The sequence below is a fragment of the Chloroflexia bacterium SDU3-3 genome, assembly GCA_009268125.1.
GTDB lineage: Bacteria > Chloroflexota > Chloroflexia > Chloroflexales > Roseiflexaceae > SDU3-3.
The window spans coordinates 1-57,671 of record WBOU01000016.1 but is presented as its reverse complement, the minus strand read 5'-3'; the positions used below and the strand labels follow the sequence as shown (position 1 = coordinate 57,671).

The 57,671-nt window shown below is 67.8% G+C and carries 43 protein-coding genes, 4 pseudogenes and 2 riboswitches; of the genes and pseudogenes, 21 read left to right on the top strand and 26 right to left on the bottom strand.

Annotated elements, in window-relative coordinates; all coding sequences use genetic code 11:
• The gene (locus F8S13_21700) at positions 1-1,896 is read left to right on the top strand and encodes a response regulator (protein ID KAB8140863.1); all 1,896 of its coding nucleotides are present in this window, start codon (positions 1-3) and stop codon (positions 1,894-1,896) included.
• A 63-nt stretch (positions 1,897-1,959) separates the two neighbouring features.
• Here F8S13_21700 and F8S13_21695 read toward each other — a convergent pair whose 3' ends face one another.
• The 4 genes and pseudogenes from F8S13_21695 to rpoN form a co-directional block, all read right to left on the bottom strand.
• A complete protein-coding gene (locus tag F8S13_21695; protein KAB8140862.1) occupies positions 1,960-2,283 on the bottom strand; it encodes a GlsB/YeaQ/YmgE family stress response membrane protein in 324 nt (107 codons plus the stop codon).
• A 173-nt stretch (positions 2,284-2,456) separates the two neighbouring features.
• Positions 2,457-2,816: pseudogene (locus tag F8S13_21690) on the bottom strand (hypothetical protein).
• 64 nt (positions 2,817-2,880) lie between these two features.
• Positions 2,881-3,105: pseudogene (locus F8S13_21685) on the bottom strand (YggT family protein).
• A 271-nt stretch (positions 3,106-3,376) separates the two neighbouring features.
• Positions 3,377-4,753, bottom strand: coding sequence for an RNA polymerase factor sigma-54 (gene rpoN, locus F8S13_21680; protein KAB8140861.1), 1,377 nt, complete (start codon positions 4,751-4,753; stop codon positions 3,377-3,379).
• 296 nt (positions 4,754-5,049) lie between these two features.
• Between rpoN and F8S13_21675 the strand changes: the two genes are divergently transcribed.
• Positions 5,050-5,499 carry a hypothetical protein gene (locus F8S13_21675; GenBank protein ID KAB8140860.1) on the top strand — a complete coding sequence of 150 codons (450 nt, stop codon included), beginning with the start codon at positions 5,050-5,052 and terminating at the stop codon, positions 5,497-5,499.
• A gap of 73 nt (positions 5,500-5,572) precedes the next feature.
• On the opposite strand, the gene F8S13_21670 is transcribed toward F8S13_21675, so the two are convergent.
• From F8S13_21670 to F8S13_21660, 3 genes and pseudogenes are all read right to left on the bottom strand, one after another.
• Positions 5,573-6,946, bottom strand: a complete 1,374-nt coding sequence (locus F8S13_21670) for a sigma-54-dependent Fis family transcriptional regulator (protein KAB8140859.1) — start codon at positions 6,944-6,946, stop codon at positions 5,573-5,575.
• Positions 6,947-7,147: 201 nt separating this feature from the next.
• Positions 7,148-8,431, bottom strand: coding sequence for a UDP-N-acetylglucosamine 1-carboxyvinyltransferase (murA, locus tag F8S13_21665; GenBank protein KAB8140858.1), 1,284 nt, complete (start codon positions 8,429-8,431; stop codon positions 7,148-7,150).
• Positions 8,432-8,691: 260 nt separating this feature from the next.
• Positions 8,692-9,702, bottom strand: a pseudogene (locus tag F8S13_21660) (hypothetical protein).
• 604 nt (positions 9,703-10,306) lie between these two features.
• Here F8S13_21660 and F8S13_21655 point away from each other — a divergent pair.
• On the top strand, positions 10,307-11,461 hold the full coding sequence (locus F8S13_21655; protein ID KAB8140857.1) for an inositol-3-phosphate synthase: 1,155 nt from the start codon (positions 10,307-10,309) through the stop codon (positions 11,459-11,461).
• A gap of 518 nt (positions 11,462-11,979) precedes the next feature.
• The gene (locus F8S13_21650) at positions 11,980-12,660 is read left to right on the top strand and encodes a pentapeptide repeat-containing protein (protein ID KAB8140856.1); all 681 of its coding nucleotides are present in this window, start codon (positions 11,980-11,982) and stop codon (positions 12,658-12,660) included.
• Here the strand turns inward: F8S13_21650 and F8S13_21645 are convergent.
• The 3 genes from F8S13_21645 to treS form a co-directional block, all read right to left on the bottom strand.
• A complete protein-coding gene (locus tag F8S13_21645; GenBank protein KAB8140855.1) occupies positions 12,657-12,998 on the bottom strand; it encodes a hypothetical protein in 342 nt (113 codons plus the stop codon). The genes F8S13_21650 and F8S13_21645 overlap by 4 nt on opposite strands.
• Before the next feature lie 73 nt (positions 12,999-13,071).
• Positions 13,072-14,493 (bottom strand): dihydrolipoyl dehydrogenase, encoded by a 1,422-nt coding sequence (gene lpdA, locus F8S13_21640; protein ID KAB8140854.1) that lies wholly within the window; start codon positions 14,491-14,493, stop codon positions 13,072-13,074.
• A 153-nt stretch (positions 14,494-14,646) separates the two neighbouring features.
• Complete coding sequence (treS, locus tag F8S13_21635; protein KAB8140853.1) at positions 14,647-16,284, bottom strand: maltose alpha-D-glucosyltransferase; 1,638 nt, start codon at positions 16,282-16,284, stop codon at positions 14,647-14,649.
• Positions 16,285-17,221: 937 nt separating this feature from the next.
• Between treS and F8S13_21630 the strand changes: the two genes are divergently transcribed.
• Genes F8S13_21630 through F8S13_21615 form a run of 4 tightly spaced genes read left to right on the top strand, consistent with a single transcriptional unit; the run spans position 17,222 to position 19,002 of the window.
• Complete coding sequence (locus F8S13_21630; protein KAB8140933.1) at positions 17,222-17,608, top strand: hypothetical protein; 387 nt, start codon at positions 17,222-17,224, stop codon at positions 17,606-17,608.
• Positions 17,609-17,658: 50 nt separating this feature from the next.
• Positions 17,659-18,171, top strand: coding sequence for a GNAT family N-acetyltransferase (locus tag F8S13_21625; protein ID KAB8140852.1), 513 nt, complete (start codon positions 17,659-17,661; stop codon positions 18,169-18,171).
• Positions 18,161-18,457, top strand: a complete 297-nt coding sequence (locus F8S13_21620; GenBank protein ID KAB8140851.1) for a DUF3977 family protein — start codon at positions 18,161-18,163, stop codon at positions 18,455-18,457. Before F8S13_21625 ends, F8S13_21620 begins: the two co-directional genes overlap by 11 nt.
• Positions 18,454-19,002, top strand: a complete 549-nt coding sequence (locus F8S13_21615) for a hypothetical protein (GenBank protein ID KAB8140850.1) — start codon at positions 18,454-18,456, stop codon at positions 19,000-19,002. The genes F8S13_21620 and F8S13_21615 overlap by 4 nt, the downstream gene beginning before the upstream one ends.
• A gap of 167 nt (positions 19,003-19,169) precedes the next feature.
• Here the strand turns inward: F8S13_21615 and F8S13_21610 are convergent, their stop codons facing one another.
• Both F8S13_21610 and F8S13_21605 read right to left on the bottom strand, forming a co-directional pair.
• Complete coding sequence (locus tag F8S13_21610) at positions 19,170-20,156, bottom strand: aldo/keto reductase (protein ID KAB8140849.1); 987 nt, start codon at positions 20,154-20,156, stop codon at positions 19,170-19,172.
• A 103-nt stretch (positions 20,157-20,259) separates the two neighbouring features.
• Positions 20,260-20,652, bottom strand: a complete 393-nt coding sequence (locus F8S13_21605) for a MerR family transcriptional regulator (protein ID KAB8140848.1) — start codon at positions 20,650-20,652, stop codon at positions 20,260-20,262.
• 478 nt (positions 20,653-21,130) lie between these two features.
• On the opposite strand from F8S13_21605, the gene F8S13_21600 reads away from it, so the two are divergent.
• Positions 21,131-24,391 (top strand): glycosyltransferase family 39 protein, encoded by a 3,261-nt coding sequence (locus F8S13_21600; protein ID KAB8140847.1) that lies wholly within the window; start codon positions 21,131-21,133, stop codon positions 24,389-24,391.
• A 198-nt stretch (positions 24,392-24,589) separates the two neighbouring features.
• Positions 24,590-26,026 (top strand): HD domain-containing protein, encoded by a 1,437-nt coding sequence (locus F8S13_21595; protein KAB8140846.1) that lies wholly within the window; start codon positions 24,590-24,592, stop codon positions 26,024-26,026.
• Between the two features lie 1,075 nt (positions 26,027-27,101).
• On the opposite strand, the gene thiD is transcribed toward F8S13_21595, so the two are convergent.
• The 9 genes from thiD to hisC all read right to left on the bottom strand — a co-directional run bounded on the left by thiD (position 27,102) and on the right by hisC (position 37,067).
• Positions 27,102-27,902 (bottom strand): bifunctional hydroxymethylpyrimidine kinase/phosphomethylpyrimidine kinase, encoded by an 801-nt coding sequence (thiD, locus tag F8S13_21590; protein KAB8140845.1) that lies wholly within the window; start codon positions 27,900-27,902, stop codon positions 27,102-27,104.
• Positions 27,899-28,408: an energy coupling factor transporter S component ThiW gene (gene thiW, locus F8S13_21585; GenBank protein ID KAB8140844.1), complete on the bottom strand. Its 510-nt coding sequence runs from the start codon at positions 28,406-28,408 to the stop codon at positions 27,899-27,901. Before thiW ends, thiD begins: the two co-directional genes overlap by 4 nt.
• Positions 28,409-28,772: 364 nt before the next feature.
• Entirely contained in the window at positions 28,773-29,582 is an 810-nt protein-coding gene (gene thiM / locus F8S13_21580; protein ID KAB8140843.1) for a hydroxyethylthiazole kinase, read from the bottom strand.
• Between the two features lie 2 nt (positions 29,583-29,584).
• On the bottom strand, positions 29,585-30,235 hold the full coding sequence (thiE, locus tag F8S13_21575; protein ID KAB8140842.1) for a thiamine phosphate synthase: 651 nt from the start codon (positions 30,233-30,235) through the stop codon (positions 29,585-29,587).
• Positions 30,236-30,237: 2 nt separating this feature from the next.
• Positions 30,238-31,509 (bottom strand): putative hydroxymethylpyrimidine transporter CytX, encoded by a 1,272-nt coding sequence (cytX, locus tag F8S13_21570; GenBank protein ID KAB8140841.1) that lies wholly within the window; start codon positions 31,507-31,509, stop codon positions 30,238-30,240.
• A gap of 73 nt (positions 31,510-31,582) precedes the next feature.
• Positions 31,583-31,694, bottom strand: a riboswitch (TPP riboswitch).
• A 348-nt stretch (positions 31,695-32,042) separates the two neighbouring features.
• The gene (locus F8S13_21565) at positions 32,043-33,152 is read right to left on the bottom strand and encodes a hypothetical protein (GenBank protein ID KAB8140840.1); all 1,110 of its coding nucleotides are present in this window, start codon (positions 33,150-33,152) and stop codon (positions 32,043-32,045) included.
• 111 nt (positions 33,153-33,263) lie between these two features.
• Entirely contained in the window at positions 33,264-34,031 is a 768-nt protein-coding gene (gene hisN, locus F8S13_21560) for a histidinol-phosphatase (protein KAB8140839.1), read from the bottom strand.
• Positions 34,032-34,044: 13 nt separating this feature from the next.
• Positions 34,045-35,925 carry a tetratricopeptide repeat protein gene (locus tag F8S13_21555; protein KAB8140838.1) on the bottom strand — a complete coding sequence of 627 codons (1,881 nt, stop codon included), beginning with the start codon at positions 35,923-35,925 and terminating at the stop codon, positions 34,045-34,047.
• A 35-nt stretch (positions 35,926-35,960) separates the two neighbouring features.
• Positions 35,961-37,067: a histidinol-phosphate transaminase gene (gene hisC / locus F8S13_21550; protein ID KAB8140837.1), complete on the bottom strand. Its 1,107-nt coding sequence runs from the start codon at positions 37,065-37,067 to the stop codon at positions 35,961-35,963.
• An 895-nt stretch (positions 37,068-37,962) separates the two neighbouring features.
• Here hisC and F8S13_21545 point away from each other — a divergent pair.
• The 7 genes from F8S13_21545 (at position 37,963) to F8S13_21515 (ending at position 46,260) form a co-directional block, all read left to right on the top strand.
• Positions 37,963-38,736 (top strand): glycosyltransferase family 2 protein, encoded by a 774-nt coding sequence (locus F8S13_21545; protein KAB8140836.1) that lies wholly within the window; start codon positions 37,963-37,965, stop codon positions 38,734-38,736.
• A 116-nt stretch (positions 38,737-38,852) separates the two neighbouring features.
• Positions 38,853-41,768, top strand: coding sequence for a peptidase M16 (locus F8S13_21540; GenBank protein ID KAB8140835.1), 2,916 nt, complete (start codon positions 38,853-38,855; stop codon positions 41,766-41,768).
• 292 nt (positions 41,769-42,060) lie between these two features.
• Positions 42,061-42,172: riboswitch (TPP riboswitch) on the top strand.
• Between the two features lie 52 nt (positions 42,173-42,224).
• A complete protein-coding gene (locus tag F8S13_21535) occupies positions 42,225-43,391 on the top strand; it encodes a thiamine ABC transporter substrate-binding protein (protein ID KAB8140834.1) in 1,167 nt (388 codons plus the stop codon).
• Positions 43,355-45,079 (top strand): iron ABC transporter permease, encoded by a 1,725-nt coding sequence (locus F8S13_21530; protein KAB8140833.1) that lies wholly within the window; start codon positions 43,355-43,357, stop codon positions 45,077-45,079. The genes F8S13_21535 and F8S13_21530 overlap by 37 nt, the downstream gene beginning before the upstream one ends.
• A gap of 81 nt (positions 45,080-45,160) precedes the next feature.
• Complete coding sequence (locus F8S13_21525; protein ID KAB8140832.1) at positions 45,161-45,697, top strand: hypothetical protein; 537 nt, start codon at positions 45,161-45,163, stop codon at positions 45,695-45,697.
• Positions 45,687-45,968, top strand: a complete 282-nt coding sequence (locus F8S13_21520; GenBank protein ID KAB8140831.1) for a DUF4177 domain-containing protein — start codon at positions 45,687-45,689, stop codon at positions 45,966-45,968. Before F8S13_21525 ends, F8S13_21520 begins: the two co-directional genes overlap by 11 nt.
• Positions 45,969-46,035: 67 nt before the next feature.
• The gene (locus F8S13_21515) at positions 46,036-46,260 is read left to right on the top strand and encodes a DUF4177 domain-containing protein (protein KAB8140932.1); all 225 of its coding nucleotides are present in this window, start codon (positions 46,036-46,038) and stop codon (positions 46,258-46,260) included.
• A 665-nt stretch (positions 46,261-46,925) separates the two neighbouring features.
• Here the strand turns inward: F8S13_21515 and F8S13_21510 are convergent.
• On the bottom strand, positions 46,926-47,624 hold the full coding sequence (locus tag F8S13_21510; GenBank protein ID KAB8140830.1) for a hypothetical protein: 699 nt from the start codon (positions 47,622-47,624) through the stop codon (positions 46,926-46,928).
• 18 nt (positions 47,625-47,642) lie between these two features.
• Positions 47,643-48,368 carry a DUF554 domain-containing protein gene (locus tag F8S13_21505; GenBank protein KAB8140931.1) on the bottom strand — a complete coding sequence of 242 codons (726 nt, stop codon included), beginning with the start codon at positions 48,366-48,368 and terminating at the stop codon, positions 47,643-47,645.
• Positions 48,369-48,442: 74 nt separating this feature from the next.
• Here F8S13_21505 and F8S13_21500 point away from each other — a divergent pair, with 74 nt between their 5' ends.
• Positions 48,443-48,724, top strand: coding sequence for a hypothetical protein (locus F8S13_21500; protein ID KAB8140829.1), 282 nt, complete (start codon positions 48,443-48,445; stop codon positions 48,722-48,724).
• A 51-nt stretch (positions 48,725-48,775) separates the two neighbouring features.
• Positions 48,776-50,176 carry a PLP-dependent aminotransferase family protein gene (locus F8S13_21495; GenBank protein KAB8140828.1) on the top strand — a complete coding sequence of 467 codons (1,401 nt, stop codon included), beginning with the start codon at positions 48,776-48,778 and terminating at the stop codon, positions 50,174-50,176.
• A gap of 3,954 nt (positions 50,177-54,130) precedes the next feature.
• Here F8S13_21495 and F8S13_21490 read toward each other — a convergent pair.
• Both F8S13_21490 and F8S13_21485 read right to left on the bottom strand, forming a co-directional pair.
• Positions 54,131-54,298: pseudogene (locus tag F8S13_21490) on the bottom strand (peptidase).
• Between the two features lie 226 nt (positions 54,299-54,524).
• Positions 54,525-54,737 (bottom strand): hypothetical protein, encoded by a 213-nt coding sequence (locus F8S13_21485; GenBank protein ID KAB8140827.1) that lies wholly within the window; start codon positions 54,735-54,737, stop codon positions 54,525-54,527.
• 271 nt (positions 54,738-55,008) lie between these two features.
• On the opposite strand from F8S13_21485, the gene F8S13_21480 reads away from it, so the two are divergent.
• Entirely contained in the window at positions 55,009-56,145 is a 1,137-nt protein-coding gene (locus F8S13_21480) for an STAS domain-containing protein (protein ID KAB8140826.1), read from the top strand.
• On the opposite strand, the gene F8S13_21475 is transcribed toward F8S13_21480, so the two are convergent.
• Positions 56,105-56,677: a DNA-3-methyladenine glycosylase I gene (locus F8S13_21475; protein KAB8140825.1), complete on the bottom strand. Its 573-nt coding sequence runs from the start codon at positions 56,675-56,677 to the stop codon at positions 56,105-56,107. The two genes, F8S13_21480 and F8S13_21475, sit on opposite strands and share 41 nt — an antisense overlap.
• Before the next feature lie 149 nt (positions 56,678-56,826).
• On the opposite strand from F8S13_21475, the gene F8S13_21470 reads away from it, so the two are divergent.
• Complete coding sequence (locus F8S13_21470) at positions 56,827-57,387, top strand: GNAT family N-acetyltransferase (GenBank protein ID KAB8140824.1); 561 nt, start codon at positions 56,827-56,829, stop codon at positions 57,385-57,387.
• Positions 57,388-57,671 lie beyond the last annotated feature (284 nt).

The following is a 57,671-nucleotide window of genomic DNA, read 5'->3' as shown; positions in this document are numbered from 1 at the left end:
ATGGGCACCGATTCTGGCCGCGCGTTGGTAATAGATGATGAGCGCTCCATCCGCGAGCTGTGCGTGATGGTGCTGGCCCAGCTTGGCTACTACGTCGAGCAGGCCGACGATGGTGATGTGGCGCTGGAGCTGATCGGCACCGCGGATCCTTTCGATCTGGTGCTGGTGGATGTCCACCTGCCGCGCGTTGGCGGGATCGAGGTGCTGCGCGAGCTTCGCCGATCAAGCCCATCGACGATGGTGGTGGTGATGACGGGCTATGGCTCCTCGGCGCACTCCGATGAGGCGACCCGCCTGGGGGCGCGCGCCGTGCTGCTCAAGCCGTTTTCCATCGAGCTGCTGCGCTCGCTGGCGCGCGAGGTTGTGCCGGGCGCTATGGGCGCGCCGCCCCAGACGCCCATGCTTGCTCATCCGCTCGGCATGGTGAGCGAGCGGCTCATGGGCCAGGCGGATCTTTCCCGTCTCTATCAGCAGATTGTCGATGTGACCCACGAGGTGCTGGCGCTCGAACAGGTGCTGCTGGTGCTGGTGGAGGGCGGGGTGCCCTCGCTGGCGGCATCGCTGCTGCCGCCCGACGAGTCGGCGCGCTGGCTAGACCGCGCCGAGTGGGTGATCGCCCACGGGCGCGTGCTTTCGGTGGTGCCCGATATGCCGCGCCCCGATGGGATCGCCGATCTGGCCTTTGACCCCCAGCATACCTATGTAGCGGTGCCGATGCTGTTTGAGCAGCGAGTGGCGGGCGCGCTCCTGATCGAGCGGCGCACCTCTGGCGGCTGGGGTGCCGCGCAGCACGACATGTTGCTGGCGATCGCCAGTATTGCGGCGGTGGCCATCAGCCAGATGCGGTCGCGCGGTGCGCTGGCTGGCCTGCTGGCCTCGTATCGGGCGGTGCTGGCACAGTCCCAAGATTGCGCACTGCTGCTGGATGGGAAATCGCAGCGGATTGTAGAGGCCAATGCGGCGACTGTGGCGCTCAGCGGGTACAGCCAGGATGCGCTGCAGAAGCTGGCCCCGCAGGCCCTGATCGCTGCCGACTATGTGTATGGCCTGGAAACACGCGTAAACGCGCCCGAGTTTGAGGCTACCCTGCATGCGCGCGGTGGACATAAGATTGCAGTATCGGTGGCGGTTAGCGCGATCGCATATGCCGATCGCCCCTACCTGCTGGTGATCGCCCGCGACATACGCGAGCGCAATCGCCAGACCCAGCAGGCCATCCGCGCCGAGAAGCTCTCGGGCATGGGGCGGCTGAGCGCATCGATTGCCCACGAGGTAAACAACCCGCTGCAGGCGCTGCAAAGCTCGATCAACCTGCTGCTTGAGAATCGCCTCTCGGCAGATCGCCACCGCCAGATCATCCAGATGGCTAACGCGCAGGTCGCGCAGCTGGTGGGGGTGGTGCAGCAGATGATGGACCTCTACCGGCCAGCCATGCGCGAGGGCATGCGCCCGATCTCGTTGCACGAGCTGCTTGAGTCGGTGCTGTCGGCCTATGCGCCGCAGCTGCAGGCGCAGGGCGTGGCGGTGGAGCGCCTGTGGGATGCCTATCTGCCACGGGTGCGCGGGGTGGCCAGCCAGCTGCGCCAGGTGCTCGGCAGCCTGATCCAGAACGCCAGTGAGGCCATGCCCTCCGGGGGCAGGCTGGTGCTGCAGACGGCGGCGGTGGATTCGCCAAGCGGGCGGATGGTGCGGGTGGTGATCTCGGATACGGGCGGCGGAATCGACCCTGAGTCGATGGGCAGCCTGTTTGAGCCGTTCTACAGCACCAAGGTAGATCGCACCGGCCTGAGCCTGGCGGTGAGCTACAGCATTATCGAGCAGCACTCGGGGACGATCACGGTGGAGGCGACTGAGGGTGGGACGGCGTTTGTGGTGTTGCTGCCTGCGATCGGCTAGCTACATATTTCTCTAGGGCATAGCAACGCGCTGGCGGAGCCACCCGCCAGCGCGTTGCTATGCCTACTCGCCAGCGCCGTTGGCGAAGATCGTGCGCCGCCGCCCGCCGCGCAGCAGCGAAAGCACCAGCAGGATGAGGCACGAGCCAAGGAAGGTCCAGATCAGGTCGAAGGTAAAGGTGCCGACCCTGATCAGGATGAGCGATGGCAGCGATGGGATGAAGGCCGCCAGCCCAATCGCGATACCGTTGCCAAGGTATGCGCCTACCACGCCCACCAGCATCACCAGCAGGATCTGGCCGGGGCTGTAGCCCACCACGAACTCGGCGATCGCGCCGCAGATCCCCACGATCGTCACCGCCATAATGATCTCAAGCAGCAGGTCCATGTTGTCTCTCCATATGCGGGCGCGGCAGAGCGCGCCGGGAGGAGTTGAGACCATCGCTATTGCTAGCGGATCTCTTTCCTGGGTGCATTGTAGCGCGTCGGCCCGCCCTCGTCCATATCGATGATCTGCGGGCGGATGCCCTGCGCGAGCTGCCGGGCCATATGTAGGTCGGCCTCGCCAAGGTTCAGCCACCGCGCGGCGATCCACCCAATGGTGAAGGTGGGGATGGGGCCGGTGAAGGGGATGAGCGCCTCGATCAGAGCCTTGTTACGCAGGCTGGGCAGGCCCATGCGGTCAAGAAAGATCCACACGATCGGCGTGGCGAAGATGTCCATCCCTAGATCCAGCAGGTCGAGCATAATGACCAGCGCAATCGGCACATGGCGCATGGTGGTGAAGAAGTCGGCGTCGCGCGGGATGTCGAGCTGGCGGATGGAGCGCACCAGCAGCGCCAGCCCAAGCAGGCCGATGATGACGCATGTGGCGGCGATGATGCCAAATATGGCTAGGAACTGGGTGAAAGCATTATCCATGCGATATCCTTGCGGTTTGGGTGCTACGCCGGGCCAGCAGCCCTAGCGCCAGCATGATGGCGGCCAGCAGCACGAGCAGCGCCAGCGTGGAGAATTCAAGCGTCGCGCCAAATTGCGGCTGCCCAGCATCGAGGGCGGCCAGGGGTGCGCGCAGCACACCGGTGACGGCCAGCAGCGCCGCGAAGGCCGGGTTGTCGGGGCGGGCCGCCATAAGCCGCAGCAGCAGCCGCGCGATCAGCAGGGCCTCGATGGCCCCGAGGGCGCTGAGCAGCGGAGGGAGATAGCGCATGCGATCATTTCCTTTCGGATACGTATCGAGATGCGCTATCATACCATCTTCCCCCGGCGCTGGCGCGGCCTAGCGCAGCTAGGGCCTACGCATGATCGAAACACCAACAATATGTACCACCAAGACTCCAAGGGGACGAATACCACAAAGATATGAAGGGGAAATGGCAATCGCTCGCAGCGGGTCCATTCTGCGCTGGGGCAAACGTCGGCACTGCTTGGCGCGTTGCCCGTTCGCCCCAGCGCAACGGCTGGGTAACGAATAGCCCCTACTAGCGCAGCGTAGAGGGCAGGATGCCCAGCTGCGCGCGGTATTTGGCCACCGTGCGGCGGGCCACGTCGAACCCGCGCTCACCTAGCATCTCCACTAGCTCTTGATCGGTGAGCGGCACCTTCTCGTTGTTGACCAGCTCCTGGATCACATCCTTGATCGAGAGCGATGCGGTGAAGAAGTGGCTGAAGGGGACGATCTGCTTGCTGGGGAGCTGCACAAACTTGTTGGCGGTGGCGCGGCTCACCGTCGACTCGTGCACGCCCACCGCGTTGGCCACCTCGGCGCGGGTCAGCGGCTCCAGGTGGCGCACGCCGTGGCGCAGGTAGGCCTCCTGCCGCTCCACCAGATACTCGGCGATGCGGCGGATGGTCTCGCGGCGCTGGCGGATGTTGGTGAGGAACAGCCGCGCCCGCGACACGAAGGTGCGCAGGTGGTCGCGCTCCTCGACGGAGACCTGCTGCTCGCCAGCGGTGACGGCCTGGGTGAGATCCTGGTAGATCGGGCTGAGCCGCAGGTAGAAGCGGCGCGACTCAACCACTTCGATCACCAGCTTGTCGGCCTCCTCGCGGATGATCACGTCGGGGATGAGGTAGGTGGTCTCGGATGTGGTGTGGCCGTCGCCGGTGCTCTCCAGCGGGAAGGGCCGCAGGTGCTGGCGCATGAAGTCGCGGGCCTCCACCACATCCTCGTAGCTGATGCCGAGGGCCTGGGCGATCACGCCGTAGCGGTGCTCGCCGAGATCGAGCCAGTGGTCAGCTACGATCTTGTGGATGTGGGGGTTGCTGATGCCGGTGGCCTCAAGCCTATCGATCTGGATGAGCAGGCACTCCTGGATGTTGCGCGCGCCCACGCCCGCCGGGCCAAGCTCCTGGAGCTTCTTGAGCACGCGCTCGACGCGTGGGGCATCGGTGCGCAGGATATCGGCGATAATATCGACATCATCGTCGAGGAAGCCTTGGTCGTTGAGCGAGCCGAGCAGGTAGTCGGCGATGCCGTGATCCTCCTGGGGCAGCGAGATGTGCAGGTCGCGCTGCAGGCTCTCCTGCAGCGAGATCGGCGCGGCGATGGCCAGCATGGGGTCGAACTCGTCGTCGGGCGGCGTGCCGCTGCTATCGTCGCGCTCGGCCTCGGCTAGGCGCATGTCCTCGTGGAGGCAGTAGATGCAGGTCGCACCGCTCAGCGGGCGACCGCAGCGGCTGCACAGCGACTCCTCGCTCTCCAGCTGCTCAAGGGCCGGGTTGTCCTCGATCTCCTGCTGCACCAGCTGCTGCAGCTCGGTGTTCGAGAGCACCAGCATGTTGTTGAGCGCGATCAGTGCGGGCGATGCACGCATCTGCTGCTGCGGCAGCAGCCCCATCCCCATCGACATATCCATCATCTGTGCATCCTCGTTGCTAGTTCCCCAACAGTTTTCTGCGCCCGCCGCCAGAGATGGGGACCAAAAAGCTCTGGTGGCACGTTTTTTGTAGTGTGTATCTCAGGTACATCAGCAGCGTGTCACAGATCGCTCAGCCGCTCGCTATCGTCGGTAGGATACTACGATGATATGCTCAGGGCAGATCTTCACGGTGGCACACTTCCTGCTCTTTTCAAGAACCGTACCACCGTTTGCTCGCACGGCGCTGATAAAAATGAGAGTTTTCTCTCGTCGCTCAAAAAGGAGAGACGCATATGATCCACGCTCCCTCGACAACCTTCACCAAATCGAACGAGACGGCCTCATCGTCGCGGCGCGTGCGGCTGGGCATGCCGCTGCTGCTGGCTATGGGTGTGGTGCTGCTGGTTGCGATTGTGGCTGGCGTCTCGATTAGCGCGGCGGCAGTGCCTGCGGCCACGCCGGTGGCCGCTGCGGCGGACGTGATGGCGGTACGCACGGCGGTGCTGGATCGACTGGATGGTGTGGCTGCCGACCCTATGGTGGAAGCCGGGGCGGGCGCGCTGGCTCCGGCCAGCAGCGTGCGCGGCCTGAGCGTGGGTGGCACCAGCTACTACTACTACGTTGAGGGGCAGCGCGGCTACGACCCGCTGAGCCGAGGCGAGGTTGCGCCGAGCCAGGTGCGCGAGGTGCTGCGCGACGCACGCGGCGCGAGCACGCTGGTGATCTATACGATAGCGCGGTAGTGTTGCGACGAGGGGGAGCGTGGGCGGCTCGGCCGCAGGCCCGCAGGCGACAGCCTGCGGGCCTTTGTGTGCGCTAGACCGAGAGGCTGTGGGTCTTCAGGCGCTTGCCCAGCTCGGCAGTGGAGATCTGAAGCCTGCGGGCGGCCTCGTCGGCGTCGCCGTCGGCCTGGCGCAGCGCCTCCTGCAGCAAGATCCGCTCGACGTCGGCCAGCACCTGGGCCAGGCCGTCGCGGTTGCGCACGCGGTTTGCCAGGTCGATCTGGGCGGGCTGGCCTGCCGTGCCCAGGCTGAGGATCTGGCTGGTGACCACCCGGCCCTGCGAGAGCGTGACGGCGCGCTCGATCTCGTTTTCGAGCTGGCGCACGTTGCCGGGCCAGTCGTACTCCTCGATGCGCTGCATGGCCTCTTCCGAGATACGGGTAGGCTGGGCGGTGGGCTTGAAGCGATACTTGTTGAGAAAGTGCTCGACCAGCAGCGCCAGATCGCCCCGGCGCTCGCGCAGCGGCGGCATGTGGATGTTGACCACGTTGAGCCGGTAGTACAGATCCTCGCGGAAGTTGCCCAGCCGCACCTCCTCAAGCAGGTCGCGGTTGGTGGCGGCGATCACGCGCACATCCACTTTGAACGCGCCCGCGCCGCCCACGCGCTCGATCTCGCTCTCCTGGAGCACGCGCAGCAGCTTCTTCTGCACCGGCAGCGAGATCTCGCCCACCTCATCCAGGAAGATCGTGCCCTTATTGGCCAGCTCGAAGCGGCCCTTGCGCTGGGCCATCGCGCCGGTGAACGCGCCCTTCTCGTGGCCGAACAGCTCGCTCTCGATCAGGGTCTCGGGCAGGGCCGCGCAGTTCACCGGGATGAACGCGCCCTTGCGCCCCGAGTTCTGGTGGATGATGTTGGCCACCAGCTCCTTGCCGGTGCCAGTCTCGCCGGTGATCAGCACCGACGCCTCGGATGCGGCCACCAGGCCCACGGTCTTGTAGATCTCGCGCATGGCGGGGCTGCGCCCGATCATGCGGTCCTCGGGCGAGCGCTGCTCAAGCTGGCGCACGCGCGAGGCCAGGGCGCGGTGCTCGAACAGGCGGCGGATGGTGACGACCACCTCCTCGTTGTCGAAGGGCTTCATCAGGTAGTCGTATGCGCCCATCTGCATGGCGCGGATCGCGCTCGACGATGTGCCGTAGCCCGTGATCATGATCACCGGCACGTCGTTGTTGTTGGCGCGCAGCTTTTCCAGAATATCTATGCCGCTGATCCCAGGCATCTTGAGGTCGAGCAGCAGCAGGCCATAGGTCTCGCCGCCGTCGATGCGGCTCATCACATCGGTGCCCGATGCGACGGCATCGACCTCGTAGCCCTCGTCGGTCAGCAGGTCGGAAAGTAGCTCGCGCAGCCCTTCCTCATCATCCGCGATGAGAATACGCTCGCGGGTGGTTGGTTCTGATGCCACGGTTCTTCCTTTGCTTTCTGTGTTTCGTGTGGCCTGTATTGTAGCATAGCTTCCTGCCTTTGCACCGCTGGCCGTGAGGCAGCGCGGCGCACCCTGGGGCAGAGGAAGAAGATTGCGCTGGCGAGATGAGCAGGTTTCGTGCCGAGGTGCCGCTGCCCGCCGGGCGGCTGGGGGCGAGCAGGCGCGCCCCCAGCGCGGCGGCTACACGCGCCGGATGCGCGCCCCCAGCGCCTGCAGCCGCTGGTCGATGCGCTCGTAGCCACGGTCGATCTGATTAATATTATAGATCACGCTGCGGCCCTGGGCGCAGAGCGCCGCGATCAGCAGGGCCATGCCCGCGCGGATGTCGGGGCTTGGCAGGCCCTCTGGCTCGCCGTAGAGCTGGCTGGCCCCGGTGACGACCGCCCGGTGCGGGTCGCACAGCACGATTCGCGCGCCCATGCCGATCAGGCGGTCGACGAAGAACAGGCGGCTCTCGAACATCTTCTCGTGGATCAGGATGGTGCCGCGAGCCTGGGTGGCCACCACCAGCGCGATGCTGATCAGGTCGGGGTTGAAGCCGGGCCAGGGGGCCGAGTCGATCTTGGGGATGGCGTTGTGGGCGTCCTCGCGCACGCACAGCTCCTGCTGGGCGGGCACCACGATGTCGCCGCCATCCACATCCCAGCGCACGCCCAGCTTGCCGAAGGCGATGGCGGTCATGCGGTGCTCGTCGGGGCGGCACTGGGCGATCCGGATGCTGCTGCGGGTGACGGCGGCCAGGCCGATGAATGAGGCCACCTCCATGAAATCTGGCCCGATAGTGTGCTCGCCGCCGCCCAGCGCTGCCACGCCCTCGATCGTGAGCAGGTTGGTGCCCACGCCGCCGATCTTGGCCCCCAGCGTGTTGAGCATGGTGCACAGATCCTGCACGTGCGGCTCGGATGCAGCGTTGCGGATGACGGTGGTGCCCTCGGCCAGCACGGCGGCCATGATCGCCTGCTCGGTGCCGGTGACGCTCATCTCATCCAGGAAGATGTCGGTGCCGCGCAGCCGCTCGGCGCGCAGCACGTAGGCGGTGGGCGTCACCTCGATCGACGCGCCTAGCTCCTGCAGGGCCAGAAAGTGGGTGTCCAGCCGCCGCCGCCCGATCAGATCGCCGCCGGGGCGCGGCAGGGTGACGAAGCCGCGCCGCGCCAGCAGCGGCCCGGCCAGCAGGATGGACGTGCGGATCTTGCGGGCGGTGGCGACCTCGGGCTGGGTGTCGCCGACCCCAGCGGCGCAGATCGCCCACGAGTGCTCGCCGCGCCGCTCGACCCGCGCCCCTAACTTCTCGATCAGCGCCAGCTTGTTGGCCACATCGCCGATCTGGGGGACGTTGTGCAGCACCACTTCTTTGTCGGTCAGCAGCGTGGCGGCGATCAGCGGCAGCGCCGCGTTTTTGTTGCCCGCTGGGGTGATGGTGCCGCTGAGCTGCTGGCCGCCCTCGATGGTAAAGCTTTCCACAGTGACTCCTAGAGATGTGTGTTGGGTTTCAATCGTGTTGTTCTTGGCTGGGGTAGACAGCGCGGCGCAGGAAGGTCGGGCTGGCCCCGATCCCCTGCGCCGCGAGCTGGTGGGCTATGCTACTTTTCGCTCTGATCCTCGATGGCCTGGTCGGGCTTCTTCTGGCCGGGCAGCATGCTGCGGATGCGCTGGAAGATGCCCGGCTTCTCGGCTGCGGGGGCGGCCAGCTCGGGCGCTGGCCCGGGCAGCTGGGCTGGCTCGCCGGGCTTCTTGCCGGGCGTCATCTGCTTGGCCTTGTCGGCCAGCTCCTTGGCGCGCTGCCTGCCGATGCCGATGGCCTGCTGGGTAATGGTGTTCAGCTGCTCTTTGGTCAGCATCTCGCCGCGCGCGAACCAGCCCCAGGCCGCCACGCCGGTGGCGTAGGTGCCGCCGTAGGCGATCGCCACCTTGGGCACCACGCCCCACACCGGCACCAGGCCCACCAGGGTGCGGGCCAGCTGCCGCCACACGAAGCCGCCGCCGATCACCGGCGCGAGCTCCATGATCCGCTCCTGGAAGTCGGGCTTCGCGCCGTGGGCCAGCGCCATGCGGTAGACCATCAGCGCCTGGTTCTTGGTGAGCACCACGATGTCGGCGATCGCGAACGGCACGCTGATCACGGGGATCTGTTCGGGCAGGCTGGTGCCCAGCGCGTAGGTGGCGTTGGTGAAGCTGCTGGTGTTGACCAGATCGCGGGTGTAGGGGATGCGCAGCCCCGGCAGCCGCCGCGCGGCGGCCAGGTGCAGCTCGCTGGGCAGCCGCTCGAACACCGCCGAGGCCAGATTGTCCGAGGCGTTCAGCGCCGCCGGGTCGGGCAGGATGACGGTGGTGGGAGCCAGCGCGCGCGGCAGCGTGACGCCGCCCAGCGGCGCGGTGCCGAACACCAGCGCGATCAGCGTGGGGATGCTGGCGCGCTCCACTAGGGCCAGCGCATCGGCGTCGGCCTGGGCCAGCGGCGCGCGCGCGTCGACAGCGATGATCAGCAACGTGGCGCTGCGGATGCTGGCGCTCTGCTGGTTGGCCTGCTCGAAGGGAATGTGCTCGATGGGGTTGAGCCCCACCTGGCCGTAGCGGTCGTCGCCGGTGTGCAGCAGCTTGTCGATGGCGTCGATGGCTGCGGGGTGGCCGACGGCGACGATCGAGAAGGGCTTCTCGGCCTCGACGCGGATGGCGCTGACGTCGATCTCGCGCAGGGTTGACCAGATGTTGCCGAAGTCTGACCATTTGGGCACGAACGCACCTCATAGTGAACGCGGCGTAGGATCCGTGTGTTTCGCCAAGGCTAGTGCGCGTGGCAGTAGCAGCTTCCCTCATTATAGCACGCGCCCCCCGCCCTAGTCGATGAGATGCGGCTGATGGCCTCGGCCCACGGGAGTTCTTCACCACAAGGATGCGAAGGCATGCCTGCGCGTGTTCATCGCCGTAGGGGCGGGCCTCGTGCCCGCCCGCGCCGTGGGCATTGGGCACATCGAATGCCCCGACGATGCACGCGGCGTGAAACGCATCGCCACGCGCCGTGGGCATCGGGCGGGGTTACGATGCGGGCGGCGCATCGTGCTGGGGCGGACACGAGGCCCGCCCCTACAGCCATTGGGTATCATTGCGGGCATCGGGTTGGATGCGATGCGGCAATGCTCTGCCATCGACATCCGACCGCGCCTTTTTGCCAAAAAAGCACAAAAGCCGTCAACAATGACACCTGTTGACGAGCTATCCCCTCGTTGCCGCTCCCGTAGGGCGATGCCCAGATCCGTTTCGCCCACACCTGCGTTTGCATTAAAGGTCTTAACACGATCATCCTAATGGCTGTACAAAAGGAAGCGTGACTGTGGTACTATGTCGGCACTCACGCGAGGATTGAACATATCAGATACCTATCTGGAGGACTGTGTGAACGCGCAACGAAAAAAGGTGCGGGTTGCGATTGTGGGCGTCGGGAACTGCGCGTCGTCGCTGGTGCAGGGTGTGGAGTTCTACCGCAACGCCAGCGAGGATGATTTTGTGCCTGGGCTGATGCATGTGAACTTGGGCGGCTACCACGTGGCCGATGTGGAGTTCTCCGCAGCATTTGATGTTAACGAGGCCAAGGTCGGCAAAGATCTGTCGCTGGCGCTGGCCGCCGAGCCGAATAATACCATCGAGTTCGCCAAGATCCCCGAGCTGGGCATCACGGTGCAGCGCGGCCCCACGCTGGATGGCCTGGGCAAGTATGTCTCCACCGTCGTCACCGAGTCACCCGCCGAGCCGGTGGATGTGGCCAAGGTGCTGCGCGAGACCAAGACCGATGTGGTGGTGAACTACCTGCCGGTCGGCTCGGAGGAGGCCACCCAGTTCTACGCCACCGCCGCGCTGGAGGCGGGCTGCGCCTTCGTGAACTGCATCCCCGTGTTCATCGCCTCGCGCCCCGAGTGGCAGTCGCGCTTCCGCGAGGCCGGCCTGCCGATCATCGGCGACGATATCAAGAGCCAGGTGGGCGCGACGATCGTGCACCGCGTGCTCACCAACCTGTTCCGCGACCGTGGCGTGCGCATCGACCGCACCTACCAGCTGAACTTTGGCGGCAACATGGATTTCTACAACATGCTGGAGCGCGAGCGGCTTGAGTCGAAGAAGATCTCGAAGACCCAGGCGGTGACGAGCCAGCTGAATGTGCCGCTGCCCGATGAGGCGGTGCACGTCGGCCCTTCCGACTATGTGCCCTGGCTGACCGACCGCAAGTGGTGCCACATCCGCATCGAGGGCACCACCTTCGGCAACGTGCCGCTGAACCTGGAGCTGAAGCTTGAGGTCTGGGATAGCCCGAACTCGGCGGGCGTGGTGATCGACGCGGTGCGCTGCGCCAAGCTGGCGCTCGACCGGGGCATCTCCGGCCAGCTAGAGGCCCCCTCCTCCTACCTGATGAAGTCGCCGCCCGTCCAGTTCACCGACGACGAGGCTCGCCAGAAGGTGGAGGAGTTTATCGCAGGTGAGAGCGCGGCGCAGTACCGCTAGCCGAGTGAGGGCGCGGGGGCTTCGGCCCCCGCGCTTTTTTTGTGCCCCTGCTGTGCAATCTTCCCAAGCGTAGAGCAGGCCTTCCCGAGCACTGAGCACGTCATCCCGAGCACTGAGCACGTCACCCCGAGCGCAGAGCACGTCATCCCGAGCACTGAGCATGTCATCCCGAGCACTGAGCACGTCATCCCGAGCACTGAGCACGTCATCCCGAGCACTGAGCACGTCATCCCGAGCGCAGAGCACGTCATCCCGAGCACTGAGCACGTCATCCCAAGCACTGAGCACGTCATCCCAAGCACTGAGCACGTCATCCCGAGCACTGAGCACGTCATCCCGAGCACTGAGCACGCCTTCCCGAGCACTGAGCACGTCATCCCGAGCGCTGAGCATGTCACCCCGAGCGCTGGGCACATTTTCCGACATTCTACGAAAAAGTCACGTGCCTCTAGCGCTCATCTGTTCGCCTGTTTTGGTGTATAAAGGGGCAATAACTCTTTTTGAATCAGGAGCATGTGATGCCTCGCCCAACCCCCGCGCGCGCGATTGAGCCGCCCGCGCTACCCGAGACCCTGCCGCACAGCTGGGTCGAGCCAGAGAGCTTTGGCGATCAGAGCGCCTTTGCGCAGGCGCTGCTGAGCGAGATCGATCTGAGCGACTCGATCACCGCCGATGTGCTGTTCGACCGGGTGCTGATCCGGCGGGGCCACTTTGCCAATAGTCAGTGGAAGCTGCTGCAGCTGCTGGATGTGCGGATGGACGGCTGCGACCTGGCCAGCGCCCGCTGGGAGAAGCCGCACATCCAGCGCGCCGAGCTGCTGGGCTGTAGGCTGCTGGGCATGACCATCCAGGACGCGCAGTGCGATAATCTGCTGATCCAGGGCTGCAATGCCGAGGCGGCGCGCTTCTGGGCGTCGTCGTTCCGGGGCACGCGGTTCGAGGGCTGCTCGCTGAAGGCAGCCTCGTTCGAGGGCAGCAACCTAGGCGGGGCGGTGTTTCGCGGCTGTAATATGAGCGGGTGCGATCTGCGGCGGGCCAAGCTGAAGGGCGCAGATGTGCGGGGCTGCGACCTGAGCGGCGTGCAGATCACCCCGGTGGAGATGAAGGGGCTGATCGTGACGCCCACGCAGGCGGCGGAGCTGGCGGCGCTGTTCGGGCTGGACATCCAGCCCGAGGAGGCCGCTGCGGCGCGGGGCTAGGCCGCGAAGGGGTCGCGCATGCCGTTGTAGTAGACGTGGACGATCTGGTTGTGGGTCACCTGGCTCACCGCGTCCCACACCTCGTCGTCGCTGCTGCTGTAGACCACCAGCATGCCGCGCTCGGGCTGGAACTCGTCCTCGCCGGGGGGGATGACGAAGCCAAGCCACTGCTCGGGGTAGCGCTGCTCGATATCGGCGATCAGCTCGACGCGGCCCTTCTCGACCATGGCGGTGTAGGGGCAGCCGCAGGTGCAGTTGACGCCGCAGCTCTCATGCGAGCCGCAGGCCGCGACCTTGCCGCCGTGCTCGGCGGTGGTGAGGTTGATCAGAACGGGCATTGCTGGGCCTCCTGTGGGGTGCCTGGGGAAAGGGCGGGCTGCGGTGGGTGCCGCAGCCCGCCGTGGTTGCTGCCTAGACGTGGATGGCCGCGCCGGACGATGCGGCGTGCTCGGCCTCGCCCAGCGCCTCGTAGAGCGTGGGGTGGGCGTGGATGGTGCGCATCAGCGACTCGGTGGTGGCCTCGTGCGTGAGCGCCACCGCGCCCTCGGCGATCAGCTCGGTGGCGTTGGGGCCGATGATGTGGACGCCCAGCACCTCGTCATACTTCGCGTCGGAGACGATCTTCACGAAGCCGCCGTTCTGGCCGAGGATGGTGGCGCGACCGTTGGCCGAGAACGGGAACTTGCCGACCTTCACCTCGTAGCCCTTCTCGCGGGCCTTCTGCTCGGTCAGGCCCACGCTGCCGATCTCGGGGTAGCAGTAGGTGCAGGCGGGCACCTTGCTGTAGTCGATCGGCTGCGCGTGGTGGCCCGCGATAGCCTCGGCGGCCACCACGCCCTCGGCGGATGCCTTGTGGGCCAGGTACGGCCCCTTGTCCACGCAGTCGCCGATGGCGTAGATGTTGGGCACGCTGGTCTGCATGAAGGTGTTGACCTTGATGTAGCCGCGATCATCCAGCTCCACGCCGGTCTCGTTCAGGCCTACGTCGCGGGTGTTGGGGATGGGCGCGCCGATGCCGAGGATCATCTTCTCGGCGGTCACGCTCTCCTCCTTGCCGTCGGCGGTGGTGTAGGTGGCCGTCACCGAGTCGGCGGCCTTCTCGACCTTGCTGACCTTGACGCCAGCCTTGACCTTGATGCCGCGCTTGGAGAAGTTGCGCATCAGCTCCTCGCCGACCTCCTGGTCCTCGTTGGGCACCAGGCGAGGCATCATCTCCAGCAGTGTCACCTCGCTGCCAAAGCCACGGTACATCGAGCTGAACTCGCAGCCCACCGCGCCCGCGCCCACCACGATCAGCGACTTGGGAACCGACTTCTGGTTCAGGCCGCCGGTGGAGGAGAGGATGCGGTCCTCGTCGATGATCGCGCCGATCTGGGCGATGTCGCGGCCCCACTTGCCGCCCAGCGCCAGGATGATGGTGTTGGCCTCGACCGAGGTCTCCTTGCCATTGTTGTCGGTGACGACGATGGTGTGGCTGTTGGCCAGCTTGCCGGTGCCGTTGTGGACGTCGATCTTATTTTTCTTCATCAGGAAGCTGACGCCGCCGGTCATCTTCTTGACAACGCGATCCTTGTTTGCCATCACGCCCGGCCAGTCCAGCTCGGCACCGCTGATCTTGATGCCGAACTTCTCCATCTCGCGCACCTCGTCGTACAGCTCGGCGCTGTGCAAAAGGGCCTTGGTGGGGATGCAGCCGACGTTCAGACAGACGCCGCCCATATACTGTCGCTCGACGATCGCGGTCTTTAGCCCAAGCTGCGCGCAGCGAATCGCGGCCACGTAGCCGCCCGGCCCTGCGCCCAGCACAACAACATCATATCGTGATTCGCTCACGTGAATCCTACCTTTCTTCGAAGCGGACGGGTTTATTGTACCACAATGCACAATCGCTCGTCGCACGGCGGCGCACCCCAACGCCATGGCGCTCCGCGCGACCAGGCCGCCCATGGTATAGCTACGCGTGGCCGGCCTGGTGGATGTGCGACCCTAGCCCTGGCGCTCTAGGCGGAACCAGTAGAAGCCGTGCGGCCCCAGCGTGATGAAGTAGGGCAGCTCGCCGATCTTGGGGAAGACGGTCTCGCCGAACAGCTCCACCGGGGTGTCGCCGCTGAACTGGCTCAGGTCCAGCTCGCAGGGCTGCACAAAGCGCGAGAGGTTGTTGACGCACAGCAGCGTCTCGTGCTCGTCGTGGCGCACGTAGGCCAGCACCTTGGTGTTGGCGGGGTGCAGGAAGGTGATCTGGCCACGGCTGAACACCGGGTGGCGCCTGCGCAGGCGGATGAGGCGCTTCATCCAGTTCAGCAGCGAGGACTGGTCGCGCTGCTGGGCCTCGACGTTGATGCCCTGGTAGCCGTACACCGCGTCGGTGATCACGGGGCTGTAGAGCCGCGCCGACTCCGCACGCGAGAAGCCCGCGTTGCGGTCGCTGCTCCACTGCATGGGGGTGCGCACGCCGTTGCGGTCGCCCAGGTAGATGTTGTCGCCCATGCCGATCTCGTCGCCGTAGTAGATGATCGGGCTGCCGGGCATGGAGAACATGATCGCGTTGAGCAGCTCCATGCGGCGTCGCCCGTTTTCGAGCAGCGGGGCCAGGCGGCGGCGGATGCCCAGGTTGATCTTCATGCGCGGGTCTTTGGCGTACTCGTGGTACATGTAGTCGCGCTCCTCGTCGGTGACCATCTCCAGGGTCAGCTCGTCGTGGTTGCGCAGGAACAGGCACCACTGGCAGTTGTCGGGGATCTCGGGCAGCTGCGAGATGATGTCGATGATCGGCGTGCGGTCCTCGCGGCGCACCGACATGAACAGGCGCGGCATCAGCGGGAAGTTGAAGGCCATGTGGAACTCGTCGCCGTTGCCGAAGTAGGGGCGCACGTCGGCGGGCCACTGGTTGGCCTCGGCCAGCAGAATGCGGCCAGGGTAGAGCCGGTCGATCTCGGCGCGCACGGCCTGCAGGTAGGCGTGGGTGCGGGGCAGGTTCTCGCAGTTGGTGCCCTCTTCCTCGAACAGGTAGGGCACGGCGTCGGCGCGGAAGCCGTCGATGCCCATGTCGAGCCAGAAGCGCAGCACCTTGAAGATCGCCTGGCGCACCTTGGGGTTCTCGAAGTTCAGGTCGGGCTGGTGGCTGAAAAAGCGGTGCCAGAAGTACTGCTTGGCCACCGGATCCCAGGTCCAGTTCGAGCGCTCGGTGTCGGTGAAGATGATGCGGGCGTCTTTATACTTGTCGTCGGTGTCGCTCCAGACGTAGTAGTTGCGGTAGGGCGACTTGGGGTCGGAGCGGGCGGCCTGGAACCAGGGGTGCTGGTCGGATGTGTGGTTCATCACCAGGTCGGTCATCACGCGCATGCCGCGCCGGTGGGCCTCTTTGATGAACTGCCGCATGTCCTTGATGGTGCCGAAGTCGCTGTGGACGCCGTAGTAGTCGGCGATGTCGTAGCCGTCGTCGCGCAGCGGGGATGGGTAGAAGGGCGTGATCCAGATGCAGTCCACCCCGAGGTCCTGGAGGTAGTCCAGCTTCTCGATCAGGCCCGGGAAGTCGCCGATGCCGTCGCCGTTGCTATCGAAGAAGGACTTCACCTGAAGCTCGTAGAAGATGGCATCCTTGTACCACAGGCCGTCGCTGGTCATACAGTGTGCTCCATTACAATATGTGGGATACAAAGGCGGTGGGCTTTGTGCTGCCCTTCCGCAACTTTTGGGCCAAAACCTGTTTAGCCGCTATTGTAGCACGGGCGGCTGGCTCGGCTGCGGGGCGACGGCCTCGGGCGCGGGGCCTATGCGTACGCGACAGAGCGTCGGTTTTTCACTACCAAGACTCCAGATGGGTTGGTTCTGCGAGGGCGTGCCTTTGATGATGGCGGTCGTTTTTGGATGATGGTGCATGCCCTGCGCGGGCGGCGTCTGGGGGGATGCCCCTCGTGACCCTGCGCGGGGGCATCGCCCCTGACATGGTGTCACTTTATCGGGTGTTCCGAGGCCGTTTTAGCGAAATGGCAGTTTGTCTCGGGTGCGCCTTCGTCGATAGTGGGCGTTTTTGGATGGTGGTGCATGCCCTGCGCGGGCGGCGCCGAGGGGCTAGCCCCTCGGAACCCCACCAGGGGGCATCGCCCCCTTGGAACCCCCAATTTTGAGCGTTCCTCTGCTGAATGCTGGCGGCTGGTGTTCGTGCATATGGCCAGTTTGCATGAGCGGCACCTTCGCCGCATGGGCCGGGTGGGTAGGGTTGGCTCTCTCTATTTCCTTCGCGCCTTTGCGGTGCAAAAAACTTGGTGTCTTGGCGTCTTGGTGGTAAAAACTTTCGCATCTTCGTGGTGAAATGGTTCTTTTGGCGTCGAAAATCTTCTATACTGTGCCCACGACACCGACCAGCTTCGAGGAGGGCGGCATGAGCTTCGACAACATGTGGAAGGATATCCAGGCGGCGGCGGCCAGCTTCGAGCAGGCGGCCAAGGATCTGGGCGCGCAGGTGGGGCCTGCAATCAGCAGCGCCGCCGAGGTGGCGGGCTACACCGCGCAGAAGGCCTATATGGCCGCGCAGCAGCAGGTGGATGCGGCCACGACCTTTGTGAAGGACCAGGCCGCGTCGGTCGAGCCGCCGCCGCTGGATGAGCTGGGGCGCAAGCTGGCCTCGCTGGGCACGCCCGCGCTGCTGTTCGCGGTGGCCGCCTCCACGGCGGCGGGCATGGGCCTGGCGGGCGGCGCGGTGGTCACAACGGCCCTGGCCATGCTGGGCGGGCCGCTAGGCATGCTGGGCGGGCTGGCGGCGCTGGGCCTGCTCACCGTGATCGCCGACTCGGTGAGCAAGTACGGCATCGAGGCGGTGCTGGTCTCGACCTTCAACGCCCAGCGCGAGGAGGGTGCGACCCTGGGCGAGATCCACCAGCAGATCGACGCGCTGCCGATCTCCGAGGAGCTGAAGCTGAAGCTCAAGAAGCAGTTCTCGGCGCAGTAGCGTTTTCTGCTACACTAGCGGGCGTTGTCCTCTGGAAAAGGAGCGCACCCATGATCACCGCACGCCCGACCGAGGAGTCGGACCTTGACTTTGTGCTGGCCGCCGAGAGCCACCCCGACAACTGGCCCTTCGTGGGCCAGTGGAGCCGCGAGCAGCACCTGCAGGCTATGGCCAGCGCCGACTGCGCCCACCGCATCCTGTGCGATCCCGCCGACATGCGCGCGGTGGGCTACACGATCGTGCGCGGGCTGGCGAACCCCGACCGCACCGTGGAGCTGATGCGGCTGGTGATCACCGAGAAGGGGCGGGGCCACGGCCACGCGGCGCTGCGCTGGGCCAAGCGGCTGGCCTTCGAGGAGCATGGCGCGCACCGGCTGTGGCTGGATGTGATCGAGCGCAACGCCAGGGCGCGGCACCTCTACGCCGCCGAGGGCTTTGTGGAGGAGGGCACGCTGCGCGAGTGCCACGCCACCCCCGACGGCGGGCGCGACTCGCTGGTGCTGATGGGTATGCTGCGCCGCGAGTACGAGGCGCTGGCGGGCGGTGCGGGCGATGGGTGCTGACGCGTTGCCGATGAACCACTTTGTCGAGTGCGGGCTTGGCAACCCGTGGCCGCTCTCGACCGAGCACGAGTACGCGGACGGTGTCGAGCGGCGGATTGCGGGCGCGGCGTGGCCGCACGCGTTCTCGCACCTCTACCTGCGCTGCTGGGTGGGCTACGCGGTTCTGGTGCTGAATAGGCACGGTCTGCACGCGCAGGCCAAGCGGCGCTGGGCGTTCAAGCTGCTGCTGGGCGTGGCTGGCCACACCGATGATGCGGCGCTTGATGCCCGCTGGAGCACACCATGAGCGATGAACTGCGCGTGATCATCGGCGCGGGCGAGCAGCGCTACGCGGGCTGGGTGCCCACCCAGCGCGAGCAGCTCGACCTGCTGCGCCGCGAGACCTGGGAGGCCTTCTTCGGGCAGCGCCGCGCCGACGCGCTGCTGTGCGAGCACGTGTGGGAGCACCTGAGCGAGGCCGAGGGCCTGGCCGCCGCGCGGCTCTGCTATGACTTCCTGCGCCCCGGCGGCTACCTGCGCGTGGCCGTGCCCGACGCCTACTTCCCCGACGCGGCCTACCAGCGCACGGTGCAGGTGGGCGGCCCCGGCCCCGCCGATCACCCCGCCGCCGACCACAAGGTGGTCTACACCTACACGCGGCTGCAGCGCCTGTTCGAGCAGGCTGGCTTCGCGGTCGACATGCTGGAGCACTGCGACGAGCGGGGCCGCTTTCACTACCACCACTGGGATGCGGCGGGCGGCATGATCTACCGCTCGCTGCGCTTCGACCACCGCAATCAGGGCGGCGCACTGGGCTTCACCTCGATCATCCTGGATGCGTATAGGCCGTAGCTTCTTTACCACGAAGGCGCAAAGGTTTTACCACCAAGGCTCCAAGACACCAAGGTTTTTTTCACAAGGGCGCGAGGTTTTTTTCATCAAGAGTCTGAGCGGCGGGCACAAAACGGCGCGGCTGGCAAACAAAAGCCAGCCGCGCTGTCTTTGAACCTATGGCCCGCCTAGCGGTTGAGCGACGCCATGTTCTGCACGGGGTAGCGCTCGCCAGCGGCCAGCCCTGCCGGGAGCGCGGCGCTGATCGTGGCCAGCTCGGCGGGGGTAAGCGCCACCTGGGCGGCGGCCACGTTCTCCTCCAGGTAGCTCCGGCGCTTGGTGCCCGGGATGGCCACGATCTCCTGGCCCTGGGCTAGCACCCAGGCCAGCGCCAGCTGCCCGGGCGTCACGCCCCTGGCGGTGGCCAGCTCGCGCACGCGGGCCACCACATCCAGGTTCTTCTGGAAGTTTTCGCCCTGGAAGCGCGGCGAGAGGCGGCGGTAGTCGTCGGCGTCCAGATCCTCAATGCGCTGGATCTGGCCGGTGAGAAAGCCGCGCCCCAGCGGGCTGTAGGCCACAAAGCCGATGCCCAGCTCGCGCACGGTGTCTAGGATGCCATCCTCGGCGTCGCGGCTCCACAGCGAGTACTCGCTCTGCAGGGCGCTGATCGGGTGGGTGGCGTGGGCGCGGCGGATAGTCTCGGGGCCAGCCTCGGAGAGGCCGAGGTAGCGCACCTTGCCCTCGGACACCAGCTGGGCCATCGCGCCCACGGTCTCCTCGATCGGCACGGTGGGGTCGACGCGGTGCTGGTAGTAGAGGTCGATGTGGTCCACCCCCAGCCGCTGGAGCGAGGCCTCGCAGGCGGCGCGCACGTACTCGGGCCTGCCGTTGATGCTGCGCTGGTGCGGGTTCTCGCCGCGCTGGATGCCAAACTTGGTGGCCAGCACCACCTGGTCGCGCTTGCCCCGCAGGGCGCGGCCCACCAGCTGCTCATTGGTGAAGGGGCCGTACATGTCGGCGGTGTCGAACAGGGTCACGCCCAGCTCGATGGCGCGGTGGATGGTGGCGATCGACTCGGCGTCGTCGCGCGCCCCGTAGAAGTCGGACATGCCCATGCACCCCAGCCCCAGCGCCGAGACGCGCAGGCCCTGTGTGCCAAGTGCTCGCTGCTCCATGGTGTTCTCTCCTCTTTCTTGGCTGCTGCCTCTCCATCCCGAGGGCGCACGATCACGCGCGGGCGGCGCAAGGCCTCCCGCCTGCGCTGCTCTTTCGCCGCGCCTAGCCTACGGCGCGCTCGCTGGCCTCGGCCTCGCGCTGTTGGTAGAGGTCGATCTTCCTGCTGATCAGGTCTAGGTTCTCCTCCAGCAGGGCGATGTGGGCCTCCACGGCCTGGCGGTGCTGCTCAAGCATGGCGCGGCGCTCGGCCAGCGTGGCCTCGCCCTGGCGCAGCAGGTCGGCGTAGCGGCGCATCTGGCGGATGCCCATGCCGGTGGCGCGCAGCCTGCACAGGAAGCGCACCGCGCCCAGCGTGGCGCTGTCGTAGCGGCGGTAGCCGTTGGCGGCGCGCCCCACCGGGCTGAGCAGCCCGGCCCGCTCGTAGTAGCGCAGCGTGTGCACGCTCAGGCCGGTGTGCGCGGCGGCCTCTTGGATGGTGAGTAGCTCGTCGTTCATAGCTGGCACTATACACCTTCGAGCGCGCTCGAAGTCAAGGCCTTGGCGCGAGGATTCCGCTCCTTGCCTTTTGGTGAACAGGCAAGGTTGCTGTCGGGCTGACCAGGGTGCGCCTTCGTCGATGGCGGTCATTATGCTGGCGGCTGATGGTCGTGCATATGGCCATCAAAACGCAAGCGGCACCTTCGCCGCATGGGAATGGTGGGGTGGGTGCGTATTGCAACATGCGGCCTGGCCCATCCGGCGAAGGTGTGCGGTGGTGGCTTCTGGCCATCATCCAGACCGTAGCGGAGTGGCGGCTGCGCACGAGGCGGCGCGATTTTTCTTCCATGCCTCTCTGGGGCGCTCACCTGCTTCTTGGGCAAGACCTGCCATCATTAGCGATCCTGGCCCTGCGTGGAGCGCAGCGGCTCCCGCCGTGGCGGCGGCGGCCCGTGCTATAATCAGGCGCTCGTACGGCTTTGTAGAGGAGAAACACGTGCTGGCCCTGATTGCCACTGCGGTGCTTGCGCCGCTGCTATACATCCCCGGCTACCTTCTGGAGCGCGCCCTGCGCGGACGCCTTGCCAACCCCGACCCGCTTGAGCGACACTACGAGCGCACCGTGCTGGGCGCGCTGCTGGCCGGATGGCTGGCGCTGACCCTGGCCGAGCTTGGCGTATTCACGCTCTGGCTGTTCCTGCTGCTGCTGGCGCTGGCCTGCGGCGCGGCGGCCTTTGCGGCGGCGCGGCGGGGGGCTATGCCGTCGCGCCCGCTGGGCCTGGTGGCCAGCGCCGCACCTCGGGCGTGGGCTAGGCCGTGGGCCGGGTGGCGCGACGCGCGGCTACCGCTGGCGGTGGCGCTGGCGCTGGGCGTGCTGCTGGTGGTGCTGGTGGGCCGCCCGTTCGAGGTGGTGCTGGGCCTGCGCGACGCTGGCACCTACGCCAACACCGGCTTCGCCATCGCCAAACACGGTAGTATCTGGCAGCACGATGCGGTTGTGGCCCAGATCGGGGCCGATCGCGCCAGCGCCGACCCGGCGCTGGCGGCGGGCGCGGCCCAGGCCGAGACCAACTTTCTGGGCAAGCAGAACGAGGACCGCTTTCTGCTGAATGGGCTGCGGATCGCAGGCTTCTTCTTCGACCGCGAGCGCGAGGCCGAGGGCCGGGTGGTGCCGCAGGGCTTCCATCTCTTCCCGGTGTGGATCGGGCTGCTGGCCAGCCTGCTGGGCATGCAGGGCGGCCTGCTGGCCCCCGGGCTGATGGGGCTGCTGGGCGTGTGGGGTGTGGGCATGCTGGGGCGGCGGCTGGCCGGGCCGTGGGTGGGCCTGCTGGCGGCGCTGCTGCTGGCGCTCAACGGCGTGCAGATCTGGTTCAGCCGCTACTCCACCACCGAGACCACCGCGCAGTTCCTGACCTTCGCGGGGCTGTACGCCTTCGCGGCCATGCGCCAGCGCCAGCGCGATGGCGACGCGCCGCTCTACGGGGTGCTGGCCGGGCTGGCGCTGGGCCAGTGGGCGCTGACGCGGATCGAGTTCGTGCTGGTGGTGGGGCCTGTGACGGCCTACCTGCTGTACTGCTGGCTCAGCCGCCGCTGGTCGCGCGCGCACACCGCGCTGGCCACATCCATGGGCGCGATGCTGGCCCAGGCGGCGCTGCACATCGCCTTTATTGCGCGCGGCTACTTCTTCGACACGCTGTTCGCCCGCCTGCAGGATAAGTCGGCGATTGTTGCCTACCTGACGCTGCCCTTCCTCACCGAGAACCTGCGCACGATCTACCAGACCACGCCGCGCAGCCTGCTGCGCAACCCGGCCCGGCTGCCCATGGAGCTGGCGGCGCTGGTGGTGGTGGTGGTGGCGCTGGTGCTGCTGCGCCGCTGGCAGCGCCCGATCGTGTGGTTTGAGCGGCTGGCCGCGCGCGTGTCCGGCTGGGCGCTGGCCCTCTCGGCGGCGCTGATCGTGCTGGTGTGCGGCTACGCCTACCTGGTGCGGCCCCAGATTTTCACGCCCTCGGTGCTGGCCCAGCTGCCTGGCTGCCTGGCCCAGCCGCGCCAGGCCAGCGCGGCCTGCCTGGCCATTCAGGGCTACATCGGCGCGCCGATCGCCCCGCCCACCAACCCCGACCCGCTGGCCTATGCGCTGGACACGCTGCAGAAGCTGCCGCGCCAGCCCAGGCTGGCCGCGCTGGCCACGGTGGCCGCGCCCCAGCCCGCCGCCGTGCGCGACCTGCCGACCATGGAGGGCAGGCCCTCGCCGGGGGCCACGCTCGACCAGATCGCGGCGGGCGAGCAGGTGGAGCTGCTGGCCCAGAGCAAGGATGGCCTCTCCTTTCTGGTGCGCGATGCGCGCGGCGTCACCGGCTGGGCCGATATCGCCGCGCTGGGCGGGGCGCAGCCCGCGCCGCTGCCGGTGCAGGAGGATAAGATCCTGGCGCGGCTGGTCAACCCACGCTGGGCCACCACGCTCTCGCCCGGTAATCCCAGCGAGGCTGCGAAGTTTGCTATCTACCAGGGCAGCTTCGCCCGCTTCGGCTGGTACCTCTCGCCGCTGGGCATCGCGCTGGGCGTGCTGGGGCTGGCCCTGTGGTGGTGGCGCATGCGCTCCGACTCGTGGCTGCTGCTGGTGGTGGGCGGACTCTCGACCTACTTCTTCATCCAGCAGGCCTACGGCACCGACGACCAGACCTACATCTACATCCTGCGCCGTTTCGTGCCGCTCGTCTACCCGTTCTTCTGCCTGTGCATCGCCTACAGCCTAGCGCGTTTGGCCGGGCTGGGCGGGCGGCTGCGGGGCTGGGCGGGCCGCGCGGCGCGGCTGGTGCCGCTGGCCCTGGCGGTGGTGCTGCTGGCCTTCATGGCCGCCACCAACCTGCGGCTCTACGCCCACACCGAGTACGAGGGCGCGCTCGACCAGATCGGCGAGGTGGCCAGCAGCTTCGGCCCCGACGACATCATCCTGATGCGCGGCGGCGCGCCGGTGTTCGGCGCCGCCCGCGATATCCCCGATGTGCTGGGCACGCCGCTGATCTACGCCTTCGACCGCCACGCGCTCACGATCAAGAGCCAGTTCCCCGAGAAGTACGGCGCGGCGCTGGTGGGCTATATCCGCCACTGGCAGTCGCAGGGGCGACAGGTCTACCTGCTGCTGGGGCCGAGCGGTGCGGTCGGCCTGCCCGGCATCGGGCAGGAGAAGGTGCGCAGCTTCCAGCTGAGCCTGCGCGAGTTCGAGCAGCTGACCAACCAGAAGCCTACGAACAGCTACACGCAGAACTTGACCTACACGGTCTACCGCCTGACCGACGCCAGCCCCGCCCCCGCGCAGGTCGGCCCCACCGACTACGCGGCTCAGGTCGGCGGGTTCTACCAGCCCGAGCAGATCCAGGGACAGACCATGGCCTGGACCGACGGCGCGGCCACGCTACGCCTGCGCGGCCAGGGTGGCCCGCTGCGCCTACGGCTCACCCTCGCCCCCGGCGAGCGCCCTGCCAGCCTTGGCGCGGCCCAGGTGTGCTTTTCGTACCTTGTCGAGCGCGCAGGCGACGATCCCCAGGCGCGTGGGCCGTTCACGCCCATCCGCTGCGCCGCGCTGGGTGAGACGGTGGGCGATGTGGATGTGACGGTGGGCGACGCCAGCATGCCTGCGGGCGATGTGCTGCTGCGGCTGGAGAGCCAGCCCTGGGTGCCTGCGCGCGACACCACGACCAGCGGCGACGGGCGCAGCCTGGGCGTGCTGTTCGGCGGCGTGCAGATCCTGCCCTAGCCCAGCCCTCGGCGGATGCCCGCTCATCAGGCATCCGCCGAGGCTTTGATGGGGGCGGTTCGCATCAGCGACCTCGCCCAGCCCTCGGTCGGCTCTCATTGGATCTTTAGATTTATTGCAATCCTGTCATACCCGTTTTAAAAACCTTCACAACCCCTAAATATCTGTTACCATAAATCGTAGTCCCGATCAACCCAGATGAGGCCCGCTATGTTTCTACCCTCGCCCGATCTCACCAGCGAGGCGCGCTTCGAGTGCGCCTCGCCGCGTGTCGCGCCCACCGTGCGCATCCAGCTCTCCGAGGTGCTGCTGGCGCTCTCCCACGCGCTCGACCTCACCGAGGGCCAGCCAGAGGGTCACGCGCTGCGCACATGCGCCATTGGGATGCGGATCGCTGACGAGATTGGGCTGCCGGGCGACCTGCGCGCCGCGCTCTACTACACCCTGCTGCTGAAAGATCTGGGCAGCCCCAACACCACCGCGCAGATCGCTCGGCAGCTTGGCGTCGCCGATATGGCGGCCAGCCCCAACCTGCGGCTGTCCGAGTGGCCCGCCTTGCCGGGCCTGGCCTCGTGGGGCGGCGAGCGCCCCACCGCCAAGCAGACCATCGTTGAGCAGGCGCTCAACATCGTGCGCGGCGGCATGGGCAGCGGCCCCCTGCCCGCGACGCCGCTGCTGGCCGAGGGCGGCCTGCTGCTGGGCCAGCCGCCGGGCCTCGCGCGCGGCGCACGCATCGCCCAGCTGATCGGCCTGCCCGACGCGGCGGTGCAGGCCATCGGCGCGCTCGACGCCCGCTGGGACGGCATGGGCCACCCCGCGAGCATGGTCGGCGAGCAGATCCCGATCATCGCGCGCATCGCCAGCCTGGCCCAGACCTTCGACATCCTGCGCACCGCCTACGGCCACGAGCACGCCTACGCCGTGGCCCGCCAGCGCTGCGGCACCTGGTTCGACCCGCAGCTGGTGCGGGCGCTGGAGCGCTTCGCCTGCGATCTGGCCTTCTGGCGGCGGCTGGCCCAGCCCTGCGGCGACATCTCGGCCATCGTCGAGCCGCTGCCCCATGCGCTCGACGCCACGCCCGAGCAGATCGACCAGCTGGCCGAGGGCTTCGCGCAGGTGATCGACGCCCGCTCGCCGTGGACCTACCGCCACTCCACCCGCGTGGCCGCCATCGCCGAGCGCGTGGCCGTGGCCATGGGCGTCTCGCCCGAGGACCGCGTGACCCTGCGCCGCGCCGCGCTGCTGCACGATATCGGCAAGCTCGGCATCCCCAACAGCATCCTGAACAAGCCCGGCAAGCTCGACGAGCACGAGTTTGCGGTGGTGCGGATGCACCCCATTCACACCCAGCGCATCCTGGAGCACGTCGGCGCGTTCCACACTATGGCCGCCATCGCCGCCGCCCACCACGAGCGCCTCGACGGCAGCGGCTACCCCTACCACCTGCGCGCCGACGAGATCCCCCAGCTCACCCACATCCTCTCGGTCGCCGATGTGGCCGAGGCGCTCTCGGTCGAGCGCCCCTACCGCCGCGCCCTCGACCCCGGCGCGCTGCTGGGCCTGCTGCGCCGCGAGGCGGGCGTGCGGCTCTGCGCCGACGCCGTGGACGCCTTCGCCTCGGTGCTGGCGGCCTAGCTCCGACTCACCACGATGACGCGAAGGCGCGAGGGGAACCATTTACCACCAAGACGCGCAAAAAGAGAACCGTTTACCACCAAGATACCAAGACACCAAGACGCGCAAGGGCCGCTTTACCACGAAGGGAAGAAAAGGACCGCTTTACCACCAAGACACCAAGGCACGAAGGGGAGAAAAGGGAATAGCACACCGCGCAAACCTGACCCACCCGGCCCATGCGGCGAAGGTGCCAATAGTGTTTTGATGGCCATATGCACCAACACCAGCCGCCAGGAAACGGCATAGGAATGCTTCAAATTGGGGGTTTCGAAGGGGGTTACACCCCCTGGCGGGGTTCCTAGGGGCTGGCCCCTAGGAACCGCCCGCGCAGGGCATCCACCCGCCAACCACCTACCACTGCCATCACGGATGGGAAACCCATCAAAAAGTGACACCATGTGAGGGCGGTGCCCCTCACATGGTGTCACTTTGTATGGTTTTCTGAGGCGTTGTTGACGAAACGGCGCGTTGCCGTTGATACGGCCAGGGTATGCCTTCGTGGAATAGTGAGTCTTCGTGGATGGTGGTGGATGCCCTGTGCGGGCGGCACCAAGGGCTCCGCGCCCTTGGAACCCCGCCAGGGGCATCGCCCCTTGGAACCCCAATTTGCAGCGTTCCGATGCTGAATGCTGGCCGCTGATGTTCGTGCATATGGCCAGTAAAACATCAGCAGCACCTTCGCCGCATGGGAACGGTGGGAGGGTTCGTCCCGATCATGAGGTGGCACAATGTGCATGGTTTGTATGGCACGGCATGCGGGTTTGCAGCATGTACCGCATCCAGAGGCCCCCTCATGAAAGTGACATTATGTGAGGGCGGTGCCCCCTGGCGGGGTTCCGAGAGGCAGGCCCCTCGGTGCCGCCCGCGCAGGGCATCCACCCGCCAACCAAGAAAGCCCCCCCATGAATGAAAACGTATCCTGATCAGCCCGATGGCAACACACATTTTTACCAAAAAGGCCTCGGAACGCCGCACCAAGTGACACCATGTGAGGGCAGGCCCACTACCTAGGCCCGCCTCATAGGCGCACCGCTCACCCCAGCTCGCTGTAGGCCATCCCGCGGTACAGGTGGTTCACCGGCCCGTGCCCGCCGCCCAGCGGCACGGCGTGCGCTATCGCCCCCGCCAGGTAGGCGTGCGCCCGCGCCACCGCCTCGCGCAGCGGCGCGCCCAGCGCCAGCAGCGCCGCGATAGCCGCCGCGTAGGTGCAGCCCGTCCCGTGCGTGTTCGGCGTGTCGACCCGCCGCGAGCGCAGCTCCACCAGCCCTGCGCCATCGCACAGCACATCCACCGGCTCGCCCTCCAGGTGCCCGCCCTTCAGCAGCACCGCCTGCGGCCCCATCGCCAGCAGGTCGCGGGCCGCGTCGCGCATGTCCTGCTCGCGGCGCACCGCGCGGCCCAGCAGTACCTCGGCCTCGGGCAGGTTGGGCGTCAGCAGTAGCGCGCGGGGCAGCAGCAGCTCGCGCAGCGCCGCCACCGCATCCCGCGCCAGCAGCTGGTCGCCGCCCTTGGCCACCATCACCGGGTCCACCACCAGCTGGCGCACCCCGAAGTGCCCCAGCGCCGCCGCCACCGCCGCGATGATCGCCGCGTCGCCCAGCATGCCGGTCTTCACCGCGTCGGCCCCGATGTCGGACAGCACCGCCGCGATCTGCGCCTCTACCATGGGCGGCGGCAGCAGCTGCACCGCCGTCACGCCCAGCGTGTTTTGGGCCGTCACGGCGGTCAGCGCCGTGGCGCAGTAGACCCCGTGGGCGGCGCAGGCCTTCAGGTCGGCCTGGATGCCCGCGCCGCCGCCCGAGTCCGACCCCGCGATGCTCAGCACCTTCCTCATCGGCCCGCCTCCTCGCCGCCGACCCCGGCCAGGTGCAGCATCAGTAGCGCCAGCGCCGCCCCCACCGCCGACGAGAGCGCGAACGGCACGATCAGCACGGTCAGCGCCACCGGCTGCCCCATCACATAGGGGGCCACCAGCGCCGCGCCCGCCAGCGCGCCGATCAGCCCCGTGCCCACCAGCTCGCCCAGCGCCGCCAGCAGCAGCGTGCGGCTGCGCTGGAATAGCCAGCTGGCCAGCAGCACCCCGAACACGCTGCCCGGGAAGGCCAGCGGCGTGCCCAGCCCCAGCCCCAGCCGCGCCGCCGAGGTGGCCAGCGCCACGCCCAGGCCCCACCACGGCCCCACCAGAACGGCTGCCAGCACGTTGATACAGTGCTGCGTGGGCGAGATGCGGGCGATGCCCACCGGGATGCTCACCTGCGAGAGCGCCACGGCGGCGATCGTCAGGATCAGGCTGATGGTGGCGCGGCGCACGGTAGGCCGCATGGTCAGTGTCGCATTCATCTGGTCGCTCCTTTGTTCATGTTGCGCCGTGCGTGTGGCCGCAGCGCATCGGAAATGAAACCGGCCGTCTCGTCGATCCCGCCCTCGTCTCTGCGGGCTGGATTATGGCCAGCCGCCCCAGCGCAGCGCCTTCGCCGGATGGGCGAGGCCGCGCCACACCAATCGCCGACGTAGGGGCGGGTCTCGTGCCCGCCCGCGCTGGGGCGTCGTGGACATCGATCCACCACCGCCGCAGATCGATCCACCACCGCTGCAGATCGATCCACCACCACGGCGCATCGATCCACCACCACGGCGCATCGTTCCGCCACCGCTGCAGATCGATCCACCACCGCGTGGGATCGATCCACCACCGTCCAGGCCGCTAGGCCAGCTGCGTGATCCGCGCCCCCTCCAGCACCTGGGCGGGCGTCAGGTGGTAGGCCTGGTCGAAGAAGGCCAGCTTGAAGCTGGCGGGGCCGCGCGCGCCCTCGGCGGCCAGCTCGGCTGCCAGGCCATAGGATGCCAGCGCCGCCGCAGCCGCCACCAGCGCATCCGGCTCCACCGCCGCGAAGCAGCCCGCCACCGCCGAGGCCATGCAGCCCGTGCCGGTGAGCGTGGGCAGCCAGCTGTGGCCGTTCTCCACCGCCAGCGCCCGCCTGCCGTCGCAGATCAGGTCGCGCCTGCCCGTCATCGCCACCGTGGTGCGGAACGCCTGTGCGGCGCGGGTTGCCACCGCCTGCGGGTCCGCTAGCGCGCCCACGCTCTCCACGCCGCGCACCTCGCCGCCCGCGCCCACCAGCGCGGCGATCTCGCCCGCGTTGCCGCGCAGCACCGTCACGTGCAGCTCATCCAGCAGCCGCCTGGCCATGCTGGTGCGCAGGCTGGTCGCCCCCGCGCCCACCGGGTCGAGCACCACCGGCACGCCCAGCTCGTTGGCGCGGCGGCCCGCCCGCTCCATCGCGTCCACCCAGTCGGGGGTCAGCGTGCCCAGGTTCAGCACCAGCGCCCCGGCGTGGGCCACCATCTCCTCCACCTCGTCGATGCCGTGGGCCATCACCGGCAGCCCGCCGAAGTGCAGCGTCATATTGGCCGAGTCGTTCATCACCACGAAGTTGGTGATCTGGTGGATCAGCGGGTGGGCTGAGCGCAGGCGCTCCAGCGCCGCCGCCGCCTGCTCTGCGTAGGTTGGCATCGCTACTCCTTTCCTATCGTCTGCGAAAGCTCATGCTCAAACGCGCGGCGCAGCAGCCGCGCCGCGACCTCGGGGTCGGGCACGCCCACGATGGCCGAGATCACCGCCGCGCCCGCCGCGCCCGCCGCCGCTACCTGGGGCGCATTGGCCACGGTGATGCCGCCGATGGCCACCACCGGCAGGCCCACCGCCGCCGCGATCTGGCGCAGGCGGGCCAGCCCCACTGGCGCGCCCGCGTCATCCTTGCTGGCCGTGCCGAAGATGTCGCCCACGCCCAGGTAGCTGGCCCCGTCGGCCCGCGCCGCCCAGGCCTCATCCAGCGTGGCCGTGGAGACGCCTAGGATGGCCTGCGGGCCGAGCAGGGCGCGGGCGTCGCGCGCGGGCATGTCGCCCTGGCCCACGTGCGCGCCCTCGGCCCCGATGGCCAGCGCCACATCCACGCGGTCGTTCACCACCAGCGGCACCCCGGCGGCGCGGGTGATCGCGTGCAGGGCGCGGCCTAGCGCCACCAGCTCGCGGGCGGGCAGCAGCTTGTGGCGCAGCTGCACCATGGTCGCGCCGCCGCGCAGCGCCAGCGCCACCACATCCTCGATCGGGCGGTCGGCGAAGGTGCGCTCATCCGTCACCAGCATCAGCGTGTAGTTGTGGCGCATGGCTAGGCTTCCCCTGCTGCGGCGCTGGGGCGGGAGAACACCGACCATCGCCAGCGCAGCGCGGTGTAGAGCAGCCCGGCCAGCAGCATGCTGGGCAGCGTGGCCCCCAGCGCGGGTGCGGCGTAGCCAGCCAGCTGATATGCCAGCACCCCGGCGAGCCACGCGGCGATGCCGCGCCAGCCCCAGGCCCGCGCGGGCGCGGCGTCGCGCACCAGAAAGTGCTCGCACAGCACCACCGCGAACAGCGGCGCGAACACCGAGCCGATCAGCAGCAGGAAGGACTCGTAGGATGCGGCAGGCACCAGCAGCGCCAGCGCGGTGGAGAGCGCCCCGAAGGCCAGGGCCAGCCGTGGCGCGGGCAGCTGTGGCAGCAGCGTGCTGGCCGAGACCGCCGCCGAGTAGAGGTCGGCGAAGGCGTTATCCGACTCGTCGAAGAGGATGAGGGCCAGGGCCACAGCCCCGCCAGAGGCACCCAGCAGCGCGGGCAGCAGCGCCTGGCCGCCCAGGGCCAGCGCGTAGCCCGCGCCCAGCGCGTAGAACCACACATTGGCCAGCAGGTAGCCCAGCGCGCTGCCCCAGAACACCCCGCGCGGGCTGCGCCCGAAGCGGGCGTAGTCGGCGATCAGCGGCAGCCACGAGAGCGGCATGGCGATCACCAGATCGAGGGCGGCGGGGAAGGCCATGCTGCCATCGCTGGGGGCGGCGAGCAGGTCGCTTAGGTCGAAGCTGGCCAGGAGCTGGAAGCTGAGCCAGAGCGCCGAGCCGAGCACCAGCCAGATGCCCCAGCGGCGCAGCACGCGGCGCACCAGCGCCAGCGGCCCGCCCCAGGCCATCAGGGTGGCCAGCCCGCCCCAGGCCAGTGTCCACAGCAGCGGGGCCGAGGGCAGCCCCAGCCGCTGGCCGATGGCGTCGGCGCTGTCGCGCATCACGATCAGCTCGAACGCGCCCCAGCCTACCAGCTGCACGATGTTGGCCAGGGCGGGGATGATGATGCCGCGCTCGCCCAGGGCCGGGCGCAGCGTAGCCATGGCGGGCAGGCCGGTGCGCGCGCCCACCACGCCAGCTAGCCCCAGCAGCGCCACGCCCGCAGCCGAGCCAAGTGCGATGGCGGCCAGCGCGGCGGGCAGCCCCAGCGGCACCAGCAGCGCGCCGGACTGCAGCACCAGCAGGCCTACGCCCAGGCTCAGCCAGAGCGCGGCGTGGTCGAGAAAGCCAAGGGTGCGCCGCTCCTGCGGCACGGGGGTGTGAGGCAGCGCCTCGTCGGTTGATGGCATAGCACCTCCACTGTGCGCCAGCACGAGGAGGCGATGGCAACAAAAAAGCGCCGACGGAAAGCCGTCGGCGCACATGTGCAGCCTATCGCTTCCCTTCGCTGGAATGACCCAGATCAGGTTCGGAGGGTTAGCGGCATTGGGGCCGCAATCTCAGCCGGGCTCTCCCGGCTCCCCTAGCGTCGCCACATCCACGTTTGGTGGGTGGCCAAAGTTGTTTGGATGGCGTGATTGTATAGCGCGGCTCGGGCGCTGTCAAGCGCGAGGGGGAGACCGTTTACCACGAAGACACGAAGGCGCGAAGGGGGAGACTGTTTACCACCAAGACACCAAGGCCCCAAGGGCGAGAAGAACGGTTTTACCACGAAGACGGCGCGCAGAAAAGAGCCGAGGCCGCCCTACCCACCCAGCCCATGCGGCGAAGGTGCTGCGCCCGCCAGCTGGCCATAATCAACAATGATGGCGATGGCGGTGATGGTGCTGACCACACTTTTTTTCATAAAAAAGAGCAGAGAAATGCGCCTGCACCGTGCGGGCTACTCGTCGCCAAACAGCCAGGTGCGCCCGGCGTCCGCCGTCACCATCGGCACGGGGTTGTCGGCCCCGTCGTCGCTGGCATCCACCCACAGCTGGCCGTGCTGGCTGTTGTCGAAGCTGACGCCGCCCATGCTGCCGCTGGTGGTCAGGATGGTGCGCCAGGTGCGCCCGCCATCCCAGGTGGTGCGCAGCGCCGAGCGGCGGGGCTGGCCGTCAAGCTCTACCACGAGCCAGCCGTGGTAGGCGTTCAGAAAGAACATATCGCCCACCTGCGCCGCACCGCCGGTCACGGCCTGCCAGCTCTGCTCGGGGGGGCGGTGGATGCTGGCCCAGCGCAGGCCAGCGTTGTCGGAGCGCATGAGCGCGGGCGGCTGCTGGCCCGGCTGGGCGCGGCAGATCAGGAAGATCGTGGTGGCCCCCACCCGCGCCATGCTCGCGCCCTGGGCGGCGCAGGGCGTCTCCACCGTGCGCCAGCTGCGCCCGCCGTCCCCCGTGAAGGCCAGCCCCTCGGCGCGCTGGGCGTAGCCGTAGCGGGCGCTCACGAAGGCCAGCTCGGCCAGCCTCACCCCGCTGGTGCGCACATCCCACAGCTGGCCGCCGTCGGCGGTGTAGAGCAGCTGGCCATCCTCGCTGGCCACAAAGCCCTCGCTGGCCGAGATGCGCTGGGCCGCCGCCACCGGGCTGCCCCGGTAGATCGTGCGCCAGGTCTTGCCGCCGTCGTCGGTGGCCAGCAGACCTCCGTCGTCGGCGCGCTCGCCCAGGCGGGCGGGCTTCCACCACAGGCCTGCGCCGCCAGCCACCCGCGCGCGCGGGCAGCCGGCCAGCCCAGCCCCGCGCGAGATATACCAGCGCTCGGTGGCCCAGCTGCGCCCGCCGTCCCCCGAGCGCAGGTGCCAGACCTTGTAGGCGGCGGGCTGGGCCTTGGGCAGGTCGTCCACCAGCACCAGGGTGCGCTGCGCGCCCTGGCCCTGCGCCACGCCGCAGCTGGCCGAGGCCGCCTGCGAGAAGGCGGGCGGCGGGGCGTGCAGCAGCGCCGCCGCGCCCAGCGCGCCCAGCGCCAGGATGAGCGCGAGGATGAGCGGGGAAATGTGGTGGTGAGGAATGTGCATAGCAGCCTCCCGATTGTGATGCCCCAGGCGACATGTCAGGCCCGTGTGGGCGCAGGCGGTTCCAGTGGGGGGCGGGCCGCGGGTGGCGCGTGCGGCCCGCCAGGGGTGCGCCTACACCAGGCGCAGCACCTCGGGCAGCAGCGCGCCGTTGGTGGCGATGGCCTCGTTGGCCGTGATGGTCGGGTTGCCCTGCCAGTCGGTGAAGGTGCCGCCCGCCTCGGTGAGCACCGGGTAGAGCGCGGCGCAGTCCCAGATGCTCATGGCGGCGTCCAGCATCAGCTCGGCGCGGCCCGTGGCCACCAGCGCGTAGCCGTAGGCGTCGCCCCAGGTGCGCTGCATCTTGGTGGCGGCCACCAGGCGGCGGTAGGCCGCGCCCCGGCCGTACTTCTCCATGCTCTCGCTATCGGTGGAGAGTAGCAGCGCCTCGCCCAGGCTGGCCGTGGCGGAGACATGGGCTGCTCGTCCGTTCCACGAGCAGCCCAGGCCCTTGGCGGCCACCAGCAGCTCGGCCATGGGCGGGATGTTCACTGCGCCCACCACCACCTCGCCCTCGCGCTCTAGGCCCACCAGCACCGCGTACATGGGCACGCCGCGCACAAAGGTCTTGGTGCCATCGATCGGGTCGAGGATCCAGCGGAACGTGGCCCCCGGCCTGGTCTCGCCCTCCTCCTCGCCCAGGATGGAGTGGCGCGGGTAGCGGGCCTCGATCATCTCGCGCATCAGGCGCTCCGACTGGCGGTCGGCGATCGTCACGGGCGACTCATCGGCCTTCAGCTCGGTGTCCAGCGCGGTCTGGAAGTAGCGCAGCGTCACCCGCCCGGCGTTCCACGCCAGCTCGGCGGCGAACTCGCGCAGGGCCTCTAGCGTCTCTTGGGCCATAGGGGAAACCTCCTCACGAGGGTTGCAGGATAGAAGATTGGGCGGCCAGCTGCTCGCGGGCCAGCCGCTGCAGGAAGCGGTTGCCGCCGCGCTCGGCCACGGCCACCAGGTCGAAGCGGGCCTCGCTGGCCCGGCCCATGGCGGCGTAGGCCATGCCCCGCCCGAACAGCGCGGCCTCCCAGGATGGGCGGGCCACCAGCGCGGCGCGGTAGTGCTCCACCGACTGCTCGGGCTGGCCGTTGGCGCGGTGGGCCTCGGCGCGGCCCAGGTGCACCAGCGCCGGGTCGACCTGCTGATCCTGGGCGCAGCGGCACACGAACAGCTGGAAGTCGAGCCGCCCGCGCACATAGTACGACATAACGCACGGGCTGGGGGCCAGCACGCCGCGCGCGTCGGCAGCGAGCGCCAGCGCGGCGTGCTCGGCGGCGCGGCGCTGGTCGCCGCGCTGGAAGGAGAGCGCGGCTAGCTCGCGGTGGTTGAACATATGCTTGGGGTCGAGCGCGGCCAGGCGCTGGTACTCGGCCAGCGCGCCCTCGGCGTCGCCGCGCGCCGCCAGCAGCTCGGCCTTGCCGCTCAGCAGGTGCATGCTGTCGGGCAGGCGCGCGAACGCCAGCTGGTAGTCGGCCTCGGCCCCGGCCAGATCGCCGTTCAGGAAGCGCACGTAGCCGCGGTTGTTGTAGCCCGTGTCCTCGGCGGGGGCGAGCGCGATCATGCGCGTGTTCTCGGCGATGGCCAGCTGGTGGTCGGCGTGGCCTACCGGGCTGCGGTGCATGTACACTAGGGCGCGCGCCAGCGGGCCAGCCACGTGCCCCGGCGCGACGGCCATGGCGCGGTCGGCCTGCTCTAGCGCGCGGTCGAAGTCGCCCTGGGCGATGTAGCCGTGGGCGGCCTGCGCGAAGGCAAACACGTTGCTCGGCTCCAGCTCCGCCGCGCGGTGAAAGTCGGCCAGGGCTAGCTCGGGCTGGTGGAGCGCCAGGTAGGCGTTGCCCCGGTTCATGTAGATGAGCGCCGCCCCAGGGCTCAGCGCGATCGCGCGGCTGAAGTCGGGGATGGCCTGCGCGGGGTCTCCCAGGCATAGGTAGGCGTAGCCGCGGTTGTTGTGGTAGTTCGCATTTGAAGCCTTGCGCGGGATGGTGCGGCTGTAGTGGTCGACCGCCCGCTGGTACTCCTTGCGCTCGATGAAGCGGTAGCCCGGGTCGGCCCGCAGGCCGATCTGCCGCGTCATCCACGCGCTGGCCTGCGGGTTCAGGCTGATCGACCCGGCCACGATGAACAGCGCCACCACGCCCATCAGCGGGTCGCCCAGGGCCACGCTCGCGCCCACGATCAGCGCCGCCAGCGCCGCGCTGATGCCGATCATCACCCGCGCCGCCCAGGGCTGGCCCAGCAGCCGGTCGAGCAGCAGCCATGCGATCTGGCCGCCATCCAGCGGGTAGGCGGGCAGCATGTTGAACACGCACAGCACGCCGTTGGCCATGGTCGCGTAGCTCAGCATGGCGGTCAGCTCCACAGGCGCGCGCAGCGCCGTGCGCGCCGCCAGCCAGGCCCCGCCGCAGATCAGGCCCAGCGCCGCGTTGGCCGCAGGCCCGGCCAGCAGGATCACCGCCCGCTGCCAGCGCGCTGCGCCGCCCATCTCGATATTGGCGAAGCCGCCCAGCGGCCACAGCACGATCGAGCGCGTGCGGAAGCCGCAGACCCTGGCCACCACCGCGTGCCCCACCTCGTGCAGCAGCACCGAGAGCAGCAGCAGCACGCCGCCCAGCAGCGCGTAGCCCACGCCGCGCATGTCGCTGGGCCGGTTGATCCAGACGATGTAGACCAGAAACAGCGGCAGCAGCCAGTGGATCTGCAGGTCGACGCCCCAGTAGCGCCCAAACGAAAACGTTCGCCGCATGCGGCAACTCCTCAATCAAGAGCGGGCGGCGGTTCCTAGGCCAGCTCGCGCAGCGCGGCCAGCAGCGCGTCGTTCTGCTCGGGCCGGCCCACGCTGATGCGGATGCAGTCGGCCAGGGCCGGGGTGGTGTAGTAGCGGATGAGGATGCCGCGCTCCTCTAGGTGGCGCTTGATCGCCATCGCCCGCTGCGGCCCCGCGCCCGGCTCGGCGGCCACGCGGCACAGCACGAAGTTTGCGCTGCTGGGGAAGGGCCGCAGCAGCGGTAGCTCGGCCAGGGCCGCCATCAGCCGCCCGCGCTCGGCCACGATCTGGTCGATCAGGCCCTGCAGGTACGGCATGTCGGCCAGGCTGGCCAGCGCGGCCTGCTCGGCGGCGCAGTTTACGTTGTAGGGCTGCTTGATCTTCCACAGGTGTGCGATCAGCTCCTCGGGCACGGCGGCGTAGCCCACCCGCAGCCCGGCCAGCCCCGCCCACTTCGAGAACGTGCGCAGCACCACTAGGTTGGGTCGGCTGCCCACCATGTCGATCAGGCTCTGCCCTGCGAACTCGGCGTAGGCCTCGTCCACCACCACCAGCATGGGCAGCTCCAGCAGGCGCTCGATCTCGGCGCGGGGCGTGAGCGTGCCGGTGGGGTTGTTGGGGTTGGCCAAAAATACCATCTTTGCGCCGTGGGCCTGGGCCGCGTCGGCCACCGCCTCGATGTCCACCGCGAATCCCTCGGTGCGCGGCACCGCGATGACCCTGGCCGCGAACAGCTGGGCGTCGAAGGGGTACATGCCGAAGGTCGGCCCGCAGTTGATGATGGCGTCGCCCGGCATCAGGAAGGCCCGCATCAGCAGGTCGATCAGCTCATCCGACCCCGCGCCGCAGATCAGGCGCGCGGCGGGCTGGCCGGTGTAGGCGCTGAGCGCGGCCCGCAGCGCGGTGTGCTCGGGGTCGGGGTAGATGGCGTAGTGCGGGTAGCTGGCCAGCGCCGCCAGGGCGCGCGGCGATGCGCCGTAGGGGTTCTCGTTGGCGTCGAGCTTGATGATCTGGTCGATCGGGCGGCCCAGCCGCTCGGCCAGCACCTCCAGCGGGACGATGGGGGTGTACGGCTCCAGCGCGGCGATGTCGGGGCGCAGCAGGTGCGAGATGTCGGGCATGGTCTTCCTCGGGTGTTTGCTTTGCTCGGGGGCTATCATACCATTTTTGCGCGGTCGGCGCGGCGCTTCTCTCGGATGCGCGGTCGTTTTCCGCATTCCCCTCCACATCATCCATCTTCCCTTCTGTGCCACCCGCGCTCCCTTGCCCATCGCCCTTGGGTCCTTGGAGTCTTGGTGGTGAAGGCTCTTTGATCGTCGCGCACCGGCCCACCTTTCCCACGCGGCGAAGGTGCCGCCCGCATAGGGCAGTCGCCCAGCAATCGCGAGCAACCATCGTGATCGAGGCCGCAGCCGGTCGGGCCGACCGTAGGTCGGCCCGACGAAGCGTGCAGTGCTAACCCTACCCACCTGGCCCATGCGGCGAAGGCGCTGCTCAGGTCTTGATGGCCATATGCACGAACATGAGCTGCCAGCGTGCAGCACGGGAACGCCCAACATTGGGGGATCGAAGGGGGCGTAGCCCCCTCGCAGGGTTGCTAGGGGCTGGCCCCTAGCCGCCGCCCGCGCAGGGCACCCACCCACCGCCCGAGCGGAACCACCATCGTGAATCGCGCCCGAAAAGCCCCGAAGAGTGACACTATGTGAGGTGTTTGTCTTTCTGATCGCCCTCGCGCCTTCGCGTCTTCGTGGTATTCGGCCCCTTTTGTTCCTTGGAGCCTTGGCGTCTTGGTGGTAACGGTTCCCCGGCCCCCTTGCGCCTTCGCGTCTTCGTGGTATTCGGTCCCTTTTGTTCCTTGGAGCCTTGGCGTCTTGGTGGTAACGGTTCCCCCGCCCCCTCGCGCCTTCGCGTCTTCGTGGTATTCGGTCCACCTCCTTGGAGCCTAGGAGCCTTGGTGGTAAATCGGCTCTTCTGCTATAATCGGCACCTGCGAAACACGACACCTAAGGATGATCCATGAACGCTGATCGCCCGAGCATATCTGCGATATTTCCCGCCTACAACGATGGCGGCACCATCGGCAGCATGGTGCTCTCTATGCTGCACACCCTAGCCGAGATCACCGACGACTACGAGGTGATCGTCGTCGAGAACGGCAGCACCGACTACACAGTGGATGTGCTGGAGGAGCTGGCCAAGGGCCACCCGCACTTCCGCTACTTCTCCTTCCGCGAGCCGCTGGGTTACGGCGGCGCGGTGCGGCTTGGCTTCAAAGAGGCCAAGAAAGATCTGGTGTTCTACACCGACGGCGACGCTCAGTATGACCCGCGCGAGATCAAAGATCTGCTGCCCGCCCTGCGCGATGGCATCGACATCGTCAACGGCTGGAAGATCGACCGTGGCGACCCGGCCCACCGCAAGGTGATCGGGCGCATCTACCACCACACCGTCAAGCTGCTGTTCGGCTTCAGGCTGCGCGACGTCGACTGCGACTTCCGCCTGATGCGCCGCGAGGTCTTCGATGTGATCGAGCTAGAGTCGGTGACCGGCACGCTGCCGCTGGAGCTGGTGAAGAAGCTCCAGGACGCCCAGTTTAAGTTTGCCGAGGTGCCCGTCCACCACTTCCACCGCAGCTATGGCCAGAGCCAGTTCTTCAACTTCCCCCGCCTGTGGCGCACCGGCGTGCACCTCATCCAGCTGTGGGTCAAGCTGGTGGTGTTCCGCACCCACATGCGCGGCATCCGCGCCCGCAAGCAGGCGCTGGCCGCGCGGCTCGCCGCCACCCGCTAGCCCTTCTGCTACAATATATGGCGTACCGCATCCAGAGCACCGCTGCCGTTGGTGCTCTGGCTCCTTTTCTACCCTGATCCAACACCCGCGTGCGCGCACAGAAAGGAACGCTGCCGATGAACACGCATGGCTTTGCGCTGGTCCGCGAGCAGGAGGTGCCCGAGCTGAACAGCCGCGCCCTGCTCTACCGCCACGTGGCCACCGGGGCCGAGCTGCTCTCGATTGAGAACGACGATGAGAACAAGGTCTTTGGCATCACCTTCCGCACGCCCCCGAGCGACTCCACCGGCGTGGCCCACATCCTTGAGCACATCACGCTCTGCGGCTCGCGCAAGTATCCGCTGAAAGATCCCTTCGTCGAGCTGATCAAAGGCTCGCTCAAGACCTTCCTCAACGCCTTCACCTACCCCGACAAGACCTGCTACCCGGTGGCCTCGCAGAACACCCAGGATTTCTACAACCTGGTGGATGTCTATCTGGACGCTGTGTTCTTCCCGCGCATCGCCCGCCACCACTTCGAGCAGGAGGGCTGGCACTACGAGCTAGAGGACGCCGCGCAGCCGCTGGCCTACAAGGGCGTGGTCTATAACGAGATGAAGGGCGCGTATAGTTCGCCCGACAGTATGCTGCACCGCTATGTGCAGCAGTCGCTTTTCCCCGACACCACCTATGGCGTCGACTCGGGCGGCGACCCCGCGCACATCCCCGATCTTACCTACGAGCAGCTCAAGGGCTTCCACGACACCTTCTACCACCCCTCCAACGCCCGGATCTTCTTCTACGGCAACGACGATCCCGCCCACCGCTTCGCGCTGCTGGCCGAGTACCTCGATGCCTTCCAGCCGATCGAGGTGCCGTCCGATGTGCCGCTGCAGCCCAGCTTCGCCGCGCCGCGCACCGTCGAGCGAACCTACGCCGCCAGCGCCGCCGACGCCGACGCCAGCAAGGCCATGGTCGCCATCAGCTGGAAGCTGGGCGAGGTGAGCGACCTGACGGAGACGCTGGGGCTTGTGGTGCTCGACCATATGCTGCTGGGCACGCCCGCCGCGCCGCTGCGCAAGGCCCTGATCGACAGCGGGCTGGGCGAGAACGTGGTGGGCGGCGGCCTGGGCGACAGCCTGCGCGAGCTGACCTTCTCCACCGGCCTGAAGAACACCGACCCGCAGCGCGTGGCCGAGATCGAGCAGCTGGTGCTGGGCACCCTGCGCGCCCTCGCCGATGGCGGCATCGCCCAGGGCGAGGTCGACGCGGCCATGAACACCGTCGAGTTCTCGCTGCGCGAGAATAACACCGGCTCGTTCCCGCGCGGCATCAGCCTGATGCTTGGCGCGCTGGGCGGCTGGCTCTACGGGCGCGACCCGATCGACCAGATCAGCTTCGAGGCCCCGCTCGCCGCGCTCAAGCAGGCCATCGCCGCCGACGCCCCGGCCTACTTTGGCGCGCTCATCCAGCGCTACTTCCTCGATAACCCGCACCGCACCACCGTGGTGCTAAAGGCCGACCCCGCGCTGGGCGAGCGGCTGGCCGCCCAGGAGCGCGCGCGCCTCGATGCGGCCCAGGCCGCGCTCAGCGAGCAGGCCGCGCAGGCCATCGTGCTGCGCACCGCCGAGCTGAAAGAGCTGCAGGAGCGCCCCGACCCGCCCGAGGTGCGCGCCACCATCCCCAGCCTGGGCATCGCCGACCTCGACCGCCAGGTGCGCAGCATTCCGATCGAGGTGCTGGATGGTGCGGTGAAGCTGATCTACCACGACATCTTCGCCAACGGCATTGTCTACCTCGATCTGGGCTTCGACCTGCGCACGCTGGCCCCTGAGCTGCTGCCCTACCTGCCGCTCTTCGGGCGCTCGCTGCTGGAGATGGGCACCAAGCGCGAGGACTACGTGCAGCTCTCGCAGCGCATCGGGCGCAGCACCGGCGGCATCCACGTCGACCGCCTGGTCTCCACCCGCCGGGGCGATCGCGGCAGCGCGGCCTGGCTGCTGCTGCGCGGCAAGGCCATGCCCGAGCACGTGGGCGAGCTGCTGGCGATCATGCGCGATGTGATCACCGGCGTGAATCTGGATAACCGCGAGCGCTTCCGCCAGATGGCCCTGCAGGAGAAGACGCGCTTCGAGTCGTCGCTGGTGCCGTCGGGCCATAGCTTCGCCGACGCCCGCCTGCGCGCCCGATTCAGCGAGGCCGACTGGGCGGGCGAGCAGATGGGCGGCATCAGCTACCTGCTGTTCGTCCGCCAGCTCATCCAGCGGATTGATTCGGACTGGGAGGGCGTTTGCGCCACGCTGCAGCAGATCCGCGACACCCTGCTGAACCGCGCCGCCATGCTCTGCAACATCACCGCCGACCACGCCTCCTGGCTGCAGGTGCGCCCGCAGATCGATGCGGCGCTCTCCGAGCTTCCCTCCTCCCCTGTCAGCCACGCGCCCTGGCCGCAGGGCCTCGATCAGCCCGACGAGGGCCTGCTCATCCCCGCCCAGGTGAACTATGTGGCCAAGGGCGGCAGCCTCACCGCCGCCGGATTCGCCCCTAGTGGCGCGGTGGCGGTGGTCTCGAACTATCTGCGCACCGCCTACCTGTGGGAGCAGGTGCGCGTGCGCGGCGGCGCGTATGGCGGCTTCTCGCGCTACGATCGGCTCACCGGCGTGTGGAGCATGCTCTCCTACCGCGACCCCAACCTGCTGCGCACGCTGGATGTCTACGATGGCACTGGCGCGTTCCTGCGCGGCCTCGACCTGAGCGAGACCGAGCTGACCCGCAGCATCATCGGCACTATCAGCGATCTGGACGCCTACCAGCTGCCCGATGCGAAGGGCTACACCTCGCTGGTGCGCTACCTGATCGGCGAGACCGACGAGCTGCGCCAGATCTACCGCGACCAGGTGCTTGGCACCACGCTGGCCGATTTCCACAAGATGGGCCAGGCCTTGGATGTGCTCAGCCAGCGGGCCTCGGTGGTGGCGATCGGCGGCCAGGCCGCCGTCGAGCAGGCCAACGCCGAGCGGCCAGGGCTGCTCCATGTGGAGCAGGTGCTCTAGCTCTCCGCCGCCAAGCCATAGCATCGGGGCGATGTTCTAAAACATCGCCCCGATGTTTCGGCCCCCGCGCCCGACCCACCAACCCCCACAACATAATCACCGAACCCGCCCCGCACCCATCGAAACCCCGCGCCGCGCCATCGAACCCGCCATGCCCCACGTCGATGGAGGGGCGGGTCTCGTGCCCGCCCGCATGGTGATCAACGAAACCCCGCACCGCGCCATCGAAACCACCGCGCTGCCATTTGACAAGCGCCGCCGTGGGTGGTACCGTAGCCCCACGCGAAGACAACTACATAGCTAGGGGAGCCAGGTGAGCCTGGCTGAGACTGCGGCCCGAATGCTGCTAACCCTCCGAACCTGATCTGGGTTATGCCAGCGAAGGGAAGCACACCGATACACCGAACGGAACGCCGACCAACGCTGGTCGGCTTTTTGTTTTGTGGAGAAGATGCCATGCGAAGACAGATGACCGCCGCCATGCTTGCCCTCACGCTGCTTGCGGCCTGCGGCCAGAGCGCCGCTGCCCCCACGCCCACGCCTGCGCCCGCCACGACCGCGCCCGCACCCGCCGCGACCGAGCCTGCGCCCGCCGCGACCGAGCCTACCGCCGCCGCGACCGCCCCTGCCGCCGAGCCTTCGGCCCCTGGACAGCAGCTGGTGGTGATGAGCCACGACAGCTTCAACGTAAGCGCCGATGTGATCAAGGCATTCGAGCAGCAGAACAACGTCAGCGTGAAGATTCTGCAGTCGGGCGACGCCGGGTCGGCCCTGAACCAGGCGATTTTGAACAAAAATGCCCCCCAGGCCGATGTGTTCTTCGGCGTGGACAACACCTTCCTCAGCCGCGCGCTTGATGCCGACATCTTCGCGCCCTATCAGTCGCCCGCGCTGGCCGATGTGCCCGCCAAGTTCCAGCTTGACCCGAGCTACCGCCTTACCCCGATCGACTACGGCTACATCAGCCTGAACTACGACAAGGCCTACCTGGCCCAGAGCAATCTGGCCGTGCCCGCCAGCCTTCGCGACCTGACCAAGCCCGAGTGGAAGGGCAAGCTGGTGGTTGAGAACCCCGCCACCTCCTCGCCTGGGCTGGCCTTCCTGCTGGCCACCGTGGCCGAGTTCGGCACCAGCGGCGACTACACCTACCTCGATTTCTGGAAAGAGCTGCGCGCCAACGACGTGCTGGTGAGCGACGGCTGGGATGAGGCCTACAACACCCAGTTCAGCGGCGCGAGCGGCAAAGGCCCGCGCCCCCTGGTGGTCTCCTACACATCCAGCCCGCCCGCCGAGGTGATCTACAGCGAGACCCCGCTGACCGACGCGCCCACCGGCGTGATTACGGCGGGCAGCTTCCTGCAGGTCGAATTCGCCGGGGTGCTGAAGGGCAGCAAGCAGCCCGAGCTGGCTCAGAAGTTTATCGACTTCATGCTGGGCGCGCCCTTCCAGCAGGACATGCCGCTGCAGATGTTTGTCTACCCAGTGCTGCCCAGCGCCACGCTCCCCGAGGCCTTCACCAAGTATAGCGTGCTGCCCGAGAGCACCAAGGACATCGCCCCGGCGGACATCAGCGCGCACCGCGACGAATGGATAGACGCATGGACGCAGACCGTGCTGCGCTAGGGCGCGGGGCTGCTGGCGGCGTGCGGCGGGTTGCTGCCGCCCGCGCCGCCCTGCTGCCGCTGCTGCTCTACGCGCTGCCGCTGGGCTTTCTGGCCCTGTTCTTCTTCTTTCCGCTCGGCGCGATCCTGCGCCTAAGCGTGGGCGTGCGCACGGCGGTGGATGCCGACGACCTAGCCTACTTCATGCGCGTGGTCGGCTTCAGCGCATGGCTCGGCGCGGCCTCCGCCGCGCTCACGCTGCTGGTGGCGCTGCCCGGTGCCTACATGTTCGCCCGCTTTCGCTTCCCCGGCGCGGTCGCGCTGCGCGCCCTGGCCACGGTTCCCTTTGTGCTGCCCACCGTGGTGGTGGCCGCCGCCTTCGGCGAGCTGCTGGGGCCGCGCGGGCTGCTGCCCGCTGGCCTCGCTCGGCTGTTGCCCGCTGGTGCTCCACCCCTGGCGCTTGAGCGGTCGATCTGGCTGGTGCTGCTGGCCCACATTTTCTTTAACTACAGCATCGTGCTGCGCATCGTCGGGGGCTTCTGGGCGGGCATTGATGTGCGGCTGGAGCAGGCAGCGGCGGTGCTGGGTGCGAGCCGCTGGCGGGCTTTCCGCTATGTGACCTTGCCGCTGCTGCTTCCGGCCATCGGCGCTGCGGCGCTGCTGGTCTTCATCTACTGCTTCGCCTCGTTCAGCATCGTGCTCATCCTTGGCGGGGCGCAGATGGCCACGGTGGAGGTGGAGATCTACCGCCAGACCGCCCAGATGCTGCGGCTGGATGTGGCCTCGGCCCTGGCTCTGGTGCAGATCGCCGTCACGCTGCTGGCCACCATGGCCTACACCCGCCTGCAGGAGCGTACCTCGCTGGCGCTGGCCGCGCGCGGCCACGGCGCAAACGCCCGCCCGCCCCGCACCCTGGGCGAGCGCCTGCTGATCGTGGCAAATGCTCTGCTCATCCTACTGCTGATCGGCACGCCCCTGGCTGCCCTGGCCCTGCGCTCGCTTGCCAGCGCCGATGGCACGCCTACCCTGGCCTTCTACCACGCGCTGGGCCAGAATACCACGCGCTCGCTGTTCTTTGTGCCGCCGCTGGTGGCGGTACGCAACTCGCTGCTGTTCGCCATGGCCACGGTGGCGCTCTCGCTGGCCGTCGGCGTACCTGCGGCCTACCTGCTGGCGCAGGGCAGGCGCGGCGGCTGGCTGACGCGGGTGCTTGACCCGCTGTTCACCCTTCCGCTGGGCACCAGCGCGGTGACTCTAGGCCTGGGCTACATTGTTGCGTTCGGCGCGTGGGGCTGGCAGCGCTCGCCGCTGATGGTTCCGGTGGCCCACTCGCTGCTGGCCTTCCCGCTGGTGGTGCGCAGCCTGCTGCCCGCGCTTCGCGCGCTCGACCAGCGCCTGCGCGAGGCCGCCCGCACCCTTGGTGCCTCGCCCCTGCAGGTGCTGCGCCAGATCGACCTGCCGCTGCTGGCCCCCGCCATGCTGGTGGGCGCGGTCTACGCCTTCACGATCTCGCTGGGCGACTTTGGCGCGGTGCTGCTGATCGGCCAGAACGAGTACCCCACCATTCCGCTGGTGATCTACCGCTTTCTTGGCCGCCCTGGCGGGCTGAACTATGGCCAGGCCATGGCGCTCTGCACCATCCTCATGCTGGTGAGCCTGGCCTGCTTCGCCCTGCTTGAACGCGCCCGCCCACCGCAGGCCGAGCTATAGCTTCGGCCTGCGGCCCCGTGCAACCTAGCCGCCCCGCGCTGCGTATCTGATGGTGGCACCCGCCCAACCAAGAGTAGCGCAATGCGAGATGGCACCTGCCCCAAGTGTGGCTCCAACCAAGTTTTCTTTCACCCCGCGCCCGCCGCCGTGCCAGCGCCCGATGTGGCCCTGGATCGCTACGCCTGTATGGCCTGTGGCTACGCCGAGACCTACCTCTCGCCCCTGGTAGATAGGGCGGCCCTGCGCGATAGCTGGCAGGCCGCAGGCGCGCGCATCACCGAGCCACTGCTTTCCGCCGCCCAGCCATCCACGCGCACCATCCGGCTGCCGCCCATGCAGTTCGGCACGGCCCGCATCCTGGCCTACGGCCCGCTCGATGATCGCGTGAACCCCACCCCGCTGGCCAAGCCGCTGCGTACCATGGGCAGCGCCGCAAGCTGGCCCGCCTACGTGGCCTTCTACCAGTACCCCGATAGCCACGAGGTTCACCGCTGCTACTGCGACAGCCGCTGGACTATCTTGCAGCAGGATGTCTTCCCCTACATGTCCTCGGCCATCGCCGCGCTCGACCTTGAGTACCAGGGCGCGGCCAGTCTGCTGATCCCGTTTGGGGGCTAGCTGCTGCCTATACCAGAGAGGAAGTGGGCTATGTCTTCCGAAGGCCTACCAACGGTTCGTCTGGACCCGGCCTCGCAAGGCTGGGAGTATCGCGTGCTTGCTGTTTCGTGTCGATAGCTTCTTTGGGCCGGATGACGATGCCGATGTGCTGGAACGCCACCTTAATCAGCACGGTGAGCAGCGATGGGAGCTGGTGTCGATGATGCCCGTGCAGCACGGGATGGGCGGCACCGCTGGACTGATGGTGGTCTTCAAGCGCCCGCGCCAATGATCTGCGCTCTATACGCAAAGCACATTTTGAAAGAACTAAAGGAAACCACGCCATGTCATCAGAAGGAATGCCGACCACCCGCCTGCATACAGCGCCCACGCAGCGCTGGGAGTACCAGACTGTGACTCTTAACATCGATGGCTTCTTTGGCCCCAATATTGACGAGCTTCAGATCAGTCGAACCCTCAACACAGCGGGTATGGATGGTTGGGAGCTAACCTCAGTCCTTCCTGTCACAAAGGGCCAGGGTTACACGGCGATCATCATAGCTATCCTCAAGCGCCCGATCTAGGCATAGGGGCGCGGCCAGCGGCGGCGCGGCCCTGCGCTGGCCTTCTCATGGTGCTTTTTGCCCGCCTGTGGTGCTTCGCCGCGTGCCAGCACCCCAGGGCGGGCTTTCTTTGTGCCAGGTTTGGAAGCATGGAGGGGAGTGTGAAGAAGCATGGAGGGGGGTGTGAAGAAGCATGGAGGGGGGTGTGAAGAAGCATGGAGGGGGGTGTGAAGAAGCATGGAGGGGGGTGTGAAGAAGCATGGAGGGGGGCGCGAGGAAAGGAAACGCGGGTGTTTGGAAGCATGGAGGGGGGTGTGAAGAAAGGAAACGCGGGCGTTTGGAAGCATGGCGGGGGTCGCGAGGAAAGGAAACGCGGGCGTTTGGAAGCATGGAGGGGGTCGCGAGGAAAGGAAACGCGGGTGTTTGGAAGCATGGAGGGGGTCGCGAGGAAAGGAAACGCGGGCGTTTGGAAGCATGGCGGGGGTTGCGAGGAAAGGAAACGCGGGTGCTTGGAAGCATAGAAAAGAAGAAAGAAAACCAAGCCTGCCGCGCTGCAAAGCCCAGCGGCACCCGATCTTGGTGTGCGCGGCGTGCAGGGATGCCGCGAGCAGCGCGGGCTTTGCTCGGCTGGTGGCCAGCAGCCCATGGCGGGGCCGCAGCCTGCGCCGCAGCCCCGCCCGCCTTGCTTACGGCGTAGGCTGCCAGCGCGGCGCGTCGGCGCGCAGCACGGCGGGCGGCGTAGATCGCATCCCCAGCGCGTCCAGCACCCCGGCCAGCGCCCCCAGCAAGGCGGGCACATCCTGCGCTGCCCCGGCGTGCTGGCCCTCGCACACAATCAGGGCGCGGCGGGTCGCAGCGCCCACGGTTGACTGTCGGCTCTGGCGGAACACCCAGCGGCGGGCGTGGGCGTGGCCCTCCGCATCGGCGAAGATCACCTCGCCAGGCTCGGGGTGCTCGATCTCGCCGCCGAACGAGAGGTATACCTCATCGCCCAGGGCCTGCCGCACCTCCAGGAAGCCTGCCACATGATCCAGATCGAGCACTGCCACCGGCAGCGCGAAGGCCAGCGAGGCCGCGTTGCAGGCATCCACCAGCGGGTGCAGGCTGGGCAGCGCGCCCTCCTTGCGAAAGCGCCGCAGCAGCGCCTCGGCGGCGGATCGGTACTGCGTCGGCTTCAGGCCCATCTGCCCGAACACCTGCCGCCAGGCCTGCACCTCGGGCATGGCCGACTCGGGGGTGGCGGCTAGCCGTGCGCGGGCCTGCTCGAACAATGGCTCCAGCAGCGGCAGGGCCTGCGCATCGGGGCGCACGCCCTCCACCAGCATCACGCCCGGCACCAGCGCGGGGAAGGCCGCCCAGATTGCGGCGGAGTGGCAAAAGTACATCGGCGTCACCATTCCTCTCTAGCCAAAGATCTGCGCGCACAGCGCGTAGAGCACGGGCGCGAACACCAGCGCGGGCAGCAGCGCGGCGGTGCGCACCGGCGTCAGGTCGAGCAGCCGCAGCGTGATGCCCAGGATGAGCACCCCGCCCACGCCCACCACCATCACGAACATCGGCGATGTGCTTGGGTCGCCCGCGCCCGCCCCTAGCGCGCCCGCGATCAGCGACACGCTCGCCTGGAACAGCACCAGCGGCAGCGTCGACAGCCCCACGCTCGGGCCGAGTGTGCATGTCAGCGCCACGGCGGTGATGCTGTCCAGCGTGGCCTTGATCAGCAGCAGTCGCATGTCGCCGCTCACGCCGTTGGCGATGCTGCCCAGCAGCGACATCGGCCCGATGCAGAACAGTAGGAACGGCGTGATCAGCCCCTCGCTAAAGCGCCCGCCGCCGCCCATCTTTCGCCGCGCGTAGTCGCCTAGCGCCGCCAGCCGCTCCTCAAGCCGCAGGGCCTCGCCGGTGGCCGCGCCCAGCGCCAGCGCCACCAGCGCGATCAGGATGCCATCCACCGGCCCCACCGCCACGCCTGGCAGCTTCATGGCCATCTGTATACCCAGCAGCAGGCTGATCAGCCCCACCGCATACTGAAGTGTCTGCTGAAACATGCCCCCGGCGCGGGCGCGCAGGCCAGCGCCCAGCGCCGTGCCCGCCAGCACCCCGGCGGCGTTGATCCATGTCCCGCTGGTCATCGTCCAAAAGCTCAGGGTCATCGTTCTCTCCTCTGTTGGCTGCGTGCCTCGGCGCGGTATGTTGATTGCTCGGCTTGCGCACTGCAATCATCACCGCAGGCATCGGCATCATCGGCGGGGCGCGCGAAGGGCGCGATGCGCGCCGTGGCTTCGATGCGGGCGGGCACAAGGCCCGCCCCTACGTCGGCGGGTTGTTGTGGCGTGCGCGCTATTGCCAGCCCCATTCGTTCCTTCCGATCTTCGTGCCTTCGGGTCTGTGTGGTGAAAAACTCTTTGTCCCCTTGGTGTCTTGGTGTCTTGGTGGTAAAGAATCGTCGCGCTTGTCGCTCGCTGTTGCAGGAAATAGCATACGGTGAGACACTGGCGCTGGGAAAGAGCCAGTCGCACGCCGAAGTGCGGGTACCAGTTTGAGAGACGAAGCATTGGAGCTGCTGCTGACGCTTGACCGCGCCGCTGCCGAGCCGCTGTGGCGGCAGATGTACTGGCAGATCCGCGAGCGCATCCACCAGGGCGGGCTGCGCGCAGGCGAGCGTGTGCCCTCATCGCGGGCCTTGGCCACCAGCCTGGGTGTCTCGCGCAACCTGGTGCTGGCCGCCTACGATCAGCTGCTGGCCGAGGGCTACCTGGAGAGCCGCCCGCAGTCGGGGATGCGGGTCGCCCCTGGGCTGCTGCACCCCGCGCCGCCCGCGCCGCCTGCCCCGCCGCCCGCGCCGCCTGCCCCGCCCGGCCTGGTCGACTTCCGCGCGGGCACCCCGGCGCTGGAGCTGATCCCACGCGCCACCTGGGGTCGGCTGTTTCAGGCCATATGCCGCGACCAGGGGGCCGCGCCGTGGGGCTACGGCCCGCCCGAGGGCCACCTGGCCGTGCGCCAGTCGCTGTGCGGCTACCTCGGGCGCACGCGCGGGGTGCGCTGCCACCCCGACCAGATCATCATGACCACGGGAGCGGCCCAGGCCTTCGCGATCGCGGGCGAGCTGTGCATCCGCCCAGGCGACACCGTGCTGGCCGAAGACCCGATGGCGGTGGATATCCAGCGGCGCTACGCCGCGCTGGGCGCGCAGCTGTGGCCAGCGGCGGTGGACGAGCACGGAATCACCCTGGCAGGCCTGCCAGCCACGCTGCGGCCCCGGCTGGTCCACGTCACGCCCTCGCACCAGTTCCCGCTGGGCGGCGTGCTGCCCATCGCGCGGCGGCTGGCCCTGGTGCAGCTGGCCCAGGAGCGCGGTAGCCTGATCATCGAGGACGACTACGACAGCGAGATACGCTACCATGGCGCGCCGGTGCCCGCGCTGCAGGGCCTGGCCCCCGAGCAGGTGATCTACATCGGCACGCTCAGCAAGATCCTCGCGCCCGCGCTGCGCCTGGGCTACATGATCGTGCCGCCCGCGCTGGTGGCGGCGGCGCGGCAGGCCAAGTGGCAGACCGACCTGCACTCGCCCGCGCTCGACCATCTGGTGCTGGCCCAGTTTATCGACCAGGGCCACCTCGACCGCCATATCCGCGTGGTGAAACAGGCCTACCGCCGCCGCCGCGATGCGCTGCTAGCCGCGCTGGAGGCCCACTTCCCCGGCCAGCACCGTGTGTGGGGGGCCTCGACCGGCATCCATGTGGCGGTGGCGTGGCCCGGGCGTCATTTTGATGCCGTGTGGCTGGCGGGGCAGGCCGCGCAGGGCCTGCGGCTGCACCCGGTGGCCCAGCACGCCATCGCCAGCGACCACCGCGACAAGCTGATCTTCGGCTATGGCCACCTGAGCGAGCCGCAGATCGCCGAGGGTGTGGCGCGGCTGACCCGGCTGGGCCTGCCCTAGGGCCGAGGCGTACCTGATTGGGGCAACATGGGCTTACCACCAAGACACCAAGGGGACAAGGGAACGAATACCACGAAGACTCGAAGGCACGAAGGGGAGAAATGCACTATTCCAAGGTACCAAAGTCTCAACAAGTGTTGGTTTTTATATGGTGCATCTGAATGCGGTACAGAAAGCAAAACTAGGTGCTAGCTCATGCCCAAAACCTGGCTCTATCTACTAGCGTTTTCCACAAGCAATGTGCGTCAAGCTATGATCGCAGCGCATCATCTCACTTTTTCCATGCGGCGAAGGTTCCACTGATGTTTTGATGGCCATATGCATGAACACTAGCTGCCAGCGAATGGCATAGGAACGCCGAACATTGGGAGATTGAAGGGGGTTGCACCCTCAGCAGGTATCACTTTTTTGCGTGGGGCCGCTGGAAACGGCACATGGTGCAAAACCGCGTGCCGGGACATGACCGCTGGTTGCCACTGGCAGCGATTGGGATGCGCGCGACGCCATCATTGCCGTAGGGGCGGACCTCGTGTCCGCCCACGCCGCATTGCATCGCCTGCATCGAATGCCCCTGCGATGCAGGCGATGCAGGCTCACGGCACGCATCGGAACGCGCCGTGAGCATCGAATGGAGGTGCGATGAACGCGGCGCATCGCGCTGGGGCGGACACGAGGTCCGCCCCTACACCCGTGGTGAATCATTGCGATCATCGGGTCGGATACGATGATCGCAATGCATCGCACCGGAAGTCGATCGGGCATGGGTGCCAAAAAAGCCTTGAAATGTCGTACAACGTGACACCATGGAAGGGGTTGCATCCCCTTGCGGGGTTGCTAGGGGCAGGCCCCTAGGTGCCGCCCGCGTAGGGCATCCACCACTATCCAAGAGCCATCACCATGAAGTTTTGAAGACGCGCGGGGAAAGGCGCACCATTCACCACCAAGGCACCAAGGCACCAAGGCACCAAGGGGACGAATACCACGAGGGCGTGGATGAGGCGTGCCGAAAGCCAAGCGGCGGCTTGGGCAGGTGTGCTATGCTGGAACGGATGATGCAAAAGGAACTTTTCGTATGCTTCACTCGTATCAGATAGTGTAGCCCTAGGTGCTTGGGAAACGCACGGAGTGTAGAGCAGGGCACTGAGGGCGTGGCCCCCGAGAAAGATATAGCTCAGTCTTAGACATCAAAGACAGGCAATAGTAGGCGAACCACTGAGGAAAAGGAGTTCTCGCGTGCGCAAACTTGTACGACTGCTTGCGGCCATAGGGCTGTTGATACTGCTTGCCTCACCGGCATTTGCGCAGGGGCAGCTCTATTTCAAAGACGATGCGGGCAAGCTCGACCGCGCAAGGGTGGCCGAGGCTGCCCAGCCGCTGATGCAGCGCGGCGCGCTGGTGGCCATCTACACCGCCAACAACGGCAACGAGTCGACCTTTAAACAGTATTTGATCGCCGACAACCTGGCTCGCAGCAACGGCCAGGTGCGCGACGAGATGATCGCGATCTTTATCGGCTTTGGCAAGTCGTACAGCGCCATCCGCTATGGCGATGACTGGGCCAAGGCCCTGGGCACCAACAACCGCTACGAGACTATCCGCACCAACGATCTGAACAGCGGCCTCAAAGCGGGCGATTTCACCCAGGCCGTGGTCGATACCCTTGAGTCGATCAACAGCGCGGTTGGCTCGGCGGGCACCAGCAGCGGAAGCGCCAGCACCAGCAGCGGCAGCACCGGCACGGTGGGCAGCAGCAGCAGCTCCAGCGATGGGTCGGCCTGGCCCTGGCTGCTGGGCGGCGGCGTGCTGGTGGGCGGCGGGGCCTTGGCCTACAACTCGATGAAGAAGAGCCAGGGTAAGCAGAAGGTGGTGGCCAGCGCGCGAGAGAAATACGAGGATAACCGCAAGCAGGCGGGCGCTGCTATCGCCGATACGTTGCCGCTGTTCCAGGATGCAAAGGAGAAGGCGCAGTACGACCGCATCTCCTATCTGCCCGCCGACGTGAAGCACATCACCGGGCTGCAGCAGGAGGCCGAGGCGGCCTACGCCGAGGCTCAGGAGCACTACGCCGCCGCCGAGGAGCGTGTGCGCGGCAAAGAGGCCAGCAGCCTCACCCCCGAGCTGTACGAGGAGCTGGCCACGGCCTACGCGGCGGCAGCCGCGCAGATCGAGCAGGCCCGCGCCCAGCTGGCCCAGGCCAACGAGCGCCGCGACGAGCTGGACAAGATCAACGCCGCTGTGCCGCAGGCCATCGCCAAGGCCAAGCAGGCCACCCAGGCCGTGGTCGATCAGGCCGCCAGCCTAGGCGACTTCGACAAGCCGCAGGCGGTGGCGCGCGAGGCCAGCGAGCAGATCGCCCGCGCCGAGCAGCTATTTGCCGAGCACCACAGCGCCGAGGCCTCCCAGGCCGCGCAGGAGGCCGAGGCCACGGCCAAGGGCCTGGGCGAGCTGGTGGGGCGCTTCGCCGCGCTGCGCGAGCAGATCTCGGCGGGCCGCGCCGACGCCCAGCAGGTGGCTACGCAGGGCTACAAGACCCAGGCAGGCCTCGACGCGTTCTCTGAGGCCGAGAGCGAGCTGGTGATCGCTGCGCTGGCGCTGCAGAGCAAGGGCGCGCAGGCCGCAGCCGAGCCGCTGGCCCAGGTCGAGGCCTTGATCGCCGAGGGCGTGGGTCGCGGCGGCGGCATGCCCGCGCTCCAGCGCGAGAACGAGAAGCGGCTGGCCCAGGTCGAGCAGGCTGGCGGCCAGCTTCCGGCCCATATCGAGCAGGGCCGCGTGGCCTTCGACGAGGTGGACGAATACGCCGAGAGCACGTGGAGCGACATCCGCGGCAACGGCAGCGAGGCCCAGGCGGCGGCGGCCCGCGCCAAGGCGCTGTGGGAGCGAGCGAAGGCCCGCAACGCTGGCGAGGACCAGGATTTCTACGGCGCGAAGCTGGATATCGACGCCGCCGAGCAGGAGATCGAACGAGCGCGCACGCTGATCGATACCATCACCCAGCGATTGAACGACCTGAAGGCCGCGCAGGTGGCCGCGCGCAAAGAGATCGATATGGCGCAGGCCGATATCGAGAAGGGCTGGCAGTACATCCGCGAGAATGACGCCGATGTGGGCAAGGCCCCCGAGCAGGCGCTGCGCCAGGCCGAGCAGCTGCTGGCCACGGCCCAGGCCGAGGCCGCGCAGCCCAAGCCCGACTGGATCGCGCTGGTGAAGCAGGCCCAGGAGGCCAACCGCCTGGCCGACGACGCGCTGGCCCAGGCCCAGGGCGAGTTCGACGCGATGGACAAGCTGCGCGATCAGGTGGCCACCGCCCGCCAGCTGGCGCTGGGCGAGCTGCAGCGGCTCACCCACTTCACCCAGCTGCACCCCGGCGACCTCTCGTCGGACACCAGCGCGGCCTTCCAGCGCGCCCAGCAGGAGGCGCAGCAGGCCGAGCAGGCGATCGCGGCGGCGGAGCGCGCCCAGGAGGATGCCCGCGCGAGCGCGCTGCGGCAGGCCCAGGATCGCTTCAGCAAGCTCGCCGACAGCGCAGGCATGGTCTACCAGCAGGCCTACAACGAGTTCCAGGCGGTGGAGCAGATCCGCGCCCAGGTGAACCAGCATGCGCAGCGGGCGACGCTGGCCATCCAGCAGGCCGAGCGCTCGATGCAGACCAACAGCAACATGATCCCGCGCAACTCCGAGGGTATCCAGCTGCTGGAGCGCGCCCACGCGCTGATGAGCGGCATCGGCACGGTGCGCACCGAGGCCGAGGCCCAGCAGGCGATCGCTAACGCGCAGGAGGCCGAGCGAAACGCGCAGAGCGCCGACAGCCTGTTCCGCAGCTACGCCAACCAGGGCGGCTACGGCGGCTATGGCGGCTATGGCGGCTACGGCGGGCAGCGCGGCGGCGGCATGGGCGACTTTGTCGGCGGCGTGGTGATCGGCTCGATGCTTGGCGGCGGCAGCCACCACCATCACGGCGGCAGCGGCTGGGGCGGCAGCTGGGGCGGCAGCAGCAGCGGCGATAGCGGCGGCAGCAGCTGGGGCAGCGGCGGCAGCGACGACAGCTGGGGCAGCGGCGGCGGCGGCGGCGGCGACTGGGGCGGCGGCGGCGGCGATAGCGGCGGCGGCGGCGACGGCGGCTGGTAGGCAGCGCACAGCGCGAAGGGCCAGGGGATGTTCCCCTGGCCCTTCGGATTATTTGTCACAGCTGAAGCGCGATCGTGTTCTGCTGCACGGATCTATCGCGTGGGGCGCGGCATCGTAGGCGAGCGCAAAAGCCCACTCGAACGAGCGGGCGATAGACCCACCGCGATAGCTGGTATGGCAACGGATGGCCCGCATGGGGCCTGCGCCAGATCGGGCGGGCAGCCTAGCGCGGCTGCGCGGCGTTGATCTCCCAGGGCATCGATGCCTCCTGCACGCGCGGGGCCTTGCTCGGCGCACGCACGAGCAGGTGTGGCCCATAGGCAAAAAACGCGCCATGCTTGGCGCATACAAGCAGCTCTCCCTCGGCGTGGAGCTTGCAGGCACAGGTAGGACAGAGATAGACCTGGGGGGTGTTGGGGGTCTCGCGCTGCAACATAGGTGCCTCCTAAGGCATAAAAAGACCGATCTTGCCGCAAGATCGGCATCAGTTGCCGGATGTGTTTTGTAGTGGTTTCGTTACACAAGAGATTATATCTCTCCTGAAATTAAATGTAAAGGGCAGTAATGTGAAAAAAAACACAGCTTTCCACGAGGCTAGGAAAACTCATTCCACGATATTTTAACAAATAGCCCCGCGCAGGCTTGCCAGAACCGCTTTACTTTTGTACACTACCCGTACGGTTACGGCTGCAAAGGAATAAGCGCTTATGTCGGCATCGCACTCACCCGCCTTCGACCTCGTGCGGCGCACCCGTCTGCTGGCGGCCTTCTTTCTGGCTATTGAGATTATCGCATTTGTGGCTGGATTCTTCGCCTACCCCGCTGATCAAAATCCGCAGCAGCTCTACTGGGCCAGCGGGATACTGGCTCTGGCGCTGATCGCGACGGCGGCGCTCTACGTTCTCGCGCCTACGCGCTATGTGCAGCCCTGCATCTTCGCGGTGATCGTCACGATCACCTTCCTGATCGCCGCGATCGACCCGCTGAGCGGCACGCTGGGCGGCGGCACCTGGGTGCTGTTTCAGATCTGCCCGTGCGTCACAGCGCTGGTGCTGCGCAACCCGATCGCCACCATCAGCATCGCGGTGGTAAGCGCGGCCACGCTAGGGGTCACGGCGGCGCTGCAGCTGTCGGGCAGCATCCCGGTGACCCTGGTGGCCACCCGTAGCGCCCTGACCTTTAACCTGGGGCTGCAGATCGGCGTGATGATCGTGCTGTCGGTGGTGATTGCGGTGCTGACGCTGCAGGAGCGGCGCTCGTTGGAGCAGGCCACGCAGGCGCGTGTCGCCAGCGAGCAGAGCCTGCAGCAGCTGAACCAGCTGCTGGCCCACCAGCAGCAGCTGAACGAGGCGATGGCCGCGAATGTGGCCGAGCTGCAGCGGCGCGAGGCCCAGCTGGCCAGCGAGCAGGCCAGCAAGCAGGCCATGCGCGCCGACATGGTGCGCCAGGCCGCGCCGGTGGTGCCCATCCTGCCCCAGGTGGTGGTCATCCCGCTGGTGGGCATCTTCGACGATCAGCGCGCTGGCGCGATGCACCGCCACCTGCTCAGCGAGATCGAGCGCCAGCGCGCCCGCCTGATCGTGATGGATGTGACGGGCATCGAGACGATGGACATGCTGGCGGGCAAGGCGCTGATCAACATGGTGCAGGCCTGCTCGCTGCTGGGCGCGCATGTGATCATCGTGGGCATCGCCCCCGAGGGCGCGCAGTTCTTGGTGAGCCTGGGCATCGACACCACCAAGCTGCACACTATGGCCAACCTGCAGTCGGCGGTGCGCTACGCCATGGCCACGGTGGGCGGGGCTAGCGCTGGCGTACGAAGCACGCAGCCTGGTGGTCGTTGACGAGGCCGGTGGCCTGCATCCAGGCGTAGACGATCACCGGGCCGACAAAGGTGAAGCCGCGCTGCCTGAGCGCCTTGGACATGGCCTCGGAGAGCGCGGTCTTGGCGGGCACCTGCTGGACGCGCTCCCATGGGTTGTCCAGCGGCGTGCCGCCGACCATCCCCCACACAAAGGTCGAGAAATCCTCGCCCGCGTCGCGCATGGCCAGGTAGGCGCGGGCGTTGCGCACCACACCCTCGATCTTGGCGCGCGAGCGCACGATGCCCGCGTCGCCCAGCAGCCGCTCGACATCGGCCTGGCCAAACTGCGCCACGGTCTCCGGCTTGAAGCCCTCGAAGGCGCGGCGGAACGCCTCGCGCTTGTGGAGGATGGTGCGCCACGATAGCCCGGCCTGGAAGCCGTCGAGCATCAGCTTTTCCCACAGGGCGCGGCTGTCGCGCTCGGGTACGCCCCACTCGGTGTCGTGGTAGTGCTGCATCAGCGGGTCGCCGCCCGCCCAGGCGCAGCGCTGCGGCTCGGGTATGTCTGCCATGGTCGCTCCCCTCCACTCGAACATATTTTCCACCCCAATGATAGCACGGTGCGCCAATCCGGCCCAGGGCGGATGCGCGATCATCCGCGCGGGCGAGCTAGGTTGGCCCGCAGGGTGCTAGACTGCGCACCATGCAAAGGAGGTGGCCGATGTTCGAGCTTGTCTGGCCTGCCGAGGCGTATCTGCCCGGCTATGTGGATGCGCTGCGCCGGGGCTGGTCGCCCAACACCATGCGCCCCGAGGCGGCGCAGGAGGAGCTGGCGCGGATCGGGGCCGACGCGGCGGCGTTTGTGCGCAGCAAGGTCGACCGCGAGGCGGCGGGCGGGCCGATCACCCTGCCGGATGGCTCGCAGGTGAACCGGCTGCCGGGGGTGGCGCTGTGGATGTGGGATGGCGCGTTCTGCGGCGCGATCAACCTGCGCTGGCAGCCGGGCACCGCCGCGCTGCCGCCGCACGTGCTGGGGCACGTGGGCTATAGCGTGGTGGCCTGGAAGCGGCGGCGGGGCTACGCCACGCGGGCGCTGGCCCTGCTGCTGCCGCTGGCCCGCGCCGAGGGCCTGCGCGAGTATGTGGAGCTGACCACCGACCCCGGCAACATCGCCTCGCAGCGGGTGATCGAGGCCAACGGCGGCGTGCTGGTGGAGCGCTTCAACCGCCCGGCGTCGATGGGCGGGACGGAAACGCTGCGCTACCGCGTGGCGCTGGGGTAGGGCGGGGCCGGGCCGCCCACAGGCACTGCGTGCAGCGCTGCGCGGGCGGCCCGATGCAGGTTACCTCATTCACCAGAGAGGTTTCTCGTGGCGGGTGGGTGGATGCCCTGCGCGGGTGGCAGCAGGGGCTCTTGTCCCTCGATCACTGCAAGGGGCCATGCCCTCACATGGTGTCACTTTATCGGGTGTTCCGAGGCCGTTTTAGCGAAACGGTGCGTTGGTATTCGTTCGGCTTGGGTGCGCCTTCGTCGATAGTGGTCATTTTTGGATGGTGGTGCATGCCC

Bases quoted from the DNA above. Each gene is read 5' to 3' on its own strand.
- F8S13_21700 (KAB8140863.1), top strand. From the start codon at position 1: ATGGGCACCGATTCTGGCCGCGCGTTGGTAATAGATGATGAGCGCTCC.
- F8S13_21695 (KAB8140862.1), bottom strand. From the start codon at position 2,283: ATGGACCTGCTGCTTGAGATCATTATGGCGGTGACGATCGTGGGGATC.
- rpoN (KAB8140861.1), bottom strand. From the start codon at position 4,753: ATGGATATGTCGATGGGGATGGGGCTGCTGCCGCAGCAGCAGATGCGT.
- F8S13_21675 (KAB8140860.1), top strand. From the start codon at position 5,050: ATGATCCACGCTCCCTCGACAACCTTCACCAAATCGAACGAGACGGCC.
- F8S13_21655 (KAB8140857.1), top strand. From the start codon at position 10,307: ATGTCGGCACTCACGCGAGGATTGAACATATCAGATACCTATCTGGAG.
- F8S13_21650 (KAB8140856.1), top strand. From the start codon at position 11,980: ATGCCTCGCCCAACCCCCGCGCGCGCGATTGAGCCGCCCGCGCTACCC.
- F8S13_21645 (KAB8140855.1), bottom strand. From the start codon at position 12,998: ATGCCCGTTCTGATCAACCTCACCACCGCCGAGCACGGCGGCAAGGTC.
- treS (KAB8140853.1), bottom strand. From the start codon at position 16,284: ATGACCAGCGACGGCCTGTGGTACAAGGATGCCATCTTCTACGAGCTT.
- F8S13_21625 (KAB8140852.1), top strand. From the start codon at position 17,659: ATGATCACCGCACGCCCGACCGAGGAGTCGGACCTTGACTTTGTGCTG.
- F8S13_21620 (KAB8140851.1), top strand. From the start codon at position 18,161: ATGGGTGCTGACGCGTTGCCGATGAACCACTTTGTCGAGTGCGGGCTT.
- F8S13_21615 (KAB8140850.1), top strand. From the start codon at position 18,454: ATGAGCGATGAACTGCGCGTGATCATCGGCGCGGGCGAGCAGCGCTAC.
- F8S13_21610 (KAB8140849.1), bottom strand. From the start codon at position 20,156: ATGGAGCAGCGAGCACTTGGCACACAGGGCCTGCGCGTCTCGGCGCTG.
- F8S13_21605 (KAB8140848.1), bottom strand. From the start codon at position 20,652: ATGAACGACGAGCTACTCACCATCCAAGAGGCCGCCGCGCACACCGGC.
- F8S13_21595 (KAB8140846.1), top strand. From the start codon at position 24,590: ATGAGGCCCGCTATGTTTCTACCCTCGCCCGATCTCACCAGCGAGGCG.
- thiD (KAB8140845.1), bottom strand. From the start codon at position 27,902: ATGAGGAAGGTGCTGAGCATCGCGGGGTCGGACTCGGGCGGCGGCGCG.
- thiW (KAB8140844.1), bottom strand. From the start codon at position 28,408: ATGAATGCGACACTGACCATGCGGCCTACCGTGCGCCGCGCCACCATC.
- thiM (KAB8140843.1), bottom strand. From the start codon at position 29,582: ATGCCAACCTACGCAGAGCAGGCGGCGGCGGCGCTGGAGCGCCTGCGC.
- thiE (KAB8140842.1), bottom strand. From the start codon at position 30,235: ATGCGCCACAACTACACGCTGATGCTGGTGACGGATGAGCGCACCTTC.
- cytX (KAB8140841.1), bottom strand. From the start codon at position 31,509: ATGCCATCAACCGACGAGGCGCTGCCTCACACCCCCGTGCCGCAGGAG.
- F8S13_21565 (KAB8140840.1), bottom strand. From the start codon at position 33,152: ATGCACATTCCTCACCACCACATTTCCCCGCTCATCCTCGCGCTCATC.
- hisN (KAB8140839.1), bottom strand. From the start codon at position 34,031: ATGGCCCAAGAGACGCTAGAGGCCCTGCGCGAGTTCGCCGCCGAGCTG.
- F8S13_21555 (KAB8140838.1), bottom strand. From the start codon at position 35,925: ATGCGGCGAACGTTTTCGTTTGGGCGCTACTGGGGCGTCGACCTGCAG.
- hisC (KAB8140837.1), bottom strand. From the start codon at position 37,067: ATGCCCGACATCTCGCACCTGCTGCGCCCCGACATCGCCGCGCTGGAG.
- F8S13_21545 (KAB8140836.1), top strand. From the start codon at position 37,963: ATGAACGCTGATCGCCCGAGCATATCTGCGATATTTCCCGCCTACAAC.
- F8S13_21540 (KAB8140835.1), top strand. From the start codon at position 38,853: ATGAACACGCATGGCTTTGCGCTGGTCCGCGAGCAGGAGGTGCCCGAG.
- F8S13_21535 (KAB8140834.1), top strand. From the start codon at position 42,225: ATGCGAAGACAGATGACCGCCGCCATGCTTGCCCTCACGCTGCTTGCG.
- F8S13_21530 (KAB8140833.1), top strand. From the start codon at position 43,355: ATGGATAGACGCATGGACGCAGACCGTGCTGCGCTAGGGCGCGGGGCT.
- F8S13_21525 (KAB8140832.1), top strand. From the start codon at position 45,161: ATGCGAGATGGCACCTGCCCCAAGTGTGGCTCCAACCAAGTTTTCTTT.
- F8S13_21515 (KAB8140932.1), top strand. From the start codon at position 46,036: ATGCCGACCACCCGCCTGCATACAGCGCCCACGCAGCGCTGGGAGTAC.
- F8S13_21510 (KAB8140830.1), bottom strand. From the start codon at position 47,624: ATGTACTTTTGCCACTCCGCCGCAATCTGGGCGGCCTTCCCCGCGCTG.
- F8S13_21505 (KAB8140931.1), bottom strand. From the start codon at position 48,368: ATGACCAGCGGGACATGGATCAACGCCGCCGGGGTGCTGGCGGGCACG.
- F8S13_21485 (KAB8140827.1), bottom strand. From the start codon at position 54,737: ATGTTGCAGCGCGAGACCCCCAACACCCCCCAGGTCTATCTCTGTCCT.
- F8S13_21480 (KAB8140826.1), top strand. From the start codon at position 55,009: ATGTCGGCATCGCACTCACCCGCCTTCGACCTCGTGCGGCGCACCCGT.
- F8S13_21475 (KAB8140825.1), bottom strand. From the start codon at position 56,677: ATGGCAGACATACCCGAGCCGCAGCGCTGCGCCTGGGCGGGCGGCGAC.
- F8S13_21470 (KAB8140824.1), top strand. From the start codon at position 56,827: ATGTTCGAGCTTGTCTGGCCTGCCGAGGCGTATCTGCCCGGCTATGTG.